This is a genomic window from Bacillus sp. EE-W1 (assembly GCF_009760835.1).
Lineage (GTDB): Bacteria > Bacillota > Bacilli > Bacillales > Bacillaceae_G > Bacillus_A > Bacillus_A wiedmannii.
Genome location: NZ_WIPE01000056.1, coordinates 82,589 through 140,259, shown reverse-complemented (window position 1 = coordinate 140,259; position 57,671 = coordinate 82,589). Strand labels below are relative to the sequence as shown.

Below are 57,671 nucleotides of genomic sequence, written 5' to 3'. Positions count from 1 at the left end.
AGCTGCCATCGGTCCACCTGAAACAAAAACAGTTGGAATGTTAATACGAAGTGCAGCCATCATCATACCGGGGGTAATTTTGTCACAGTTTGGAATACAAATCATGCCATCAAACCAATGTGCATTTACAACCGTTTCTACTGAATCTGCAATGATTTCACGACTCGGAAGCGAATAACGCATACCGATATGCCCCATCGCAATACCGTCATCTACTCCAATTGTATTAAATTCAAATGGAACCATACCTGCTGCACGCACTGCTTCTTTAACAAGTTTTCCAAACTCATTTAAGTGCTTATGACCTGGAATAATTTCAATAAAAGAATTACAGATAGCTATAAACGGTTTATCAAAATCTTCATCTTTCAAACCAGTTGCTTTTAATAAACTACGGTGCGGTGCTTTATCAAAACCTTTTTTAATCATGTCACTTCTCATCTTGTCAAATCCCCTCTTACGTATTTTTCACTTACAATCTCTTTCTCTATTTCTTTACTAATTCTTTCGGTGCATGAATCCAGCTCATCATTTCACGAAGCTCTGCCCCCACTTTTTCTAACTGATGATTTTTCTCTGCTTTTTTCATGGCATTATACGTTGGACGCCCAGCTTGATTTTCTAAAATCCATTTCTTCGCGAATTCACCTTGCTGAATTTCTGTAAGAACACGTTTCATTTCTTTCTTCGTTTCATCTGTAACAATTCTCGATCCTGTTACATAATCTCCAAACTCAGCCGTATCTGAAATAGAATGGCGCATGTTCGTTAAACCACCTTCGTACATTAAATCAACAATTAACTTTAATTCATGCAAACATTCAAAGTATGCAATTTCAGGACGATATCCGCCTTCTGTTAACGTTTCAAAACCAGCTTTCACAAGTGCAGTTACCCCGCCGCAAAGTACCGCTTGCTCACCAAACAAATCTGTTTCTGTTTCTTCTTGGAATGTCGTTTCAATTACACCTGCACGTGTACAACCTACACCTTTTGCATACGCAAGCGCTACACGTAATGCCGTGCCTGTTGCATCTTGATGTACAGCGACTAATGCCGGAACACCATTTCCTTCTTGAAATACACGGCGAACGAGATGACCTGGACTTTTTGGCGCGACCATTGCTACATCTACGTAACTTGGCGGATTAATTTGTCCGAAGTGAATATTAAATCCATGTGAGAAAAGTAACATTTGTCCTTCACGGAGATTCTCTTCTACTTCTGCTCTATACACATGTGCTTGCTGTTCATCCGGTAATAGCATTTGTACAACTTGCGCGGTTCGAACCGCTTCTGAAACAGACATTACTTCAAACCCATCTGCTTTTGCTACTTCAAAAGACTTACCAGGTCGAACACCGACTACAACTTCCACACCAGAATCACGTGAATTTTGCGCCTGCGCATGACCTTGAGATCCATAACCAATTACCGCAACTGTTTTCCCTTGTAATAACTCTAATTTTGCATCTTTCTCATAATACGTTTTCATATTCCATACACTCCTTATAATTTATTTACTTGCAGTACATCAATTAATTTTTTCAACTGACCGACAAGTAATGTCGCTTCATTTTCAGTACAAACTGCTGTGAGTTTCATTTCAGAAACGCCACTAGTATCTCTTTCGTTTAAATGTAAAGAAGAAATATAATAACCACGCCGAGCAAAAATCCCACTTATACGTAATAAGACGCTTGGCTCGTTATGAATAACGAGTGAAAAAGTATGACTCATTCTTCCCACCTCTTCATAATCATTTCGTTATTCCCTTTGTTTGGCGGAACCATCGGAAATACGTTTTCACCTTCTTCTACACAAAAATCAACTACGACAGGACCATCATGAGCAAATGCTTCTAACATCACTTGTTTCGCCTCTGTTGAATTTGTCGCCCTTAATCCCTTCACTCCATAAGCTTCTGCCACTTTCACAAAATCTGGTGATCCGATTTTTGACTCTGATAAACGATTTTCATAAAACATCTCTTGCCATTGCCTTACCATCCCTAAAAATTTATTATTTATAATAAATACTTTTACAGGAATATTATTTTCAGCAATTGTTTGTAATTCTTGAATGTTCATTTGAAAAGAAGCATCGCCCGCAATACAAATGACGAGTTCTTCTTCTTTCGCAAGCTGAGCACCAACTGCCGCTGGGAAACCAAATCCCATCGTTCCTAGTCCGCCAGATGTTAGAAACGTCCGTGGGTTTTTCGCTTTATAAAAATGAGCAGCCCACATTTGATGCTGTCCTACTTCTGTCGTAACAATCGCTTCACCATTCGTTACTTCACTTACTAGACTAATAACATGCTGTGGTTTTAACTCACATTCTTTTTGATTGTAGGAAAGAGGATATTCCGCTTTCCATTCCTCTATTTTCGTAAGCCATTCATTTGTTTGTGTACGAATTGGCATATGTAACAACATATGTAACGCTTTTTTCACATCTCCAACAATCGGATATTCCACAGTTACATTTTTATGGAACTCCGAAGGATCTATATCAATATGTACCTTTTTTGAATGCGGAGAAAAGAGTTCTAATTTTCCTGTTACACGATCATCAAAGCGAACACCTAACGCAAGTAATAAATCACATTCTGTTACTGCCATATTTGCAGCGTACGTTCCATGCATGCCGAGCATTCCTAAAAATAACGAATCTCCCGGCGGATATGCACCAAGTCCCATTAAAGTGGAAACGACAGGAATACGATTTTCCCTCGCAAACTGAATAAGTTCATCAGAACCACCCGAATGAATGATCCCTCCTCCAATATAAAGAAGGGGACGTTTTGCTTCGGAAATTGCTTTAGCTACCTCTCTAAGCTTCCTACCGTCTGGCATAGGCTCTAATTTGTACCCTGGAATCTCAATTACTTCATTATAAAAACTTGTTACATTTTCATTTTGAACATCTTTTGGAATATCAATTAATACTGGTCCTGGTCGCCCGCTTTCGGCGATGTAAAAAGCTTCTTGTACAATGCGTGATAAATGATTCACATCACGAACTTGGTAATTATGCTTCGTAACAGGTACTGTAATCCCGACAACATCTGCTTCTTGAAATCCATCTTTTCCGATGAGAGGTTTTGCAACTTGCCCTGTAATGACAACTAAAGGAATCGAATCCATATAAGCATCTGCTAAACCCGTAACTAAATTTGTCGCCCCTGGGCCAGAGGTAGCAAAGACTACCCCGACCTTTCCAGAAGCTCTCGCATATCCTTCTGCCGCATGAATGGCAGCTTGTTCATGACGAGTTAAAACATGCTTCAAACCACTTCCATATAACGCGTCGTACACTGGCAAAATCGCTCCGCCTGGATAACCGAAAACAGTCGTTACACCTATTTTTTTCAAGCATTGAATAACATATCCGGCACCTGTCACATCTTCACACTGTAATTTCTCACGTGTTGTATGTTGTTCCATTTTAATTAACTCCTCTCCCCTACCTACAGTAAGCTCTCCGCCAGTCCTGGAACACGTACTCCTCTTTCTCTCGTTAACTTTTTAAATTCCTCTGTCAATTGTTTCGTTACACTTCCTGGTTTTCCATCTCCAATCTCTCTTGAATCAACTTTTACAACTGGAATTAATTCTGCTGCCGTTCCTGTTAAAAACACTTCATCTGCTACATATACGTCATGGCGAGTAAATGGCCTTTCCTCACATGGAATATTAAGTCGTTCACATAGCTCGATAACACTATTTCTCGTAATACCTTCTAGCGCCCCTAAGTAAGAAGGAGGTGTTAACACTTTTCCATCTTTCACAACGAAAACATTGTCTCCAGATCCTTCACAAACATATCCTTGTTGATTTAACATAAGGGCCTCTAACACTCCTGCTTGTGCCGCTTCAATTTTCACAAGTACGTTATTTAAATAGTTCATTGACTTAATACGTGGATCTAATGCATCTGGCGTATTACGTCTCGATGCAACAGATACAACGCTTAGTCCATTATCGTAAAATTCCTGTGGGAATAACTTTAATTGTTCTGCAATGATAATAACGCTCGGTTTCACACAACTTCTAGGGTCGAGCCCTAAGTCACCTTTTCCTCTTGAAACAATTAATCGAATGTAGGCATCAGCATATTCATTTTTTTGCAATGTTTGTAAAACTGCTTCTTCCATTTCGTTAACTGTCAGTGGGATTGTAAGTAGAATAGATTTTGCCGATTCGTATAATCGTTTTACATGTTCTTTTAAACAAAATACATTTCCACCGTAACTACGAATCCCTTCAAATACACCATCTCCGTATAAAAAACCGTGATCATATACTGAAACAACTGCCTTTTCTTTTTCTACAAATTCCCCATTCATATAAATATACTGGTTTCCCATCTCACATCGCTCCTCTTTTTTCTCTCTATTTTTGCAATCTATTTCTATATCGATTGCTGAGATGAGTTATTTTAACAGAATATTCAGTATATAAACCTTAAAAATATACTCGTCTCAACAATCGATTACATACATACTTGTAGCAATCCATTGCTGAGACGAGGGAATCGTGGTACCACTCAGCTTCCTTACACTTCTCACGAAATATAAGCTCTGCAAGTCCAATTAGACTTTTGTTTTTCTATCGGAAACAACTCCGCTACTTTTTACTAGTTTTCAAAAGTAGTACTCCGAGGTGATTTTCAATGATGAAATTGTTACCACCCTCACAGCTTCTGGGCAGCTCTCTGAAACAATTTTCTTCATTTACTCTCCTCTTCTACACATTATCGTATTCTATTTTTTAAAATAAAAACTCTCGCCTCAGCAATCAACTACTACAATTTAGTAGCTTTGATTGCTGAGGCGAGAGTTTCGCGGTACCACTCAGCTTCCTTATACTTCTCGCGAAATATAAGCTTTGTAGGTCCAATTAGACCCCCGTCCTTTTACCGGAGACGATGCCGTCGCCCTCTACTCAGTTTCCCTTTCGCAAGCGATGCTCCGAGGTGATATTCAATGATTCGATTGTTACTACTCTCACAGCCTAGGAGCAGCTCTCTGAAACGATCATAACCATCTACTTTCCTCTTCTTTGCATATGTAACATATAAAGTTTAAAGATTCTTAATTAACTTTTATTTGTTAAACGTATTATAGGACGTTGTTCTTTTCATTGTCAACATGTTTTTCCGAAAAAAAATAAAATTCAATCAATTCAAGAGAAGTCTATTTATTTTTTCTCAAAACAAAATCGGAATGAACTTCTTACACATACTCATATATTACTTAAGTATGTTCGCATTACTACATAAAGAAAAACAACTTAATAACATAAAAATTTTTTTGAGGAGATGAGAAAACTATGTTAAAAGGAAAAGTGGCATTAGTTACAGGAGCAAGCCGAGGAATTGGACGTGCTATTGCAAAACGTTTAGCGAACGACGGTGCATTAGTTGCTATTCATTACGGAAATCGAATAGAAGATGCTGAAGAAACTGTTTATGAAATTCAATCAAATGGCGGATCAGCTTTTTCTATCGGTGCAAACCTTGAATCTTTACATGGTGTAGAAACCCTTTATAGTTCTTTAGATAGCGAATTACAAAAAAGAACTGGTAGTACTAAATTTGATATTTTAATAAACAACGCTGGAATTGGTCCTGGTGCTTTTATTGAAGAAACGACTGAACAATTTTTTGATAGAATGGTTTCTGTTAATGCAAAAGCACCATTCTTTATCATCCAACAAGCTCTATCTCGTTTACGTGACAATAGCCGAATTATTAATATTTCATCCGCTGCCACTCGTATTTCTTTACCTGATTTCGTTGCATATAGTATGACGAAAGGCGCTATTAATACGATGACTTTCACGCTAGCAAAACAGCTCGGAGCACAAGGAATAACAGTGAATGCAATACTTCCTGGATTTATTAAAACCGATATGAATGCAGAACTCTTGAGCGATCCAATGATGAAACAGTATGCCACTACCATTTCCGCTTTTAATCGCTTAGGTGAAGTAGAAGATATTGCCGATACCGCGGCATTTCTCGCTTCTCCAGACAGCCGCTGGGTTACTGGACAATTAATTGATGTGAGCGGAGGATCTTGTTTGTAATTTCTTAATCTACTTACGCAAAAAAAGCCAGCATTTTTGCTGGCCTTTTTCACTGTGTAAAACGATACCCTACTCCCCAAATTGTTTCGATATATGATTTATCAAATGGATCGAGTTCAATTTTGTGACGAATATTTTTCACATGGACAGCAACCGTTGCTGCATCACCAATTACATCCATCCCCCATACAGTTTCAAAGAGACGATCTTTACTAAATACTTGATTTGGATGTTCTGCCATACAAGTTAATAAATCAAATTCTTTTCCTGTTAACATGATTTCAGTTCCATTTACAAATACACGTCGGGCCGATTTATCAATAAGTAATCCTCGAATACGAATTTCATCTTTTATTTGTTCTCGTTTTCCTGTTAAACGATCATAACGAGCTAGATGAGCATTTACACGTGCCACCATTTCACTCGGGCTAAACGGTTTTATAATATAATCATCTGCTCCAAAACCTAACCCTTTAATTTTATCGATTTCCTCTTGTTTTGCGGACACCATAAGTATTGGTATGTCCTTTTCCAATCGAACTTGTTTACAAATTTCATATCCATCTATTCCCGGTAACATTATGTCTAAAATTAACAAGTCATAATCCTCCAGCAGAACTCTTTGTAACCCTTTTTCGCCAGAGTAATCAATATCTACTGTATACCCAGCAACCTCTAAATAATCCTTTTCTAACTCTGCTATAATAGCTTCATCTTCAATAATTAAAATTCTTTTCAAGATGCTCTCCTTTTTCTAATTGATTTTTTGTAATGTAAATGCCAGCGTCGTTCCTTTACCTTTTTTGCTTTCTACCCAAATATCACCACCATGTTGTGTGATAATCTGATGTGCAATTGACAAACCAAGTCCGCTTCCACCTGTTTTAGAATTTCTAGAATGATCTGCACGATAAAACCTTTCAAATATATGAGGCAACGCCTTCTCTTCTATTCCTACCCCATTATCTTTTATGTAAATCGTTACATAATCAATAGATTCGGTCATGCGAATTCCTATATATCCTTCTTCTTTATCCATATACTTCACACAATTCCAAATGATATTTGTAATAACACGACGTAATTTTTCACGATCACCTTTTACCAAAATAGAAGTATCCTTTTGAGCATCCCATCTCACTGTAATTCCCTTATCTTGCAATTCAAGCTGTAGTTCTTCTATGCAATCAGATAAGTATTGGTTAATTTCAACCTCTTCAAATTGAAATGGTTCCTCTTTCAAATCAAGTTTTGAAAAGAGAAAAAGCTCGTCAATTAATTGATCCATATCAAACACTTTATGATAAATAATCGTTAAATATTTATCTAATTGTTCTGGAGTTCGAGCGATACCTTCTTTAATTCCTTGTACATAACCTTTAATAGCCGTTATTGGCGTCCGTAAATCATGAGAAATATTTGAAAGCAATTCTTTACGATTCTTTTCATATTGCATTTGCAACTCGACCGATTCCTTCAATCTGCCACGCATCTCTTCAAACGATAAACTTAATTCACCTATTTCATCTTTCGCAAGTGGCTTTACTTGAAAATCTAAATCACCCTTTTGAATTCTTTCCGTTGCCTGCTTTAATGAATGCAATGGTTTAATAATACTCCGTGATATAAAATATGTTAATATTCCATTCGTAATAATTAACCCAAGTATTAAAGAGAATACGAAATACGGGAAAAATTCTCTAATCATTTCTTCTAAAGGATTTACATACTCAAATACAAAAATACTGACCTTATCCTTCTCTTCATCGTAGTAATCAAATTGCTTATAGTAAAAAGAATTACCCTCTATTTTCACATCCATTCCCTTTCTTTGTCCTTCCGTTTCAAATGCGGGTAGGTATTTATCAAAAGAAGAGATTTTAAAATATGGGGATGAATATGTAAGCTCATCATTTTTTCGAATTAGTAATCCTGCTTGATTATCGTTTAATTCTTTATCAGTTTCCTTTAAAAAATGTATATCCTCCAATTTATCTGGAGCATACGATGAAAGAATTTTCAACCTACTGAAAATATCATCTTCATCTTCTTTTGTACGAATAGCTCCCTCCTGCTCTTTATCAATGAGAGAATGACTATTTTGATTAAGACCAATGATTGCTTTTGCAATACGAATATCACCAAATAAAGTAACACTAATTAACATAACTGCTATACCGCAAAAAACGATTGGAATAATTACCATCGCAACATACGACAACAGCAATCTAATACGGATTGACATTACAGAACTCCTATGAACATTATAATTTTAGCTTGTTACAGAATTCACCGGAAACGAAACTTGACTCATCCAAATACCAGCTAATAATACGAGTATAGCTAGAACAATTTCTAAGAGCAATAAACGGCGATTAACTGTTCCAATATCGATACCCCATGTTTTCGTTTGTCTCCATGCTACAATTGTAATTATACATACAGTAAGAATCTTTATATTTAAAAGGTTCGTCCATATTAAATTAAAATTAAAAAGTACCCAATTCCTTGTCTGTAGAAACACAATTAATTCCCCAGAAAGAAATGCTAGAATAAATGAAATACCAGCAATACTACTAAAATGTTTACGGAAACGCTTTTGATCAAATGTAATTTTGTATAATGTTGTCCACGCTATAACAAGAACTAAATAAATAAGTGCTCCTAGCCACACTGCAATACTCATAACATGGACCATTCTAATTATAACTGCTGCCCAATTTGGATTAGTAATCCATACATGACCTGTGAAAGAAAAACTCGCAACAAGAAATCCCCAAACTAGCGCATACCATTCGTTCCCCATATGTTGCAAAGACATAAGAACTAATAATAGCAGTTGAATCATAATAATAACTGAAAATGGCGAATGAATAAGTAAACTTCCCTTCGGAATAACTGACTTATATACTATTAATTCAGCTATTAATCCTACTACAAGTATAGAGAAGAAAATCTTTTTCATATTCTTCATTCTTTGCAATATGGACGGTAATCTATAACGTTTAACAAACATATCGAGCCACTTTACTCCTGCTCCAATTAAAATCATTCCCTCTACAATATAGCGTAGTGTTACTATCATAACATCTGAAAATACTGAGCCACTCCCACTCGCATTTCCCTCTACCACTACATTAGTTTGTACTTCTTCTCCAATTGAAAAGGGATAGCTGCCCTCACTCGGATGTCCGTCTGCAGAAATCATAGACCACCTTACTGTGTAAGTACCATTATTTAAGTTTGGTAATTTCACTTTTATTTTTGTTGGGTTATCTAATATTTCAACCTTTGATACTTGCACTCTCTTTGCACTTGGATCTAGCAGTTCAATATTGACTACATTTCCTGTAACTGGTTCACTAAATTCAAGAATAATCTGTTCCGGTTGTACTGTAAGAACCTCCCCCTCTTTAGGGGTGGCTCCTACAACACTTGTATGAGCAAATACACTACTATGAGAAAATAAAAATATACTTACACTTGTTAAAATAAATACTATCATTCTATAAAGCATGAAAACCTCCGTATTATTATTCTGGATGATTACCTGAGTGATCTCCGGTAGAAAATGGAGTAGTTACCCCCTCATAATTCATCATCGTATGCATTCCTTTTTCCGCATGAACGAGATGATGACAATGAACCATCCATAGTCCACTATTATTTGCCTCTAAAGCAATTTCATATTCTTCTCCCGGAAAAACATTAACTGTATCTAAGTAAATCGGACTTCCCTCCATTGGTTTACCATTTTTAGAAATAACTTGGAATGTATGTCCATGCAAATGCATTGGATGAATTTCTTCTCCCTTATTTTTAAAGCGAATCTTAACTTTATCTCCTTTCTCTACTTTAATGGGTGGAATGTCAGGTGATGTCTTTCCATTAATCGTATACCCCCATTTTTCTTGTCCATTTACATCTTTCACACCTTCTGCCAAATCCATATCATAGACCTTTGTAAACTTTGAATCTATCGTAAACTTGCCAACTTCTTTTTCTCCATATTTCGTAAAATCAAACCATGGATAACTCTTTATATCAATAGGTTTTTTCGGCAAAGAACCGTTCCCAATAGTCGCCGTTAACATTCGATTCATTTTCTTAGATGGATCCACATTAATAAGTTTTACACTCGTTGTTTCCGGCATTTTAAAAACAAGGTCATAACGTTGTGCAGCTCCCATCGGAAGAATTGCTTTATCTAGCTCGTCCCCACCTTTTATATCACGACCATCTAATGCGATAATTTGAAATGGCGCCCCAACTAATGTCATTAAATGCGTATTATTCCCAGCATTAATTAAGCGAAGGCGTACTGTTTCACCTGGTTTTGCATCCAATCGTAGTCCCTCACTTGTATCATTTAATGTAAATACATCGTAATCATCTCCATCAGATAAATCTTTGAGTTGATCATTACTTGGCATCATTAACGGGCCTTCTAAAGTTTGCGCCTTTTCATTTCGAATATGATTGCTAGGGTAGCTATCCCAATCTTTATCTTATTCGCCATTATGCTTACGGGTTTTTATGGCTCCTGTTTTCCATTCATGGATCGCCACTGTATAATCCTTTTCATATTTTACAGCTGGTTTATTCGGTTCAATAACGATGGTTCCAAATAGTCCCCGCTCCGTTTGTATTGCACTTTTTTGATGTGAATGATACCAATATGTCCCCACCTGATCAGCATTAAATGCGTATGTATATGTTTCACCTGGTTTTATAGCATTTTGCGTAACACCTGGAACACCGTCTACCGCCGCAGGAACATCTAATCCGTGCCAATGGATTGTAACTGGTTCTGGCAATTCATTTTTCAAATTTACAACAATACGTTCACCTTGTTTAACTCGAATTTGAGTACCCGGTGATGTTCCATCAAAGGTCCATGCATCTACCTTTTTCCCATCTCCCAAATCTAAACTTGCTACTTTCGCCGTAATATTAAAAGTTTTTGTAACCTTTTTTTTGGCATCTGAATTAGCAATAGATGTAATTGATTCTGAAGTAGATGTTGCATCTGTTAACTTCTTTTTTTCATTTGTACCTGGGTAATTATTTATTAAAAAATATCCAAAAATAACTAACCCTAATAATAAGCATGCCGCAATCAATATATTTCTTAAATCGCTTTGTATAAATTCCTTTTTCATATTAGTCTCTCTTTCATTTTTTGTTGTAAACTATTAATTTTCATACGTGGATTCATTGTCTATCACCTCACATCTTCACTTCGATTCACATCATAACACTCAGAAAAAAAGAAACTTTGAAGGAATTTTAAAGACTTTATAAAGAAATATATTTCAATTTCCCTTTACTTCTAAATCTTTTTTATTGCGTAATAAAAAAGATTGTATAATACTATATAAAACATATATATTTAGGAGGATTACAACAATGTCCGAAAAAACATACGAACTCGCAACCTTCGCAGGCGGTTGCTTTTGGTGCATGGTAAAGCCATTTGATGAACTTCCTGGTATTCATAAAGTACTTTCTGGCTATGCAGGTGGTCATGTAGAAAACCCAACATATGAACAAGTAAAAGCTGGTACATCTGGTCATTTAGAAGTTGTACAAATTACATTCGATCCTTCTATTTTTCCATATGAAAAATTACTAGATTTATATTGGCCACAAATCGATCCAACTGATGATGGCGGACAATTCTTTGACCGTGGTCCCTCTTATCGCACTGCTATTTTTTATCATAATGAAACGCAAAAAGAGCTTGCTGAAAAATCAAAACAAGCTCTTGCAGAAAGCGGTATGTTTAAAGAGCCAATCGTAACTGAAATTCGCCCGGCTGCACCTTTTTATGAGGCTGAAGAATACCATCAACATTTTTATAAAAAAAATCCGGAGAAATATGCTACTGAGCAAAAAGAATCTGGCCGTGAAGACTTTATAAAAGAAAATTGGCAAAAAAAATAATAAAAATGCATCGTACCTTTTAAGTACGATGCATTTTTATCTTTGAAAAAAGTACCATGCAATAATGAGAACAACCGCTGTTAATGTCCAAAGTGCGATTTCATTTTTCACTCTACTCTTTTTCTTATTCATTTCCTCTCCTCCTAATAGCAATACAACATATTCAAGATTTCCTCTGTTTAATTGTCCACCTTATATACGTGAATACATCCTTACAAATTTTTATAACAAGACCACCGACGATTCCGATTGCAATTGAAATTACTAACATCTGTACAAAACTAAAAGTAGTTGTGTATGTTATGTAGATAACAATGCATACAAGTAAACATCCGGTAAAGAAAGCAAAAACTTTTTAAGCATTTCTTCAGCTCTCCTATGCTTTATTTGTAATTTATACTTTCTACTGTAGCTTTGAAATAAAGTTTGTTCAAAAATTCCATTTAGACACTCATTTTATGGAAAAAGAATAAGAACCTCTTTTAAAAAGGGATTCTTATCTACATATCCTATTCCATAATTACTCCTAAAATAGAATAATATTACTAGTGATTTGTTATGAATTAACTATTTGCCAGGCAATCGGATGTTACGCCAGCTACCTACATCGCATTGACCGTATGTATTATCACCTACTGCTACCACCGTGCCATCTAATTTCAGACCGACCGTATGCGCACAACCCGCCGCTATCGCTACAATATCACGCCAATCGCTTACATTACATTGACCATACTCATTCCAGCCGACTGCCACCACGGTACCGTCTGATTTAAGTCCGATTGTATGATTCGTACCAGCCGCTATTGCCATAATATCTTTCCAGCTGCCTACATCGCATTGACCAAGTTTATTATTACCCACTGCCATCACTTTGCCATCCGATTTCAAACCAACAGTATGAAGATAACCTGCCGCCAACTCCACCATAGCACTCCATCCACTTACATTGCATTGGCCATATCGATTATTCCCCACAGTCGTCACTGTTCCGTCCATTTTAAGACCGACTGTATGCCAGTCCCCCGCCGTGACCACCACAATATCTCTCCAGCTACTTATATTACATTCTCCTTCTTTATTTCGCCCCACTGCTACTACTGTGCCATCCGGTTTAAGTCCAATGGTACGACGCCACCCCGCCGCAACCGATACAATATTATGCCAGTCGTTTACATCACATTGATCATGCTTATTCCACCCCACCGCTTCCACAGTATTATCACTTTTAAGAGCAATTGTATGAGCATTACCCGTGTTCGTCGCCATATGAACATTGCCCGCTGCGACTGCTTCAATATCACACCAACCGCTTACATTGCATTCTCCTTCTTTATTTCGCCCCACTGCCACAACTGTGCCATCCGATTTAAGAGCAACTGTATGACCACGACCTGCCGCTATCGTATCTTTAGGCCACCGTTTCACTTTTAACATTTCTTCTTTCGGTGAAATGTAATTCATGTTTTACCTCCTTGCATATAAGCAACTGTATCCAAATAGATATTTTTATCTAATTTCATTATAAATGACCCGACTTTTTTTATAAATTTACAGCTACAAAAGAAGCCTATTATTACTTCTTCAAAAAATAAAAACCTCCAGTTTAAATACTAGAGGTCCCTTCTTTATTTCTTCAATCGTTCAATAAAATCGTTCAATTTATCAAGTGATTTCATATTCTGATTACAAGCTACACCATCTTTGCAAATATAGTTTCCCTTTTTAACGAAAGTTCCTGGCACATCACCTTTAATTTCAACTAAAAACATCCCAACTTCTTCATGTCCATGACATAATGAACAAATGCTCTTTTTATTTAAGCTTTGGAACGTTCCTTGCAGACCAACAAACTTATTTTTATCATTTTTCGCTATTATAAATTTCCTACTTGACCCTTTATCAATCCAGCTTAAATAAGATAATTCTTTCATATCCAGTTCTTCCATGTCAGGAAGTTTTAATTTTTTTGCTTTAGGAAATAATTTTTTTAATGTTTGCGCTGTAACTTCCTGAAACGGAATGACATACGGATTTATTTTCAGTAAAAACGATTCTGCATCTTCTCTATTTTGAACTGTTAATACGGTATCAATTAACTCTTTCTGTTCATCCGTTAAATTCTCAAATACATGTATTATTTTTTCAATCGCTAGTGATTTTAACGCTTGAATGACACCTCTATCATTTGCAGTTGCATGTCCATTTGCTAAAATATAAGCTTGTGATTTTATAAAATTATATTGATCACTTCTAATAAAAGCTTCCATCTTTATCACTCCATACAAATTGTTGATCTAGTCTTATTGTATACAATGATTCAGCTTTTTGATATGTAAAAGATAACTTAGAAACGAATATTACATACATCGATTATATTTTACCGCTCCATTTCCTGACAAAAGAAACCATCGTCTGTTTTCCATTCAGCATATAATACATCCTCAAATTTAGTAATCCCTCTTTGCTTTATTTGCTTGTACAGCCATCCTTCATCAAAACCAGCTTCCCTCAAATTATCTTTCACTACTTTTCCATCACTAATTAATGAAATTGGTAAGTATACAGGCTTATGTTTTAAACTTAAATCATTTATAGTAGGAGATTCATATTTGCTCTTTTTCAGAACGCTTATATTTCCGTTAGGTTCCAAAATCATATATTCAACTTCTCGAATTGAAAAAATATCTTTTTGCTGCCTAAGCATTTGTTGTAATTGATTAATATCTAAATGATTTGAACTTAATTGTTCTCGGTCAATCTTTCCATTACGGATAATAATTGAAGGATACCCTTCAAAAAACCTTCTTGTTCCTCTTATTTTTTGTGTTATCACTTCTATTGAATAAATTAAAATTACCCAAACAAATACTGAATATAAAATAGACCACACTTTAATTTTAGGATCATATATTGAATTTCCAACGAGCTCACCAAGGACGATAGCTGAAATAAAATCAAAGGGGGTTAGCTGAGATATTTGTGTTTTCCCTAGTATTTTTGTAGCAATTAATAGAACAAAGAAACCAATTAAAAGCTCTATCGTTATTTGTCCAATATGATTCATAAATACTCACCTTTCTGCTTTTCACTCAAATGTTCTATATTCTATTTAGTAAAAAAACGACACATTTTTCTATTATTTTGTCCATTCATACGCAATACATCCAATAGATACAAAGCAAAAAAGAGTCTAGTTCAATTTAATAATTGAACTAGACTCTTTTATTTTTATTTAGAATACACGATCTTTTTAATCGTTTCTCCGGAAAGAAAATGCTCCTCCGCAAGTTGATGAATGGAAATTCCGCTTTTAAACGCTTCTTTAATAGCTTTATTTCTTTCATCTAATTGTTTTCTTCCTCCAGATCGTGTACCCCATTTATAATGTTTCGTTTCTTGTTTTGGAATGTAAATTGTTTCACCTTGTATATATTTTTGAATTTCAATAATTAAACTTTCTGGTAAAACCGTTGCAGCTTTAACGTATTTCATTTCTGCTCGCCCCTTATTTTTTATGGTTCATTTCAATAAGGTGCAAAGCCAAATATAAAAAATGATACGAGCTCATTTAGGCGATTGTATATTACTTGTCTACCTCACGCAAAGTATCGCCATTTCCATACTTGGCTTTGCATGAGACGCTGCAGTGTCCGGCAATTGAATTGTAATCGCCATATAAACACCTCCTAATATACCTTTTGCATTTTATTATATGATAAATTCCTCCCCCTTGCATCTACATCCTTTTTAAAGCATGAAATTACTTAGTTTGATATAATACTTTTTAGTCCAATTCAAAAATATAGTGAGGTTGCTTTATGAAAAAGAAAATAATTATTACAATCGTTACATTATTCATTATTACTGTAGCATTATTTGGAACATACAAATTAATGAACGCAAGAAGTTTTCAATTGTTTGGAAATTTAACAAACCGAGTAGAAACAAATGAAAAAGTGATTGCTTTAACTTTTGATGATGGTCCTACGAACAATGTAAAACAAATATTACCGCTACTAGATACATACAATGCAAAAGCTACTTTCTTTTTAATCGGAAATGAATTAGAAAAAAACCTATCGTTAGGAGAATCTATCGTACAATCTGGACACCAAGTTGGAAACCATACATATTCTCATAACAGAATGGTTTTTAAAACACCTTCTTTTATTAAAGAAGAAATAGAAAAAACGAATTCATTAATCCGCCAAACGGGATTTACAGACACAATTGACTTTAGACCACCAAACGGAAAAAAGCTAATTGGTCTGCCCTATTATTTAAATAAAAACAATATCGAAACAATTACATGGGATCTTGAACCTGATACTTTTTATAAATCTGCTGCTGATAAAATTGAATATATTAATAAAAATGTACAACCAGGTTCTATCATTTTACTGCACTCTATGTATGATGAGTCTAATGAAAATTTACAGACCATCGAAGGTATTTTAGATTCTTTATCTAAAAAGGGCTATCAGTTCGTAACAGTAAACGAACTGCAAAAAAGAGCAAAGTAAAAAGGTAGCGTATCATAGAGCGATACGCTACCTTTCTTTTTAAATAATGCCAAGTACATTTAAGAATACGATAATAATCGCAATTGGTGCGATAAAGCGAAGTAAGAATAACCATAATACGAACAGTTTATAGCCTTTATTTTTACTTACACCAAGCTCTTTCATTAATACATCTTTCTTCATTTTTAAAGGAACAAAGATGGAAACTAATAAAACACCAAGTGGCATTAGTACGTTACTCACTGCATAGTCCGCTAAATCAAAGATTGTCTTTCCGAAAATTTTCAGATCACTTAATATACCAAATGATAATGCTGATGGTACTCCAACAACGAAGATTAATAAACCTACGATTAAGGCCGTTTTTTCACGTTTGCCTTTACCTTTTGATGTTAACGACGCAACACTAATTTCTAGCATAGAAATAGCAGATGTAATCGTTGCGAAGAAGAACAGCAATAAGAAAATAACGAAGAATACTTTTCCGAACGCCATTTTACTGAAAATAGCAGGTAATACGATAAATAATAATCCTGGTCCTTGAGATGGTTCTAATCCAAATGCAAATACAACTGGGAAAATTGCAAGTCCTGCAAGTAATGTAATTACTAATGTTAAAGCTACGATAGAAAATGCTGAACGCGGTAAACTTTCTTCCTTCGGTAAGTATGAACTATATGTTACCATTACTGCTACACCGACCGATAATGAGAAGAACGATTGACCCATCGCATATAAAATAACTTCTGATGTTACATGTGAGAAATCAGGTTGTAAGAAGAAACGAACTCCTTCTCCCGCGCCGTCTAATGTAAGGGCACGAACAATTAATACAAAGAATAAAACGAATAGCGCTGGCATGAAATATTTATTTACTTTTTCAACACCGTTTTGTACGCCTTTACTTACGATAAAAATAGTAATAAGAATGAATAATAACTGTGCTCCTACTGCTAAATACGGATTGGAAATGATTTCACCAAACGTAGCTTCGTATGCGCCATTTCCTTCCCATAGTCTACCTGTAATTGCATTCCATAAGTATAATAAAATCCATCCCCCTACAACACTGTAGAAAGAAAGTAATATGAAACAAGTTATAATCCCTAATTTCCCTAACCATGGCCATAATGTTTTGGGTGCGATTTCTCTATATGCATCAACAGCCTCTTTTTGTGTACTTCTTCCGATAACGAATTCAGCTAATAATAGCGGTAAACCAATTAATAATGTGAAACCGATGAAAATAAGGAAGAACGCCCCGCCTCCTCCGATGCCGGCCATATATGGGAATTTCCAAATCGCCCCAAGACCAATTGCTGAACCTGCTGCAGCTAATACGAAACCTAATTTCGATGTCCATTGCTGTGAATTCATTTGTTAATCTCCTCTCTGTCTCTTTTTCTTTGTTTCAGTTCAGTATTTATATTGTTCTATCAATACTCTTTTCTAATACGTTCACTTCCTCCCTAATAATAAAAAAAACGCCCCTACGTAAATACGTAGGGACGACAAAAATATCGCGGTACCACCCTAGTTATGAAGATACAACAAAGTTAGGACCTAAATAAAAAACGTCCCTACGCAAATACGTAGGGACGATAAATTATCGCGGTACCACCCTAGTTATGAAGCCACAACAAAGTTAGGACCTAAATAAAAAACGTCCCTACGTAAATACGTAGGGACGATAAATATCGCGGTACCACCCTAGTTGTGAAACAATCTTCACCACTTTATTTGATAACGGTATAAACTACCGTCTTTCATTTCCTCACAATGTGAGATTTATGAAAGATGCTCCAGGACGAACTTCATGAATAATCTATATACTGATTCACACCAACCATCAGCTCTCTGAAATAGGGAGATATTCACTACTATACCCTTTCATTGCCCAAATATTATTTTCCGAATTGATTACTATCATTTTTATCACACATTAAAAATAGTGTCAACTTATATTTTGAATTTTTATGTATTACGTTCTATTTAAAAAATGTAAAATATGACTTTTAAATGAATAATATTAGAATATTTATGTTCCATACTATATTAACTTCTCTAACAGGTTTATAGTAGTATACGATAAATGCAAGACAGCACGAGTAGGAGGAAAGAATTTTGTCTACTTCAAAAGTTTTAAAAGGTACTGCTTTATTAAGTGGTGCAACAATGATTTCACGTATATTAGGTTTTATATACTTCTTCCCTTTTCAACTATTAGTCGGAACACAAGGGGTCGCTTTATATGGATATGCATACTCTTGGTACGGTATTTTATTAAGCTTCTCAACAGCTGGTATTCCTATTGCCGTTTCCAAATTTGTTGCAAAGCATAATGCGCTCGGTGATTATAGTACAAGCAAAAAATTATACAACTCTAGCGTAAAATTAATGTTGTTTATGGGCTTTTTAGGTTTTTTAACTTTATTTATTGGAGCACCATACATATCACAATTTATTATTCGCTCGAAAACGCCAGATCCACAATTTATCGCCGACGTAACACTTACGATGCGAGCATTAAGTTTCGCACTTATTATCGTACCAGCTATGAGTGTTACACGTGGCTATTTCCAAGGTTTTCAACATATGAAACCAAGTGCCGTTTCTCAAGTCGTAGAACAAATTGCGCGCGTGGTTTTCATTTTAGTTGGTAGTTTTATCGTTTCAAAACTATTAGGGGGTTCAGTCGCCTCTTCTGTTGCAGTTGCTACGTTTGGCGCTGTTATCGGAGCGCTTGCCAGCGTTTCGATTTTAATGCTGTACTGGAAAAAATATAATAGATTAAAGCCTCCCGAAGGAGAATTAAAGTCAAGGGCATCGAATATTCCATTAAAAAATATTTATATGGAATTACTTCGATATGCAATCCCAATTGTATTTGTCGGTATTGCAATTCCACTCTACACGTTAGTAGATCAATATACTGTAGCTGATGTCCTTAGGGCGATGGGCGAGCCGTTAGAAACAGCGAATGCAGTTTTCGCTTATATAACGAACTATGCCCAAAAGTTAATTATGATTCCAGCTTCTCTTGCAACTGGATTCTCATTAACGATCATTCCGGCTATAACGAAATCGTATACAAGCGGGAAACTAGAAGAACTACAAGAACAAATTGCAAAGATATTTCAAGTCTTATTATTCTTCACTATCCCAGCTGCATTCGGTCTTGCTAGCATCGCTTACGATGCATTCCGTATGGTTTATGTAAATCCTGAAATTGCACTTGGGGGATCACAATATTTAATTTCATTTGCACCTTCTGCTATATTAAGTGCGATTTTCACAGTTTCAGCAGCTATATTACAAGGAATCGATTATCAAAGAAAAACGATGATTGCTTTCTCAGTCGGTATTCTCGTTAAAGTTTTAGTAAATACACCGCTCTTACATTTATTTGGCGGACACGGTGCTGTACTTGGAACAATTCTTGGATACCTCGTTTCCAATGTTATTATGTTGTACTGCATCATTAAGTTTGCGAAATTTAAAATTGGTGAGACAGCAAAAACAGTACTTCTTATTACAATTTACTCCGCTGCAATGTCTGCTGTTGTAATTGCATTAAAAGCGATTTTAAAATGGATGATTCCTGGACAATCCTATATGGAATCACTTCTCATTGTCTTTATATGCGGCGCTGTAGGAGGGATTGTTTATCTTTTATTCGTCCTAACGAGCGGACTTGCTTCACATATTCTCGGTGATAGACTTCAACGATTACCCATACTAGGTAAATTAGTCAAATAAAAAGAAGGGAGGTAACTCATTGTTACATCCCTTCTTTTTTACTTCGCATATTGTATACGTTTTTGTTGTTCAGTAATATGTAATTCTGGAGCATATTGTTGTACTAAATGTAATAGCTCTTCAATTAACACTTCTAACTCCTGTACACTATACTCCGGTTTCCCTATTAACGTATTTGCCATACGCTCGTATAGATTTTCAGGCTTAATAATCATTCGTTCCACATTATGTGGCATCCATTTAAATGCCGGATGATGTACATACATTTTATTCAAACCAAATAAGACCCCAAATATATTTCTTTGCACTTCACAAATAACATCATATAACATAAGCCAGTCTTTTCGTTTTAAAAGCGCCTCTCGATTATGCCAGCGATTACTTAACCAAAGATTTTCTGAAATCATCCGTTTCGCTAGGTCTTCTGGATATGCCACCACTCTATCTTTTAATTCATGTACTTTCTCTTCTCCATACAAACTAACACCATCATGAACGGATGATACGATACATTGTTTTTCATAACTTATATCATATTGATCCACCACATCCGAAATAACTTTCTCTACTGTTTCAGTTAAAAAGTTACTAATCTCTAATTTAATTCCCTCTTTTGTCAAATACGTTTCCGACCATTCTTCTTCCTCGTAGGGATAATATGACAAAATTGTTCCACCAATATAGTTAATAGGCCCTTTGCGACCCTCATCCTCTGGTGGCATTGACCATAAAATATGCAATTCTATATCTGAATGTTCATCTTCTAGTTTTCTAGCTACTGAACCCGCTAAAATAATAGTCTCTACTTTCGGATTTCTCCTATAAATCTCCGACATTTCTATTGCTTTCTCTTTTAATCCCACTTCATTTCCCCCTATAATTGCAGTACACAGTTACCTTTTCATTTATCTATTTCGATATTATGCATTGTATTCCCTTTTCAATGTCTCACTAAATCATATTTCTATCCAATAACGCTGAACAATTTCCCCAGTATGAACAGAAACTACTTCATCTTCTAACATACCGCCAACCTTTTGAATCGTTTTAGCCGAAGCGATATTAACTTTATCGCAAGTTATTAACACTTTCTGTAACCCTAACTTTTGTGCTTCATCTAATGCAAGTTGTAGTTGTTTCGTAGCGTAACCTTGACGACGTTTATTTGGATGTACACTATAACCGATATGACCGCTTTCCAGTAATAATTCTTGGTTTAATCGATGTCTAATATTCACAAAACCTATAAGTTCCCCTTTTTCAAAACTTAAAAATTGACTAGACGGTACTCGATTACCTTGTAAGTTTTCTTCCACTTCTTGTATACTCACTTTTTCAAACCATTTATCGAGAGAATCAAAATTTTGTAAAGAACTACTACCATGTGGTTTTTCATCCGTATGTAAAAATGCCTCCCGATACTCTATAATTTGTTCGCTATATTCATTTGTTGGTTTTAATAGTTTCATTGTCATTCTCCCCCCTCTTTACAACCTAAAACAAACAGCTTAATCGTGACAATTTCACGATTAAGCTGTTTCTATCAATTTCATTCAAATAATCCCATACTCAAATAACGTTCTCCTGTATCAGGTGCAATACATAAAACTTTTTTACCTGCGCCTAGACGTTTCGCTATCATAATTGCTGCGTAAACAGATGCTCCAGACGATGGCCCAACTAATAAACCTTCTTGTCTAGCTAAGTTTCTCATTGTCGTTAAAGCCTCTTCGTCTGCAATTTGAATAATTTCGTTATACACTTCTGTATTTAAGTTTTTCGGGATAAATCCCGGGCTTGTTCCTACTAATTTATGAGGGCCTGGAACACCGCCTGATAAAACGGGAGATCCTTTCGGTTCTACTACTGCAATATATAAGTTTGGTAGTTTCTCTTTTAACGTTTCCCCAGTCCCTGTAATAGTTCCACCAGTTCCAGCCGTTGCTACGAATGCATCAAGCTCGCCATCCATTTGTTCATAAATTTCAAGTGCAGTCGTATAACGATGAATATTCGGGTTTGCTGGATTTTCAAATTGTTGCGGAATAAAACTATTTGGAATTTGCTTTTGCAGTTCTAATGCCTTCGCAATTGCTCCTGGCATTCTTTGTTCTGCCGGTGTTAAAACTACTTCCGCGCCGTATGCTTTCAATAAATTTATACGCTCTTTTGACATATTGTCTGGCATAATTAATATTGCTTTATACCCTTTCGCAGCTGCATTCATTGCTAAGCCTATTCCTGTATTTCCGCTTGTCGGTTCAATAATTGTATCTCCTGGTTTGATGAGACCATTCTCTTCTGCAACGTGCAGTAAATTATAGGCAGCGCGGTCTTTCACACTGCGTGATGGATTAAACATTTCTAGTTTTACATACACATCCGCTGCGTCTTCTGGAATAAATTTAGATAATCGGACGACAGGTGTATCTCCTATTAATTCTGTAACATTTTCACATAATTTCATAGTGCATCCCCTATTCTATCGTTTTCTTATCACTTGGTAATAACCAAGAAGTAAGTCCAATTAATGGTAGACAACTACATAGTAACATAATGAATTGTAGACTATATATGTCAGCCAATTTCCCAAGTACTACAGATCCTAAAGCTCCGAGTCCAAACGCAAGCCCTACAATTAATCCAGATACCATCCCTACTTTTCCAGGAACAAGCTCTTGCGCATAAACAACAATTACACTAAAACTACTTGAACTAATAAAACCGATACATAAAAATAACGGTACGACCCACATGAGCGAAACGTGAGGTAATAAAAGGGCAAGTGGCGCCGAACCTAGCATTGAAAATACAATAATTGTTTTCTTTCCAAATCGATCTGCTAACGGTCCCCCAAAGAAAGTTCCTAACACACCGGCAATCATAAACGCGAATACGAAATACTGGGCATTTTTTATAGATAAACCGTAATGCTCAATTAAGTAAAATTGATAGAAATTCCCTATACCAGCACCGTACCAAGAACGTACAAAAGTAAGAAAAACAAGAAGTAGAATAACAAATTTAATATGTGTACTTACAATCGCATTTTCCGCCTCAAGCGCAGCCCTTTTTTTTCTTCTCACAGCGCCAGTTGCTAATTCATTCCTATACCAATTTGATACGAAAATTAATAATATAATTCCTACTGCTGCAAAGGCTGTAAAACCTAAAGAACCAATTTGGCCGAGCGGAACGAAAATTAGAGCTGTAAAAATAGGAGCTAGGGAATTCCCTGTATTTCCTCCAACCTGATAAATCGCTTGCGCTAAACCTCGTTTTGCACCGGCTGCCATATAAGCAACACGAGCACCTTCTGGATGAAAGACTGCGGAACCTAATCCGATAAATAAAACAGAAATAATAACAATAATAAAGTTCGGTGCAAATGCAAGTCCAATCATTCCAAGCATACTCGAAAACATACCGAGCGGTAATAAAAATGGTGATGGCTTCTTATCTGAATACATACCAAAAACCGGCTGCATAATCGATGACGTCATATTTAATGCAAACGCAATCCACCCTACTTGCATATAAGATAAATTCATCGTTTTTTCCAAAATAGGAAACAATGCCGGCACGACTGCTTGCATCGAGTCATTTAAAAAGTGACCGAAACTAATCGCAAATAGAATTCGATATACCGTCGGTGTTTCCATTGTATTTTTTTTCGAAACTGCCTGCATATATGTATTTCTCCTTCCTGTACAAAATATATATTTATTACAGCAAGTGTAATAAAGTAAAACTTTAACCTCGATAAATTCTGACTTTTGAAACATTTCTATTCTATACTGGTTTCATTTCTTTTTCCAGAAATATCACTTCTTACATAATATATTTTTTCTATAAGTTTTATCGGATTTATTTATAGAAATTTTCTATATTTTCTTTTATACTAGGACAGAGATAAAGGAAAGGATGACAACTATGAAGAAAAAAACTAAAGGAATCGTTGCACTCTCAATCACATTATCTATGTTTTTAACAGCATGTGGTCAAAAACAAGAGGCAACAACTACCGGAGAAAAGAAAAAAGAATCTTCAAAACAAGTATTAAACATTGTAGAAGCTGGGGAAATTTCTACACTTGATTCATCTATCGCAACTGATGGGTTTTCTTACGCTGCATTAAACAACGTAATGGAAGGATTATATATGCCTGGCCCTGACAATAAACCTGTTCCTGCAGCAGCTGAATCATACAAGCTGAGCGAAGACGGAAAAACATATACATTTACATTACACGATTCAAAATGGTCAAATGGTGATCCAGTTACTGCACATGATTTTGAATATGCATGGAAACGTGCTGTTAATCCAGAAACTGCTTCTGAATACGCACATATTATGTTCGATATTAAAAACGCAGAAAAAATAAATAAAAAAGAATTACCAATTGACTCATTTGGTGTAAAAGCAATTGACGATAAAACGCTTGAAGTACAGTTAGAACACCCTGTTCCATACTTTTTAGGGTTAATGGGATTTGCAACATTTTATCCTCAAAACAAAAAAGTTGTAGAAGCGCAAGGGAAAAATTACGGACTTGAAGCTGCAAATGTAGTTTATAACGGGCCGTTTCAATTAAGTGAATGGAAACATGATACAAGTTATAAAATGTCAAAAAACCCGAACTACTGGGATAATAAAAATGTGAAGCTAAATGAAATCAATGTAAATATCGTAAAAGATACTTCCACAGCCGTTAATTTATTTGAAAGCAAACAAGTAGACCGGATTACGATTAATTCAGAGTTTGTCGATAAATATCAAAAAGATCCGAGCTTAAAGAAAATGGAACGTCCTTCTATGACATTTTTCCGATTTAGCCAAAAGAATCCTTTATTAGCAAACAAGAATGCTCGAAAAGCTATTTCGCTCGCTTTTGATAAACAAGGAATCGCAACAACGATTTTAAATAATGGTTCTATACCTGCGAATGCATTTGTTCCGAAAGGATTCGTAAAAGGACCTGATAATAAAGATTTTCGCAGTACAAGTAATATAAAAGTAGGAACAAATGTGAAAGAAGCTAAAACACTATGGGAAACTGCAAAAAAAGAAACAAACTTACAAAACGCTTCACTTTCAATCATAACAACTGATGAGTCTAACGATAAGAAAATTAGCGAGTTTTTAAAAGGTGAATTGGAGAAAAACTTACCTGGCTTAAAAATCACATTACAGCCCCTTCCAGTAAAAGCATTTTTAGATCGTGAAGGAAATGGTGACTATGAAATTTCACTTTCTACATGGGGACCAGATTATCCTGATCCTACAACATTCTTAAATATGTTTGTCACTGACGGACCGTTTAATAAGATGAGCTATTCAAACAAACAATACGACGAATTAATTGAGAAAACGAGCTCTACTTTAGCAACTGACTTACCAGCACGTTGGAAAGCGTTCCAAGATGCAGAGAAAGTCTTACTGGAAGATGATGCAGCTATCGCTCCAATCTTCCAATCAGGCCTGGTATATTTAGAACGTCCAACAGTAAAAGGTGTTGTTATTCGTCCATTTGCAGGAATTTATTCTTATAAGTGGGCCTCTATTACAGAATAAGAAAAAGGCGATCCTAACATATATTAGGATCGCCTTCTTTATTAAATTGCAAAACGCTTATACTTTTCGTAATCACTCGTCTTACATTCTACTTCTAGTTTTGTACCTTCGTTTTCATAACTTGTAGATAAAACGTGCGCATGATTATTGAAATAAGAAACTACCTGTCCTTGATCATACGGAATTAACATTTCACACTTCGTATACTCTTTATAGATGTGTGAACGAATCATTTCGACAAGCTCTTCTATCCCAACATGTTTCTTCGCTGATAAATAAACGCGGTCTTCTTGTACTTTCGGAATTTCAACATCTACCATATCTGATTTATTATAAGCATAAATGGTTGGAATATTTTCTACTCCAATTTTCTTTAACGTTTCATTTGTAATGTCAATTAACTGTTCGTAATTTGGGTTCGCGTAATCTACAACGTGAATAAGTAGGTCTGCTTCCGCTACTTCTTCTAACGTTGAACGGAATGCTTTCACAAGGTGATGCGGTAATTTGCTTACAAATCCAACTGTATCTGTTAATAGGAATGATTTGTTATCTGGCAAATCAATATTTCGCACAGATGTTTCTAGCGTCGCGAATAACATATCTTTTTCAAATACTTGTTTTTCTTCTGTACCATTGTAAATTTCAAGCATTGCATTCATCGTCGTTGACTTTCCGGCGTTCGTATAGCCTACTAATGCTACAACTGGTACTTCATTTTTCTTACGTTGCTTTCGCTGCGTTTGACGCTGGGCAACAAGTGCTTCTAGATCTTTATTTAAAACTGAAATCTGTTCTTCAATTTTACGACGATCTAACTCTAATTTCTTCTCACCGACACCTTTATTTTTCGTACCAACTCCGCCGCTCTGTCTTCCTAACGATTCACGAAGACCGATTAAACGTGGCATCATATACTGAAGATGCGCTACCTCTACTTGCAACTGTGCTTCTTTCGTTTTCGCACGTTGCGCAAAAATATCTAAAATTAATATGGTACGGTCAATTACTTTACAATCTAAATCTGCTTCTAAATTTCGAATTTGAGAAGGAGATAATTCGTCATTAAAGATTACCATATTCGCATCTACTTCATTTACATAAGCTGCTACTTCTTCAATCTTTCCTTTTCCAATATAATGGGACGGATTTACTCGTTGTAAATTTTGCGTCACTTGCCCAATTACCTCTACATCACAAGCTTCTGCAAGATTTGTTAGCTCTTCCATTGAATATGCAAAATCATCTTCATTACCTAAATTTACTCCAACTAAAACTGCTCTTTGTAATAATTCTTCCATATATTTATTCCTCCATTTCGATTACGTAAAATAAAAAACACAGGTTACTGCCTGTGTTTTCGTAAACGGATAAGGGTTCACCAAAGAAATAGGAGAAAGCTATACTTTCATCCTATCTCATAGTCAATAAGTCCCAAAATCATATACGCATCCACAATAAGTGTTCACCTATACGATCCCATTCTATTTATAAAGGCAAAACAAAAAGAGGGCGTATTCGTCCCTCCCTCTTTTTCACATATAAGCTTAATAAAGGGTTCCTTTAAAATAGGCAGACCAATCCCGTTCACTCTGCACACAGACAGAGCCTTTGAGCGCTATTCAATTATTGGCACAAAGTATTGAGACGTAATCTGATTAAGATCAAAGGAAGCCCCTCCGTTCATTTTAAGTTACATAAAGTGTAGCATAAGTAATTCGCTTTCACAAGATTAAACCACCTATAGAAATAGAAAGAAAATCTTTATATATTTACTTTAATCGTCATTTTTTGCGCGTTCTTCTTACAATAGAAATCACAACAGCTACTATCAATAACAGGCCTATAGAAAGAGTAACAACTTGCCACCAGCTTAAACCGTTCAACTTGCCACCTTTTAAATCGACTTTCTTCGTCGGAACAGATTCTTTTGCGATTTGACTTAAAACCACTTTGTCCGCCCCTGCCTCATCTAATCTCTTCGTTCCACTGCACATTGATGTCTCTAACTTCCCTTCTCCTCTATTAGAAGCAAAGACTAAATACTCTCCTCCCTCCCCAAAAGGAAACGTACAGCTACTAAAACTTGTATATATAATAATTTGCGAAGAGCTTGTCCCTTTCCAAATTTTCTTCACTTCAAATAACATTTCCATTTTTCCATCCTTCTCTTGAACCTCTAATACCTTACCTTCAAACACTACATCCGTTTTTTGTAACCTCTCTTCCGGTGATGCTTTCATACACTCACAAGCGTAAGACTTCTCTGGTAAAATAAAATAAATAAAGCTACAAATTAAAACTAGAGACAATACATATACGATTCTTTTCAAGAATCTCAAACCCCCTTTATGATCAATTTTAGAAGCTTTCCGTATATTATTTGGACATCACTCCTCAAATCCCTTTTCGTTTTATTAAAATATATCGATTTTAATAAAACGAAAAATCTTAATTGACATTTTTATAACCTAATAATAGTATCAGGTTATAAAATAAGTTAGGAGATGTTCCCATGCATTCTAAATCTCGTATTACTGCAATTGGTACTTATGTTCCAAATCAAATATTATCTAATAACGATTTAGAGAAAATGATTGATACGAATGATGAATGGATTGTACAAAGAACAGGAATGAAGGAAAGACGAATCGCGAGCGAAGACGAATACTCCTCACACTTAGCCATTAAAGCAATTGAAAATTTATGTACAACTTTTAAAAAGAACTTAGAAGATATAGACTGTATCATCGTCGCTACAACAACCGCTGACTATGTTTTTCCGAGTGTCGCGTGTCAAATACAACAACACTTCAGCATACCTCATACAATAGCATTTGATTTAAATGCAACTTGCGCTGGTTTCACATATGGCCTGCACGTCGGTAATAGCTTAATCACTTCTGGATCACACAAAAAAGTACTTGTCGTAGCGACAGAGACATTATCTAAAGTTACTGATTACACCGATAGAACGACTTGCATTTTATTTGGCGATGGTGCTGGAGCTGTTTTATTAGAAAGAGATGAAAACAAACCAAGCTTTGTCGCTGCTCACATGGGAACAAATGGGTACGGTGGGATTCATCTATACCGAACAAACTTATCTACTACTATGAATGGCACCCAACTACAAACAAATGAAAAAATCGTGCAAAATGGGAGAGAAGTATATAAATGGGCAACTCGTACAGTGCCAGCAGGTATAAAAGAACTATTACATACCGCAAATATGCAAATAGATGATATAGACTGGTTCATACCACACAGTGTTAACTTACGAATGATTGAATCTATTTGTGAGAAAACCGAAATTCCAATTCAAAAAACTTTAACAAGTGTAAAACACATGGGAAATACATCTTCAGCTTCCATTCCACTCGCTCTGGACTTAGCTAGGAAAGAAGGAAAATTAAATAATGGAGACACACTTTTACTATACGGATTTGGTGGTGGTCTTACGCATTTAGGACTTATTGTGGAGTGGGATTTAAACTAAAAGTTTTTTTATACAATTCACTACAAAAAAGCTGCATTCAAAGATTGGTTACCTCCCTTTGAACGCAGCTTCTTTCATCTTAATTTTATTTACCTGTCCGAGCCCATATCACAACAGGAATGAGCATGAAAGCTAACACTCCTCCAGCTAATGACAATGCCGCATAACTTGAATTCGCCACTACCATACCTGACATCGCTCCACCTGAAGCTCCAGCTAGTGCAATAAACACATCTATTTTCCCTTGTGTTTTTGCACGTGTGGAAGGTATAGTTGCATCAACAATTTGAGCAGTACCACTTATTAAACCGAGGTTCCATCCTAATCCAAGTAAAGACAAAGCAACAATTAATAGTATTAAAGAATCACTCGGCGCTATCGCAGCTATGACACCTGCTGCTAGTAAAATTACTCCACCAGCTATACTCATCGTAGTTCTGCCAATTTTATCAATTAGCATTCCCGTAACGAGAGATGGAAGGTACATTGCACCGACATGAAAACCAATCACAAGCCCTACTGCACTTAATCCATGACCGTGATGTCCCATATGAACTGGCGTCATCGTCATAATCGCAACCATCACGATTTGAGTAAGTATCATTACGATAGCTCCAACAGTAATTCCTCGTTTATTTTCTATCGCTTCTTCTGTTACTGCTTGCCCTTTATATGTATGCTCTTGTTTATATGTTTCTATCATATTAGCAATAAGTAACGGATCTGGACGAAGCATAACAAATAGGACAATACCTGCAAGTATAAATGCAGTTGCCGATAATATGAACGGACCAGCAAGTTCAGGAATTCCAATTGAATGAGCAAACTTTCCCATTACTCCTACTAAATTTGGACCTGCGACTGCACCAAAAGTCGTCATTACCATCGTAATACTAATAGCAGTTGCTCTTTGCTTCTTATTCGCTAAATCCGTTCCAGCATAACGCGCTTGTAAATTCGTAGCTGTGCCCGCGCCATATATAAGTAAAGAAACTAGTAAAAGAATAATACTATTTGTTAAAGCTGCCCCCACAACTCCGATAGCCCCTAGTCCGCCTACTATAAAACCTGCCGAAAGCCCTATACGGCGACCATGTTTTTGCGATAACTTCCCAACAAAGAAAGCCGCTACCGCAGATCCCATTGTAAACATAGCTGCCGGTAATCCTGCATATGCATCTGTCCCAAGCATTTGCTGCGCAAGAAGTGCACCTACTGTAATGCCAGCAGCTAACCCTGCTCCGCCGAACATTTGTGAGATGCTGACGATTATTAATGTTCGTTTGTATAATTTTTGTTGTTGTTCTTCTGTATATATATGATTACTTTTTAAAGCCCCCGCCTCATCTAACAAGTTCTCATCCTCCCTTTGAAATAAAATCCCCTTGTTAATGTACTATGTTTTCCATTACATATTCAACAGCATTTTCTATTCGTTCTTTTCATTCTAAAAACTTACTAACCATAGACTACTTATCTCATGCTATATTAAAAATACTACTATTTACAATATACAAGGAGAAAACACTGAAAAAAAATCTAGAATTATGTGAGGCTTGCAAACAAAACCCAGTACATAAAATAGAAGAATTCGATGAAGCAAATCAACCACAAAACTTTTTAGTTATGAATGGCAGCGTACAAATTCATGAAAATAGACTGGATGAATACGTAGACTTCATTAATACAAACAACTTTACCAATGTTTACATTAATGATCTTAGGTATAGTTTAAACCATATTAACTTTCTAGAACGCTGCCCGCAAATTGAAAGCTTACAAATTAGTAGTACATGTATTACTGATTACTCAGCTTTATATAAATTAAAAAACTTAAAATCTTTAGCATTAGAAGAACCACAAGTTCCACTAAACGTAACAGCACTAGAAAGCTATACAAATTTGGAGGAACTTCACATACAGTGGAATAAAAACATTACAGGATTCGAATCTTGTCCTAACTTAAAAGAACTATACATTTGGAAATACAAACCGAAACAAAAAAACCTTGAAGAATTAATGTCTTTACAAAAACTTGAAAAACTAAGCATTACACATGGCAATATTAACTCATTAAAGGGATGCAGAGCATTCCCAAAATTAAAGCATTTAGAAATCCATTATTTAAGAAATTTAGAACATATTGATGAAATTGAAAACAACGCTTCAACTTTAACATACATCGAATTCAATCATTGCAGTAAAATGAAAAATCACGACTATTTACGTTATTTAACAGAGTTAGAAACCGTCATTCTATCAAGTTGTGGTAACATACAAAATCTACAATTCATTAAAGAGCTACCTAAATTAAAGCAATTAAGTTTCGTGGATTCTACAATTGTAGACGGCAATTTAGAACCTTGCGTCGGAATTGATTTTGTTGGCTTTAATAATAAGAGGCATTATAGTCATAAGTTTAATGAATTAAACCCAGATTCCTCATACTAACGTAAAGAAAAACAGGCTGTTATTAGCCTGTTTTTTTACGCTTCCTCTACTACCCTTTTCCTTCTCCCTTTACTCAAAGCCTTTCCTTCCCAAAATAACAAACTTACTAACGCAAAAACTAAGATAATCGGCACACTTACTTTATATAAATCTGTAAAACTCATTGCCATCTGATTTTGAGCATAGTGATTCACATCATTCGAAAATGCGAGTACCTCTTTCTTTATATTTCCCTCTTGTTTTTCAACTTCTTTTGTCACTTGATTCATAACTTCTTCTCTTTTTACATCTCTATATTCTACTGGAATTTCTCTTAATACTTCATCCACTTTTTGGTGAATTAATGCATCTTTTTTCTCTTTATTTAACCCTACAAATGTTTTATTTTGATGCTTTTCTACACTTGGTTCTATACTTTGGTTCTCTATTTTTTCTTTTGTTACTTGTAGTATTTCAGCTTGCTGTGAGCTATCCACATGAATATTATGCACTTTTTCTTCTGCATAACGATATACATTCTCTTTATTTACAGCTAAATTATGCGTTAAGTTAGATACAAATATTGCAACTGCTAATACAATTCCTACTTGCCGCAACATCGAGACAACACTTTGAGAAGCGGTTAATAATTCCCCTTCAAACGAAGAAGCACTTAAAACTGTAATTGGACCTACTACTAAACCATACCCAACACCTAATATCATACATGGAATAATAATTTCTATATTTGTTGAATTAACATCAATCATTTGCAACCAATAATAAGATAAGCCCATAACAAGAAAGCCTGACAAAATAATAGTTACTTTTCCGAGTTTTTTAATTAAAGTTGCTGCAACTGGTGAGACAAAAAATATCATCGCTGAAATAGGTGTCACTAAAAAAGCTGCTTCAATTTCCGTTCGGCCTTGTATTTTCGTCAAGAACGTCGGAAGCAATACAGTAACTCCAATTAAAAATAAATTACTTAATATGACAACGATAGACGCTCCGACAAACATTCGATCTTGAAATAACTTTAAATTCACCATTGGATTATGAATCTTTCGTTCTACTAAAACAAATAGAATAAGAGAAATAGTGCTAATTGCATAACAAGACAAAGCAATATTACTTTGCCATCCCCATGTATTGCCTTTTACTAATATGAGAGTAAAAGAAAAAATTGCTGTGCTACTTAATAGCAATCCTATCCAATCTATTTTTGAGATAATACGTTCTTCATTTTTTATTTGTAGCATAAAGCAGCATAAAATGATTCCAAGAATACAAATTGGAACATTTACGAAGAACACCCATCTCCAACCGAAATTTTGTGTAATAATTCCACCTATTACTGGTCCCATCGCAGCTGATAGTCCTTGTGTTACGCCTAAAATTGCAAGTGCAACATGCCTCTTAGCTAATGGCATTGCAGATACACCAATTACCATACTAGTTGGAAATAAAATCGCCGCACCTACACTTTGTATAAAGCGAGAAAAGATAAGAAAATCGCCCGTATTAGCAAAAGCACAAAGTACTGACCCGCCGCCAAAAATTATCAAACCAAGAATATACATCTTTGCTTTCCCAAAAATATCAGCTATCCGTCCAAGCGGGATAGCGAGTACTGCTATTGTCATTGTATAAACATTTAATACCCAAGACATCTTTTCTAGTGAAGTATTTACACTCGTTTGTATCGCTGGTAAAGCTATATTCATAATTGTCGTATCAATCATACAAAGAAATATACCTAAGCACATTAAAAAGACAATATTAATACCCTTTGATTGCTCCATGTTCATCTACCCCTTTATTTATTATGAACGTGTTTTTTATTCTTCCATTTTATTTTGTTCTTTTGCTTCTAGTTGCTCTAGTTTTCTTTTCAATGTCTCTACTTGAGCACTATACGATGCAATACCTACATCGAGTGAAATTTCCTCAACAAAAGTAATACCTTCTCTCCACTTTTCATATTTCAAACGAAGATCCGCAATATATGCTTCTTTCCTTTCAATTTCGTCCGCAATCCATTTTTTTATTGCCTTGTCATCGCTATAATTACCGAAATACATCCTCATTAAAAAATCTGAACGTAAAACATCTTTCTCTACATCTGTTTGCATGTACTGATAAAACTCTTCACGCCCTTCATCTGTAATAAAGTACATTTTCTTATTCGGTTTCCCTTCTTGCATAATAACCTCTTTCTTTATTTTCCCCTCTTTTTCCAACTGTCGTAACGTTGGATAAATCATTCCAAAACTCCCATCAAAGAAATGAGTAAATACGTCTTCAAACACAATTTTAATATCATAACCAGACATTTCTTTTCCCATTAACAAGCCTAAAACAACATCTCTTCCCTTCAAAATAAAACCTCCATACTGTATATAATCAATAATCATATTAACAATGTTAATATGATTATTGATTATATACCTCATTCCGTTAATTGTAAAATGTTTCTAAATAAAAACACCCTGTAATTTTATTATCTAAAATTACAGGGTGGCTCTACTTTATATTTCATATACAAGCTTTGTACTATTTTACAACTTCATCTTGAATAGTTTCAAAGCCTTCTGTCTTTCCATCTTTTATTTCATAATAATACGAAGGTAATTCTATATTATGTTCTAAGAGGTAATCCTCAATTAATGAAATAATAACTTTCAACGTTTTCAAACGTGCGTATAATTTATCGTTACTTGCGATAATTTGCCATTTCGCATTTGGCTTATTTGTTTTTTCAAACATGTCTTCCATTGCTTCAACATACTCGTCCCACTTTTCACGATTACGCCAATCTTCGTCTGTAATTTTCCATCTTTTCAAAGGGTTTTTCTCTCTATCTTTAAACCTCTTTAATTGTTCATCTTTACTAATATGATAGAAGAACTTCCCGATTATATAATGATCATCTGTTAATAGTTTTTCAAAATCATTAACCTCATCATACGCTCTCGTCCACTCCTCCTTTGTAGCAAAACCTTCAACACGCTCAACTAACACGCGGCCGTACCATGAGCGATCAAAAATAGTAATTTGCCCATACTGAGGAAGTTTTCGCCAGAAACGTTGCAAGTAGTGGTACCGTTTTTCATGAGGTGCTGGTGCTCCGATTGGATTTACTTGAAACCCGCGCGGATCAAGATGTTCCGTCACTCGCTTAATTGCTCCGCCTTTTCCAGCCGCATCCCAGCCTTCCATAACGAGCATAACTGCGATTTTTTCTTCTTTTACTATTTGCTGCAATGCTAGTAAGCGCCTTTGATATTTTTCAAGTTTCTTATTGTACTTAGATTTCGATTCAATTCTTTTCGTTACATCTACGTTAGCAAGATATCCATTTTCCATAAAACAAATCCCCCTTGTTGTATGACAATGATATTTTAACATAATATTGGAAAATTTTCTCATCAGAAAAAACTGTGTAGAAAAATCTCTACACAGTTTTCATAAAGAATACAGCAGTTAATTTTCGCATTTAAAATGTAAATTACATTCATGAGGGTCATAAATATCACCTTACATTATATGGTATATACTCACATAAAGAGAAGATACTAATAAATAAATCCGTTACAGAATGGGAGCTCTCTAAAAATGAAAAGAAAAATTTTCTCTCTCTTTGCACTAATCTGCTTCGCACTACCAATACAAGCAAGTGCTTACACATTTCAATCACTACCAATTGAATCAAAGTCAAAACAGTGGTATATCGAAATTGATAAATCTCATAACGCAAACAAGCAAGCAGCGCAGCCAAAAAAGGGGGGATATGATACATATAGTTTACTCATAAAAAACATCGGTAATGATGTATCAAATGTATCAGTGGAAATACTTGATAACACTCCTACCTCTAAAGCTATTTTTAATCCTACTACGTTACATAACAACGTTTCTAAAAGTCAGACAAGCTCTGACTACATCGTATTCCCTTTAGACTTTAATAGCCATAATTTTAAAGTCGTCATTACTTGGGAAGAAAAAAATTTCTCATACAACGGTCATCCGGTAAATGAAGGGAAACAAATGAAACAAACATTTGTATTTAATGAAGAGTAAGCCCTAATTTGATTCGGGCTTACTCTTCATTTACAAAACCAGATTGAATTGCTTCTGTCACTTCTTTTGTGATATCCAGTTTTGTTGCATCGGTGCTAATTTTCTTATGCCAAATATGTACGGAAGGCTTTTCGTTACAAAAATGTTTTATTAATACTAGTTGGTTATATGCTAGCTTATTTTCTCTATGGGTAGCAATATAGACTGTGAAATTTTTTGCTTCAAAGACCTTTTCCTGCAAAGTGTATTGGCTGTCCAATTCCTTTACTACTACATCGTTCAAGTTTTCTATAATCATATAAGTTATTCTCCTTCCCCTTATATCATCAATCAAATCGTCGAATACTTGGTACACATAATACTACTCCAATTGTTACAAGTACTAATATAGCTAGTGTTATAATCGTTATCTCACCACCTATGACAGTAGCTAACCATCCTACAACCACATAACCTAGTGGCAATAAAGCAAATGAACCTAGCATATCAAGGCTTGCCACTCTTCCAAATGCTTCTTCTGGCACAAGCTCTTGTAAACTTGTTTCCCAAATGAGTCCAAATATCATCATACCGAACCCTTCAATTGCCATTAATCCAATTAATGCAGGTGCCCAAGCAATAAACGGCATTATTAAAAGCGCACAACCACTTATTAATACACCACCATAGGCAAGTAATCCCCGCTTATGCCACCGTTCCCTCCCGCCAAATATTAGCGCGGCAATTACAGCTCCAACACCAGAAGATGCCATTCCTAATCCATACACGTATGCTTCAAAATGATGATGAACATTAAATAACCATGGAATTAATACGACGATAATTCCTGCATAACAAATATTGATGAAAGAAAAAACTAAAATTGTAATCCATAGCCACGGATGATTTTTTAAAACGAAAACACCTTCCATAAACTCTTGTTTGTAATCGATTTGTCTCTTTTCAATGGATTTTACTTTTTTAAACTTTATTTCTCTTAAAAATATTAAACATAAAAATGATAGCAAATATGTTACTGCATCCAGTCCAAATCCTATTCCAGCAGATGCAACTGACACAATCAATCCTCCAAGAGCCGGTCCAATTAGTCGTATACCTTGATTACTCATTTGCGTTAATGCATTAGCTGCATTTCGAATTTCCGGTACAAATACTTTCGCCCTTACAGCCGCATATGCTGGCTGAAATATCCCTTCCATAAGCCCATATAATGCTACGAGTGCGTATAGAAGTGGAATTGTTAAAACGTCCATAAATATAAGTGTCGCAAGTAAAAGCATTAATATACAGCGAATTATATCTGTAAATAACATTAATTTCACTCGATCAATTCGATCTACTACTAATCCAGCAAACGGTAACGCAAGAATATTAGGAAGCATATACATTGCCATAGTCATTCCCATTACAACTGTTGAACCAGTTAATGAATACACAACGACTGGCAAAATAACCATCGTTATCGAACTGCCTAAAGTCGAAAGTAATTGCCCAATCCATAAAAATTTAAAATGTGGTGACGCTTTAACTGGCAATAACAATTTACCGACATAACTTACATGTTTCTCTGTTCGTATTTCTCCTTGCATACTTCTCTCCTCTTTTCAAATTAAGTTAACACTAAATATAAAACAGAAAATTCAATCTTTAATACTTATAATTATATATGAAACTGTTAAATTATTGGTAAAAATAAAAAAGGTGTTTTCATAAATGAAAACACCTTTTTTTATATTATAATTTTAAGTTCTTCTTCAATGTCCAATATTTTTCTTGAGTATTTTCAAATGAAAATTCTACCCAACCGTTTGGATCTTCACGATATACAGTTACTTTCTTACCATTTTCTAATTTTCCAACTTCATTTTGTGTAATATTTGGTACACTCTTAATTGTATAACCAAATGGATATGGCACTTGATAGTAAGAACCTACTAATTGAACCGTAGCCGTTGCATCTTTTGCATAATCTTTATATGGGATGTCTTTTCCTAATGCCTCTACATTTAATGTATTAGGATTTTTCGGTAATCGTTTTACATTTTCATAATCTTTCTTGTTAAACGGTTTAATACGCTCCATAATATTAGCGATTTTGCCAGCCCATTCTTTATCTGTTGCATACTTTTCATTCATAGCAGGTAATGTGTAACCATTAAAATGATTAGCACCTTCTTCTAAGTAGTTCTTCCTTACATAATCAGCATTGTAAGAAATACTTTCCTTGTATGACGGTAAATATTTTGCATATGCAAATGGGTCACGGTCATATGCTCTTAAGCCAAATAAATTATGTTTACGATATGCAATTTCTGATTTACCGTACGCTGATTCTAAGATTGCATGTGCAGCTAAATATAGTGCGCTCACACCATACTCATTTTGTGCTTGAATAAAATCTTTACCAGTTCCAATAAGTGGACTATCCGAATGAGATTTTTTAATGAAATTATCAATCTCTAGTGCCGTTACGTTAGATGGCAAAGTTACGTCTAGATTAATATACGATGGCTGTTCAACAGGAACATCATTTTTAATTTTCATCGCTTTATATAATAATTGCGCATAGCTTTCACGTGTTAATATACCTGATGGATCAAATCCTCCAAGTCCATTTCCTACCGATACACCATTGGATTGCAATGCACTAATTGCTTCTTTTGCCCACCAGTGTGTTGCATCTATATCATTAAATGTATGTGGTGCTTTTACTTCTAATTTAAATGCTCTTTGCAAAATAACAGACATTTCAGCACGAGTTAATGATTCTTTCGGTCTAAACGTCCCTTTACCATCACCTATGAAAATCCCCATATCTGTTAATGCCAAAATTTCTTTTGGGAACATCGTCGTTCCTGCGCTAATATCAGAGTATGGATTTTTATAATCGCTTTTTAATTCTGGTTTTAATGCGCGATACATTAATGCTGCTACTTGCTCACGAGTTACAACATCTCCAAAGCCAAATTTACCATTATCGTAACCTGCAATAACCCCTTTTGACGTTAAATCAGTAATCGCTTCAAGTGCCCAATGATTTTTCGGAACGTCTGGAAATTCTTTTGTAGATGCAAACGAAGTTGCTGGAGCCAGTACTACTTGAAGTGCGACTGTCACTGCTAACACATTAGAAATAACTTTTTTCATAAATTGTTTAACACGTTTTCTATATGCTTATACCGTGTTAACTTGCCTCCCTTTATCGTATAATTTTCCCTATTAAACTAACAAACTCTTAATTAGTCAACAGTAAAAGTATACGTGATAAAAATAAACTAATCTACCATTATTTTATTCATAATCAGCATAATACGATATATCTTTCTATTTCGATATAAAATTACAAAAACTTACATAAAAAGCCCACCTCTATATAGACGATGGACTTAACAATCAACATTGTTATTTCGTTAAACGAGATTTTGAAGCATCAAAACCTTTCCACTCATAATAATCTAAAATACCCGCATAAATTGCCTCAGCAGCTATTTGTCTTCCAGATTCTGAAGCTAACTTCTCATAATCCGCGCTGTTATCTAAAAATGCTAGCTCCGTTAGTACTGCTGGCATCTCATTTTCTCTTAGTACATAAAAGTCTTCTGGTTTCACACCACGATCTCTTGTATCTAGAGCTTTAACTAATCGCTTTTGTATTTTATCAGCTAACATATAACTATCTTTTTCACGCTCAGTTAATTCTTTCTTTTCAGATCCTTTATAATAAAAAGTTTCTGTTCCATGTCCATCATGTTTTTGAGAAGCATTTGCATGGATACTTACAAAAATATCTCCATTATGTTCTTTCGCGAAATCCACACGATTTTTAAGGTCTTCTCCTTGTTTTTCACCAAGACGAATATCTGTTTCACGTGTTAACATCACGCGGAATGGAGTATGTTTCTCTATTAAACTTTGTAATCTTTTAGATGTATCTAATACAATATCACTCTCATGTAATCCTTGTGTTGCTTTCCCAGGATCTGTTCCTCCATGACCTGGATCAATAATAATCATCTGTTCTACTAAAGGATTGCCTATTTTAAGTGAATCAGCCTTTGCAATAAACTGTGCTGCTTCTGCTTTCGTTACAGTTTTCTTAGGCTCCCACTTCTCACCAGTACCAAGAGAGATGCCTAATTCAACTAGGATGTTCGCTTTTTCTTTACCCCAGTTTAGTGTTTCTAAATCTTTGAATTTAGTTTCTGGAGTACCGTTTACTTTAGACTCTAATTTGTAAGCTTCTACAAGAAGAGATGCCATTGAAACACGGTCGATTTTCCCGTCTGGCTCGAATCCATTGCCTGTACCTTTAACAACGCCAGCTTTTTCTACAGCTGCGATGATTGGAGTAGCCCAATGTTTTTGAGAATCAGCGTAAGATGGTTTAGCATTTGTATCGATTCTTAAGTTTAATATTCGAGCCATCATTGTAGCTGCTTCGGCACGAGTAATTTCTTTTCCAGGCTCGAACATTCCTTTATCGTTACCTGTAACTGCACCTTTCTCTACTAAATAGTAAATAGAATCTTCTGCCCAATGTTTAGCTGGGACATCTGGAAATTTTTTTGTTTGTGCGAAACTACTAGATGAATAAGATAATATACTAGCTGCGATTAATCCTGCTGCGATTATTCTATTTTTCATAGAATATATTCCCCTCTCAAGTACAATGTATTTATGTAACAGACTAATTATAGTTCTGAAAATTAGTAATAGTCAATTGGAATTTGTATAATTTTGTATTATTATTGTATTTTTTGTCATATATAACTATAGTTAAAAACTATAAGATTTTATAAGAGGAGAGATTCGTATGAGCAACAATTGGAAAGATATAGAGCACCGTATGTATACAATGTGTATGATTCAGCGTAATAACAAAATATTGCTAATACAGCGCCCCGATCATCTAGGCTTCCCTGGTTACATCGCTCCTGGCGGAAAAGTAGATTTCCCAGAAAGTATCGTTCAAGCTGCTATACGAGAATCGAAAGAGGAAACTGGACTTCACGTTTCTAATTTAATTTTCAAGGGGTTAGACGAATATGTAAATCCGAAAGAAAATGTTCGATATATGGTATTCAATTATTGGACAGATTCGTTTGATGGTGAACTTCTTATAAACCCTCCTGAGGGCGAATTATTATGGGTGCCAATTGATGAGGCTCTAAATCTTCCTATGCAAAATTGGTTTAAAGAGAGATTCCCATTATTTTTTGAAAAAGGTACGTTTGAAATTCAACGTGTTTGGGATCGGGACTTAGATAAACAAGTTGCTATGACAATTACGCATACGTAAAAAAGCTTGGTATCTCTCCAAGCTTTTTTTACTTTCCTTCTATTTTCTTAATCTCATAATCAATTTCTAAAAACTTAACTCCAAATATCCACATTCTATGGTTAGCTTTTAATATGTGATTCGTGTTCTCTTTTATAATAAAAGTCTCTGCTAACGGTAAACGAATTGTAAAGAAACGAGTATGTAAATAAATCCCCTCATCTCCTTTACCGTTTCTTCTCAGCTTACTAGTAATGATTAAATCATTACTCTTATTACATAATTTTAAAACCCCCGTCATATTCGAATATGGTAAAGGTAATGCAATATTCATATATGTCTCGCTCTTATATGTGTGCTTTGAGTAAAGAGCTACAAAAATAGATTCTCCTGCTTCATTTTTTCTTAGCCAAGCCCTTACATTCTCCCTTCCATCTTTCTCATCTATTATCCCAACGATAGAGCCATGCATCGTTTCCCACTTACCGCCCATTCCTAAATGTATTTGTCCTACACGCTTACTCATTTTCTCATAGCAAAATGCAACCGGACGAAACCAACGAGCCCACTTAATATGCGATTGTAACTCATACTCTTTTGTATTTTCATAAAAACGAGTAATACTTAAAGGAATCTTTGCCATGTCAAATCCCTCACTATGAAAATCGTTCATATTATCAACTAAACCTTTGTATTCCTTGCTATCTATTAAACTTCTGTTATGTAAAAATGCTTCACCAACTGTCGTATTTCCTCTTAACCTGCTCATTGGTTTCCCGTAATATTTATAATTCGGAGCAGTCTTTTCAATCATCCAGCCGACAAATGCGGGTAACGCTACTCCAATTCCATTGACAACACCGTGAATCCAAACCATTTGAGCAATTGTAATCGTCATTACATGTTTCAAATTCCCATATGAATATATAAGCGAAAACATAATTGTTACCATGAGTGTACTAGACGATATGATCAGAAGAACCTTTGCACTAATAGCATTAAATTTCGTACGCCAAACATACATCCCATAACCATAAATCGCACATAAATATAGGAACACTGCAAAAAATTCAAATATCCTTGAGTACGTAATTCCTATTGCAACTGTCATAGGTGAAATGACGATGATAAACATAATAGCATCATATACTTTACTTCTCTTTTCTCTTTTCCTACCAATTAAACCCGCTGATAACGGCAATAGAAATGCCGAATAATGAAAGTGTGCAGCTGTAAGCAAAACAATGTCGGAACTAAAGTGCATAATGGAAAGCTTTGCTACAGAAGCAAAAAACCAGAAACCACCTAAAAACAAATACATAAACGCACTATCGATAGCTGTCTCCTCTAACGGTTTCCATCCTCTTTCTAGCACTCTACTTACACCGAATAACGCAACGATTCCTGTATATACAAACCAAAGTAATGCAAAGAAATAGTGATTTGTTACGAAAGCTAACATTGCACTAATTGCTGCGATTGGATATAAAAGCGATACTAGTTTATAAAAGGATACATATGATCCACTTCTTGTCTTTTTATCAAGAATGCAAAATGACATCGGTATAAATAACAAAATAGATAATAAAATAATTGCTTCAACTGGGTTTACATTTGTCCACTCACATATTAGAAAAACAATATAACAAGCAAGCCCAACTATTATATTTTTCATATCATTTATTTCCTCTCCACAAATGTTCCCTTATATGAAAATAATGAACCGATTAACGGATTGCGTACTTGTACATGAATTCGAAAGCATTGTCGTGTTTCATCATAACTTTCTACAATGTTGGCCTCTCCGTATAAGAATCTAGGTAACGGGACTTTTCTGCCAAACATGTAAAACCATTGTTTCTTTGAGGAAATATGCATTGCCCCCACCTCATCAATATGAAAATTCAATGTAGAAACAAGTATGTGTGGTTCACCAAAACAATCTACAATTTCATTATTCTCTTCATCCAACTGCATAACGGCGTTAAAATATCTTTTCTTATTGTGAAAATAAAAAGTACGATTCCACCGCACAAGTTCATGTCCATGTTCATCCCGCTCAGCGGTATTATGTATTGTAAATGGCACTTCCTTCCCCCGCTCAGAGAAAAACATACGGAACTTTGATGCAATTTTTAATATGAATTTTACGAAAAAAGAACCACCATAAATCTCATCCATCTTTCCTTCTCCAGTAAAATTATTTTCTTCTGTAATTTCATAGCGTTTCTGTAATTTTGGATGTAGTTTTTTATAAGAATCCCCTAATAGTCTTTCATACATATTAGCCATACATTATCCCTTTCTCTTCCTCTTGCAATTTTTTGAGCTTGGCAAGTTCGTGCTATTTATATAACCGACAATTGATAATCCCATGATTAGAACGTTTAATGTAATTGGATTAAACGGCTCTGTAAAACTTGCAATATTCGTAATCCCTGCCGCTATCGTTAAGGCTATTAACATAAAAATATGTACGATAAATACTTTTCGTTTTGGAAATGGCAACAGCCATATGATACCAAAAATAATTTCTAACAATCCAATTATTTTAAGTACAAAAATACTATGTTCAGTTGAACCAATTATCACAGATAGCATTTTTACTTCTTCTGAATGAGTAAACACTAGTTTCGGTACTATTCCTTGATACATCCATACAAATGCAAATAAAAAACATACGAGCCAATATGTCATTGTTCTTCTAATTAGTAACTTAGGATGAAGTCCCTTTTCTATCCATAATTTTAACGCATCAAAACTCCAAGCAGTCGCCCAGCCTAATAAAGGCCGAAACATATAGAAATCTATTACATTTCCTATACGACCAAACCTCGTATCATAATCATATTGTGTCTCAAAATAAATGTGTTCTTCACGCGGTGTATACTTCCAATAACCACGCCCTATTTGAATAAGTGATAATTTATTATCCGTCCAAAATTTTAAAGAAGAAATTCTTTCACCCGTTTCTTTTCTTATTTCAGCTATCGATTCCCCTTCACCAGCTATTTCAAGTCCAAATCCAATCTTTGTTTTATATAAAAACTTCTGCGGTTCTCCTTCTTTTTTCTCTAAATACGAAATTTCAGTAAAACGAGCATCCCATTCTGTATGTATATGTGGTTCTTGCGTGTATTCCCATAATTTCTCCATTGTTGTGTTCATTTCTGCCGAAACATAAATAGGCTTTTTCCCCTTCATTCTTCCACCTCCAATGCACTATAATTTTAATGTACATGCAATGAATTTATTTTGCTACATTTTTCACAAACTTTCTCAGAAACAGAAAGAATTTTTAAAATATATATAAAACACTTGATTCCCCGAAAAATTTAAATTATTATAAAACAAATGTTACCAACAACTTCATAAATCAAACACTCTCGCCTAAAACGTGAGATAGAGGTTGCGATACTTATGAGTATTCTAATGGAGACACAGAGATGTCTATGAAATTAGATGAAAGGAAGTATTGCCGAAATCGATACATTTCTCTGCATTTATCGATTGGGGCTGTTTTCGAATAGAAACAGAACTGTCATATGTACAGACGTGTATGTATGAAGAGCTATCTACAAAAAAGAGATATCATTTTTATGGTATTCCTTTTTTGGCGGTTTTTTTATTAGCTCCGTTTTCTGTTTCCCTTTTCCTGTAACAGCACCATCCTCACTTATTTGAGATGGTGTTTTTTGTTTTTTCTCTGGTAACTACAGGAATATTGGGATCTATATATGTCCTAATCTATTCTTAAAAATGGATGAAAGAAGGAATTCGTAATGGAAACGATTGTACAAAAATTTGGTGGCACTTCTGTTGGAAGCGTTGAGCGCATTCAACATGTAGCAAATTTAATTATTGAAGAATATGAACGAGGACATAGCATCGTCTCTGTCGTTTCAGCAATGGGAAAAAGCACAGATGAACTCGTAGCACTTGCTAACGCGATTTCAGAAAATCCGAGTAAACGCGAAATGGATATGCTTCTATCAACAGGAGAGCAAGTGACTATTTCATTATTAACGATGGCACTACAAGCAAAAGGCTATAACGCGACTTCATTAACTGGATGGCAAGCTGGTATTACGACAGAATCTGTACATAGTAGTGCACGGATTACTGAAATTAATACTGATCGAATTCAGTCTTATCTTACTGAAGGCACGATTGTTATTGTAGCTGGCTTCCAAGGAGTTAGTGAAAAGCATGAAATTACAACACTTGGCCGCGGTGGTTCTGATACAACTGCTGTTGCATTAGCTGCTGCACTGAAAGCAAAAAAATGTGATATTTACACGGATGTGACCGGTGTTTATTCGACGGACCCACGAGTTGTAAAAAATGCTTATAAATTAGATGAAATTTCTTATGATGAAATGTTGGAACTTGCAAATCTCGGTGCTGGTGTATTACATCCGCGTGCTGTTGAGTTTGCTAAAAATCACAATGTCATGTTAGAAGTTCGCTCAAGTATGGAACGAGAAAACGGAACAATTGTAAAAGGAGAATGTAACATGGAACAACAATCAATCGTTAAAGGTATTGCATTTGAAGATAATATTACACGCGTCACAATGAAAGGATTAGAACAAGGTGCACTTTCAACAGTTTTCTCTACATTAGCAGCGGCACATATTAATGTAGATATCATCATTCAAAGTATTACAAATGAAGGAACTGTTCACCTCTCCTTCTCAATCCATTCTAATGATTTAAAAGAAACATTAGAGGTATTGGAACAAAATCAAGAAACACTTCACTATGAATCTGTAGAATATGAAAATCATTTAGCAAAAGTATCCATTGTAGGATCTGGTATGGTCTCTAATCCAGGTGTTGCTGCAAATATGTTCACTACTTTAAAAGAAGAAGATATTCATATTAAAATGGTAAGTACATCAGAAATTAAAGTGTCTGTCGTTATTGACCGCCTTCATTTAGTAATAGGTGTCGAGGCGCTTCATCAATCATTTATGGCGAAAATTGAGCCTTTAGTGCAGATGAGTTAATTTCCACCAGTAAAACTTAAAATAAATTATATAAATCTATTTCCTTCCTATATTAATAGCAATAGGGTCGGAATATTTTGCGGGCAAGTCGAAGTTATATTATCGAATAGAAACTACATTATTGAATTCTTAAAATGATAGCATTCTCGAAATAAAGTTCGCGCATATTTCAATAGTAGAGGGTTTAAAAAGTGTTGTTCGTTAACAAAATGTTTTATACTATACCCGAAAACACCTTGTCACATTTTCCTACACTGTGACAAGGTGTTTTTTGTTTAGAAGAGATTTTAGTATAATTATGAGGAGAATTAACTAATAAAATTATACATATAAGGAGATAAAGACTATGGCAAACAACAGATTACTAAGAATGGACAATGTCAGCATCGTTGTAGAATCCCTTGATAACGCAATCTCTTTCTTCGAGGAGATTGGACTAAAACTCGAAGGGCGAGCTACTGTCGAAGGTGAATGGGCTGGTCGCGTAACAGGACTCGGTTCTCAGCGCGTAGAGATTGCTATGATGGTTACGCCAGATGGCCATAGCCGAATTGAACTTTCGCGATTTCTCACCCCACCTACTATAGCAGATCACCGGACAGCTCCTGTAAATGCCCTCGGTTATTTGCGCGTCATGTTCACCGTTGAAGACATTGACGAAATGGTATCGAGACTTACAAAGCATGGTGCTCAGCTCGTTGGCGAAGTAGTTCAGTACGAGGACTCATATCGACTCTGCTACATTCGTGGAACCGAAGGTATTTTAATCGGTTTGGCGGAAGAACTCGGTAACAAATAAGTAATGTTTTATATGAAGTCTTTGCCGAAGTAAAAATACTTGAAAGAACTTTACGCTTAATAAAACTTAGATTTTGAACCCCGTCCTAGCTTTAGAACGGGGTTATACTTGTTTGAGCTTTTTAACATACTATCAACATCCCGAAATCATTATAAAACAATTCAATTACTTGTTATACTCTTTCCTAGGAAATATAACGGACTCTTCTCACTTCTTATCATATATATCTTTTCTTTTAAAAAATGATCTGAACTCATTCAAAATAACTTTCTTCACGTCAGAGTAAAAAACCATCATGAATAGTGCAATTCCTAATAAAATCTCTTGCATTCCTTCATAATCAAGGAAAGCACTCACAATTAGCAAACCACATCCAATGTAGAAACCAAATTCATTCTCTTTCTCAAAATCTTCATCAATATGTATTTTCTCTTTTAAATTTTGGTTCCCTTTTATTAGCTCATCGAGCGTAACATTATACATTTCACTCAATAAGATCAAATTTTCAATATCAGGGCAACTTTTATCATTTTCCCACTTATATACCGCTTGCCGCGTTACACCAATTTTCTTAGCAACATCTTCCTGTGAAAACCCTTTTGACTCTCGTAATCTTTTAAGTTGTTGTCCTAAGCTCATAACGTCCCCTCCTTTAACAAATTATTACATAAAAGGATCCAAAAAAGAAAGAAACCATTAGTAAAACTCACTGTAAACCATTCGTTTACACAATGAAAAAGAGAGAATAACTCTTTGAGTTATTCTCTCTCCCTTCTATTAAAACAGATGAATGTTTTCTTTCTTGCAAGCTTCACGTAAATCGTCAGGCCATACAGAAGATTGAACTTCACCAATATGTGCTTTACGTAAGAAGTACATGCACATTCTTGATTGTCCAATACCACCGCCAATTGTTAACGGTAGTACGTCTTCTAAAATACCTTTATGGAAATCGTACTCACGTTTGAAGTCTTCACCTGTTTTCGTTAACTGCTCATCAAGTGATTTACTATCAACACGAATTCCCATTGATGATAATTCGAATGAAGATTGTAATACTGGGTGCCAGAATAAAATGTCACCGTTTAATTTCCAATCATCATAATCAGCTGCGCGTCCATCATGCTTTTCACCTGAACGAAGTGCATCACCAATTCCGATAATGAAGACTGCACCGTGTTCTTTCGCAATTGCATGTTCACGATCTTTCGGTGTTAATTCTGGATATTTATCTTCTAGTTCTTGGGAAGTGATGAAAACAATTTCTTCTGGTAAATACTTTCCAAGGAACGGATACTTTTCAAATAAGTGGTCTTCTAAATCTTTGAATATTCCATAAATTGTTTGTACTGTTTCTTGCAAGTAATCTACAGTACGCCATTCTTTTTGAACGATTTTTTCCCAATCCCATTGGTCAACGTAAATGGAATGTGTTGCATCAAGTTCTTCATCACGACGTATCGCGTTCATGTTTGTATATAAACCTTCACCAGCTTCATATCCGTATTCATGTAATGCGAATCTTTTCCACTTCGCTAGTGAGTGAACAATTTCTAATTCTTCTCCTGAATGTAACATATCAAATTCAATTGGACGTTCTACACCGTTTAAATGATCGTTTAATCCTGATTTTTTCGTTACGAATAATGGTGCAGATACGCGGAATAGTTCAAGGCGTTTTGCTAATTGATCCTCGAAAAATGTTTTAACTTCCTTAATTGCGATTTGAGTCTCTCTTACTGTCATTAATGATTGATACATGGTGGTTTCCTCCTAAAATGTTTGGATGTTGTGAAAAGAAGCCAACAAAAAAAGCCCTTCTTTCCCAAAAAACTGGGACGAAAGACTTTGGTTCCGCGGTACCACCCAAATTAGCAACAGAGGTTGCTCACTTATACAATACGGAGATGAAATATCTCGATACTGTTCTTCTTGTAACGGCGAAGTTCCCGGCTAAGTCTACTTTCCTGTAAAGGATTTCGGTTAGCAACTCCAGGAGGTTCTTCATAATAGGCTTCGTATCAGGCTCACACCACCCCTGACTCGCTTAAACTACTTCCTACTACTACTCGTCCTTTCATAGTCGTTTTGTTGTCACATCTCTGAAACATTTTATTAATGATTATTCTATACAAAAAATAAAGAAAGTCAACAAAATTTTAAAAATATTTTTCAATTCTTTATTTTACGGCTTTATTGATTGTTTTCAATATAACGTCTTCACTTCTTTTGTCTTGTCAATCCAAAAAACGTTTCACTAACCGAAACTAACATATACACAACAAGTAATGTAATCGTTCGAAATATAGAATCCGCAGTATTTCGTATTATTTTCATTTTCTTTGTAATTCCTTTCAGTTTACTTGCAAATTCGTGTTATACTATAACATTCAAGCAGTTTATTTTTACTTAAAGCAATCATAGTCATTTATAAAGAGTATGTTCTAAATCATTGACTATTATCAAATAAGATTTTTATATAACGGAGTGATCATATGAGTAAAACGAAAGCAAAACCGAAAAAAGGTGTAGGGCAAGGTACAGGAAGTAAAGGATGGAATCGTTGGCAATCAAGTGCAAAGAAAAAGGCAGCTGCCAAGCCATATAAAAGTAAAGGGACTAAAAAATAAATTCTGTATTATCTCTTTACTTTGTTCAAAACAAATTATAATTATTACACTAAAAAAGCTATGCTCTCATACATGTGAAAGCATAGCTTTTTATATTAAATCATTAAAATATCTCGTATTTCTTCCTCCGTGATTGATGATAATTTCTCTTCTCCTGGCTCAATCACTTCAGCGATTAAATTTTTCTTACTCTCTTGCAGTTCATGCATTTTTTCCTCAATTGTTCCGTGGGCTACTAATTTTATAACTTGTACTGTATTTTTTTGTCCCATTCGATATGCTCTATCAGCTGCTTGTTGTTCAACAGCTGGATTCCACCATAAATCGTATAATATAACCGTATCGGCACCCGTTAAGTTAAGACCCGTACCACCAGCTTTTAAAGAAATGAGAAATAGATCCCCTTCCCCCTCGTTAAACCGATTACATAGCTCTACACGTTCTTGTGATGGTGTACTCCCGTCTAAATAAAAGTATGGAATCGCTTGACGATTTAACTCACGACCAATAATAGACAGCATCTTCGTAAATTGAGAAAAGATTAAAATTCTCTTACCAGTACTTCTGCATTCCTCTAGTATCTCTAATAGTTGTTCAAATTTAGCTGAACTACCCTTATAATCATCAACGAATAAAGCCGGATGATTACAGATTTGGCGCAGTCTTGTTAAGCCAGCTAAAATTCTAATTTTATTTTTACGTAACGTATCTTTATCTAAATGTTTTAACGTTTCTTCCCTTAATTTCGCTAAATAAGCAGCATAAAGTCTCTTTTGATCTGGTAATAACTCCGATGACTGTAAGTGCTCTATTTTATCTGGAAGCTCCTGTAATACGTCTTCTTTTAATCGTCTTAATACGAAAGGTTTTACGCGCTTCGCTATATCTTCGCGCCTTAAATCACCGAATTCTTTTCTTCCTGGTAATAATTCTGGAAATACAACATGGAAGATAGACCATAGCTCTTCTAATGAATTTTCTACTGGCGTTCCCGTTAGCCCGAAACGAAATTCAGCTTGAATTGTTTTCACTGCTTTTGCAGTTTGGGTTGTAGGATTTTTAAACGCCTGTGCTTCATCAAGAAACAGTGTATGAAACGGCCTCGCATACGATCTTATATCTCTTCTCAGTAATGGATATGACGTAATTACGACATCAAATTCCACTATGTCTTTTAATATTTTTCGCCGCTCTGTTTGATTTCCATCTGCAATAACCGCTCTAATATGCGGGGCGAATTTTTTCAATTCACTAAACCAATTGTAAACGAGAGAGGACGGTGAAACGACTAATATAGGTAGTTTCTTTTCTCGAATTTCAGGCAACACAGAATCTATGTAAGCAATACTTTGCAGCGTTTTTCCAAGTCCCATATCATCTGCTAAAATACCACCAAAACGGTAATAGGCGAGTGTTTTCATCCACTCAAATCCGTATACTTGATACTCTCTCATTACAGCATTTAAAGTTTGCGGCACTGTAAACTTTAATTTTTTCGGATTTTGAATGCTTTCTACTAAATCTTGAACAGACTCATCTAAACTTAAAACATTACCTTCGTGAAATCCGTTCATCCATTTTACACTCCGGATAAGCGGAACGTTCACTTCTTCTCCGTGTAAAAACTCTTTCCGAATACCCGATTCTTTTACAAACTGATTAATTTCATTAAATTCTTTGCTCTCTAGTGATAATAAAGAACCATTCGCTAATCGGTAATATTTGCGTTTCTCTTCCAGAGCCACTAATACACCTTTAATTTCTGCTTCCGGTATTCCTTTTATATCAAAACGAAATGATAACCAATCAATTCTTTCTTTTCTTCTCACTCTAATAAGTGGTGCTGTATCCCCTTTATGAATACGTAATTTAATTGCTGTCGTCGCATAAATATCAACTAAGCCTTTTAACGACGGAACGACGTGATATAAAAAGTTATACTCAGCCTCTTCATTATGCATAAAGTAACCACCTTCTGTTTTCGCGAAGGCACTTTCACTCATAATGTCTAAAATCTCTTTTTCCTTTTTCTCATCACGATTAAAAACAGACGGCTGTCCGTCTTCTTCTAACGGATTGATCATGACGTTTCCATAATGAAATTCAAGACCTGCTAACAAACGATTTTTCACTCGATCTAAATACAGTTTTGCTTTTAGCGACGGCGTTTCAACACGATCTGATATTACTTCATCAATGCGTACGGTTCCCAGTTTCATTAATCCTGGCACAACTTTCGCTACAAAATGTTCCATCTTACTTTCAGGAATATAAAACTGATTGCTATTTGAGCGACTCATCATCTTTTGCAATTCAATAAGTCGCATACAATCTTCCATAGGTAAATGATATAATTTCCCATCGTAAAGAGCGTTGTTATACATTTCCATCACTTGAACACGATTTAGGCCGTCTATATGAAGTGTGAATCCACCATTATTTCCTTTCGTAAACTCAAAATGTAATGGCAATAAACCGTTTGAAATTTGTAAGCCCTGAAACTGTTGTTCATTTTGTTTCAGCTGTACATACTCAATTTTAGAAAGTGAAGAGAGCATATCTTTCCACGAAGCTGGCGGTATGAATATCATACTTTCATCTTGTTTCGCATGTACTTCTAACGCATCTTCATACATTTTTTCATTATGATACATTTTAATAAGCTTCTGAATAACCGCATCTGTTTCTTGCCTGAAGCTATGTACATCTGGTGTGTATGTAAATTCATTAGAACAATGAAAAGTCTCTCTTTTCTCCACTTTAGAAAGAAATTCTCTAATATGCTTTATAAAATATGTTTGCGCAAGTTTTAACTGAATTCCAAGAAGGGCCCCACCACTTTTCGTATCCACTGGTGAACATATAAAAGCCACATCTAATATTTCACGTGTATCAAAACGGTGTTGTTTACTTTTTGGCCTAAGTGGTTTATCTGCAAACAACTGAAACATCCCGCTCGTTAATTGATCATTTCCGCTCATATTTTCGGACATGCCGCCCGTTTGCTGGTTATAATTTATTTGTATTAGTACGGCTGCAACATGTTGACAATACGTTTGAAAAGACGCTAATGAAGGACAACTACATCTCGCAACTACATCACCTTTTTTAGCTTTTTCTACTGTAACATGAAAATCCTCATTCCCTTTTACCGTCGCCTCACAAATTTCTTTCGTTTCATCATAATGATTCACGATTACTTTATTTGCTTTATAATAAGCTTCGCCTCTTTTATATGAGGTCTCTCCGCATACTTCTTTTATAATCGATTTATTTAATGTAAAACTCATTGTTTTGACACTTCCTTAATGTAAAACCATTTTCTCTTACTTAACATTTTACATGCTCTACGAGAAAATATAAAATATTGATTGAACAAAAAAAGATGCTTATTTATAAGCACCTTCTTCACTCTATCTCCATCAACCGTTTCGCCTCAAAATATAACACTTGAATAAATTTTTTCGTATTAATTCGTATATGGCCAGAAGTTGCTACTTCATCCTTTGTCATTTCTGTCATCCGTTTTCTAACTACAGTGAAATCAAAAAACTTCGGAGCATAGCTTTCAAATTTTGGATTTGAAAAGTCTGTTAGTCCGAGGGAGGCTAAATGATTCAATGATTGATAAATTGCTCTGCGCACTCTTTGTTCAGATGCTTTTTTCTCTTTATCAATATCCGTATGTAAAGCTTCATCCCCTAATTTTTTTATCGTAATATAGTGAAAAATATCTTTTAACGCAGGAAAGCCAAATTCAAATGTTTGCGCCTTTTCTTGTCCGTATAAATATTCCAGCATACTAAGTAAATCTTTACTTCCGTTCTCTCCCGCAATACCAAGCTCTGCTAGTAAGAAGCGTCCTGAATCTGATATCTTTTTTCCTTCTTGTACTGTTTCACTACGCATTGGCGGCTTTTCCCACTGAAACACATTATTTAATGATTTTTGAATGTCATGTATAGAACGTTCCAAACGAATACGCTCCATCACTTTTCGTACAACAGATACTACTTCTATTTTATTTAGTGGTTTTGTAATATAATATTCCACACCAAGTGTATACGCCTCACCAATGAGCTGTTTCGATTCAACTTGGGAAATCATAATAATTTTCCCAGTAAATGAAGACGCTATATGACGAACTGTTTCAATGCCGTCTCTCATCGGCATTAGTAAATCAATAAATAAAATATCTACTTTTTTATAATTTAGCTGTTCTGCTTCAATAAACGCTCCATCTTCCGATTCTCCAATTACTTCCCCAAGATCGCCATCCTCAATAATTTGCGAAAGCATTGAACGGAAAACTTCATCATCATCTACAATATAATAAAACAAACCTATTCCCCTTCCCGCTTTAAACTGCACTCCGGTAAACAAACGATAAACTTACACCCTTTTTCAGTTTCATTGTCTTCTAACCTTACTTCTCCGCCGAGCTCTGTTACCATTTCGTGTATGTAAGAAAGTCCAATACCTGTTGACGGGGTTCCTGTTTGATCATACTTGGAAGTAAACCCTGGCTTAAATACTAATTTCTTATACTTTTGTGCAATACCAGGGCCATCGTCAATTACTTCAAAGATTACATGTTGCTCTCGTTTATATAACTTAATACGAATGAGACCTCTATCTTCAATTGCTTCCACTGCATTGGCAACTAAGTTATTAAAGATTGATAGCACTGTATACACGTGATATGCAGCGTGTTCACCTTCTATATGTTTTGAAAAACGTATATCTTTCCCTAGCATTTCAGCATATTTCTCATTTATTCTTACGATCATTTCTGTAAGCTCATGTCCTTCTACATACTCAGTCACATTTTTATCTAATAACAGTTTAGATAATCCTGCAAAAATCCTTTGATTATCCTTTTTTATTTCGTGCACTTCTCCTGCTATTTTCAATGCTGTTTTACTACTGGAATCATCGTCTGTCTGTAAATTTCGATATAGTTGATATGCTTCTTGTGTAATCAATTCTGCATTTTGTAACGTTTTTTTCAAGTGAACAGATTCTACATATAAATTTGAAAGGTGCATGAACATTTTTTCATTTTCTTTTCGGACTTGTGACTCTTTTAATTTCGTTTCATATAAAATCATCATATTTAAAAAGCCAAGTGCAAAGAAACTACGAAAAATAGCAATAATAATTAATTTATTCACTTCAGAAACTGTTATTGTTGTACCGAGTACTACCATATGATAAATCGCAAGTTCTGACATACTTGCGATAATTTCAATTGTAATTCCAAGGCACCCAATAACGATTGGTTTCTGATGAAACTTATTCACCCTACAAAGTGAAAAAAGACTTCCATAAATAAAATAATAAAAGAACACAGGATAGCGCAAATAAAATGATTCTGTCATATGAAATGAACCTTGCATGATCCAATCAAGGCATACACGGAATAAAACGACACATATACCGACAAGAATACCTGCAGCCGCTGCTGGTATTCTTCTTAAAAATAATAATAAAAAGAAGAAAAGCGGTGTCCCAAAGCTAACGCGAAACGTATCGTTAAAAGGATGAAAATTAAGCTCTCCAGCAATCGGAACAACAACCATTAATATAATTAAAAGGGATATATCTTTCTTCCATAATTGATTCCAATTCAAAGGTGCCACTTCCTATACTTTTTTCGGTAATAAAAGTGAAAGCCCGCTTATTTTTATAAACGGGCTTTATTTCTATATTCTAACCTTTTCTACCGCTTTTATTTGGCGATACTCTGGTTCCCAGATTGCTTCTTTCACTACAATCTTAATATCGTTATCACTTAAGTTCTCTCTAGCAACACCTTCTGCAACGGCAACTTTCGCTACTTCAATTGCAACCATTTCCGAGATATTACGTAACTCTTCAACCTCTGGCAAAATAGGTGCTCCTGGCTGACTTGTGTCTACCATGCTTGCAACTGCTTCAGCAGCTGCTGCGAACATTCCATCCGTCATGACGCTTGCACGTACAACAATTGTTCCAAGACCAAGACCTGGGAAAATAAGTGCGTTATTTGATTGTCCAATCACATACGTTACACCGTTGTATGTAACTGGTTCAAATGGACTTCCTGTTGCAACTAATGCTCTTCCTTCTGTCCACTCGATTAAATCAGCTGGTTTTGCTTCAGCAAGTGGCGTCGGATTCGACATCGGTAAAATAATTGGTCTTTCTACGTGAGAAGCCATTTCTTTAATAATCTCTTCTTTGAATGCTCCTGCAACAGTTGATGTACCGATTAAAATTGTCGGTTTTACATGCTTCACAACTTCAGCAAGTCCGATCACATCATTTTGTTTCCACTCACTTACTTCCGCTTCTTTTCTTGCATATGGAATTTGGAAATCAAGAAGATCTTCCATATTATCTGTAACTAACCCGTTACGATCAATACACCAGAAACGCTTATATGATTCTTCTTCTGATACGCCAACGCGGACCATTGCATCTCTAACTTGATCTGCGATACCGATTCCAGCCGTACCAGCACCAAACACAACAACGCGGTGTTCACTTAAAGGTACACCCGAAACTTTCACTGCCGATAACACAGCAGCAAGTGAAACTGCACCTGTACCTTGAATATCATCATTAAATGTACAAATATCATGACGATATTTATCTAAAATTTTTCGTGCATTTCGAGAGCTAAAGTCTTCCCAATGTAAAAGTGCTTTCGGGAATTGTTTATTCACTGCTTGTACAAATGTATCAATAAATTCATCGTAAGCTTCACCAGTTATACGAGGGTGACGATTTCCAATATAAAATGGATTGTTTAATAGTTCCTCACGATTTGTACCCACATCTAAAATTACCGGTAATACACGGCTAGGATCGATACCAACTGCGGCCGTATAAACAGCTAATTTCCCGATTGCGATGTTTATACCACCAACACCCCAGTCACCAATTCCAAGTATGCCTTCTCCATCTGTTACAACGACTAAATCAATGTTTTCAGCTGTTGCACCGATATTCGCAAATGCTTCTTCAATACCCGACGGATCGTTAATTGATAAATACACACCACGCGGTTTACGATATTCATGACTATATCTTTGAATCGCTACACCAACAGTTGGTGTATATACGATTGGTAACATTTCACGTAAATGATTTGTTAATATACGATAAAATAACACTTCGTTTCGATCATGTAACGCTGTTAAGTATACATTCTTTAATAAATCGTCCGGCTGAGAACAAAATTGTTCATACGCTCGGCGTGCTTGTTCTTCTAATGTTAAAACCGCTGGCGGTAATAACCCTTTTAAACCTAATTCTTCTCTCTCTTCTTGCGTGAAAGCGACCCCTTTATTTAAAAGTGGTGTTGATAATACTTCTACTCCTCTTAATGTCGTTTCTAATGAACCATTAGAAGCTACTGTAAACTTACTCATAACATCCCTACCTCTATTCATATATAGCATTTCTATATTGTAAACAAAAAAGAGGGGATTGTCCCCCCTCTTCTTTTAATTTTTCTTTAAAAGAGTTGCTCCTGCAATCCCTGGGTGTGTCATTTCGAATGGATCTAGAATTAACTCTAAGTCTTCTTGTGACAGTACACCGTTTTTCACACAAAGTTCTCGAACGGATTGACCTGTTGCAATTGCTTCTTTCGCAACGCGAGCTGCTGCTTCATAACCGATATGAGGGTTCACGGCTGTAATAATTCCTACACTCTTCTCAACATACTCTTTTAAGCGATCTTCATTCGCTTCAATTCCTTTTAAGCAATTATCTGTAAAGGCACGGAAACCGTTATTCATAATGCTAATAGATTGAAGTAAGTTGAAAACAAGTACTGGTTCCATAACGTTTAATTCTAATTGTCCTGCTTCTGAAGCAAGGCAAATTGTATGGTCGTTACCAATTACTTGGAACGCAATTTGATTAATTACTTCTGGCATAACAGGGTTTACTTTCCCTGGCATAATAGAAGAACCTGGTTGACGAGCTGGTAACATAATTTCTGCTAAACCAACACGCGGACCTGATGCCATTAGACGAAGGTCATTC

50 protein-coding genes, 2 pseudogenes, 1 riboswitch and 4 other annotated features (1 of these 57 cut by a window edge) are annotated in these 57,671 nt (G+C 35.3%); of the genes and pseudogenes, 12 read left to right on the top strand and 40 right to left on the bottom strand.

Annotated elements, in window-relative coordinates:
• The 5 genes in view from ilvD to ilvE are tightly spaced (at most 46 nt apart) and all read right to left on the bottom strand, a layout consistent with a single transcriptional unit that may run on beyond the window.
• A protein-coding gene (ilvD, locus tag GFJ36_RS08420; RefSeq protein WP_097889366.1) for a dihydroxy-acid dehydratase crosses the window boundary here: on the bottom strand, positions 1-441 show its 5' end (the start). It extends 1,233 nt beyond the left edge of the window; the window shows 441 of its 1,674 coding nt (coding positions 1-441); it begins with the start codon at positions 439-441; its stop codon lies off the left edge, out of view.
• Positions 442-487: 46 nt separating this feature from the next.
• On the bottom strand, positions 488-1,495 hold the full coding sequence (gene ilvC, locus GFJ36_RS08415) for a ketol-acid reductoisomerase (RefSeq protein ID WP_097889365.1): 1,008 nt from the start codon (positions 1,493-1,495) through the stop codon (positions 488-490).
• A 14-nt stretch (positions 1,496-1,509) separates the two neighbouring features.
• Complete coding sequence (locus GFJ36_RS08410) at positions 1,510-1,740, bottom strand: ACT domain-containing protein (protein ID WP_000019914.1); 231 nt, start codon at positions 1,738-1,740, stop codon at positions 1,510-1,512.
• Positions 1,737-3,449 carry an acetolactate synthase large subunit gene (ilvB, locus tag GFJ36_RS08405; RefSeq protein ID WP_097889364.1) on the bottom strand — a complete coding sequence of 571 codons (1,713 nt, stop codon included), beginning with the start codon at positions 3,447-3,449 and terminating at the stop codon, positions 1,737-1,739. Before ilvB ends, GFJ36_RS08410 begins: the two co-directional genes overlap by 4 nt.
• A gap of 23 nt (positions 3,450-3,472) precedes the next feature.
• Positions 3,473-4,372: a branched-chain-amino-acid transaminase gene (ilvE, locus tag GFJ36_RS08400; protein WP_000528141.1), complete on the bottom strand. Its 900-nt coding sequence runs from the start codon at positions 4,370-4,372 to the stop codon at positions 3,473-3,475.
• Positions 4,373-4,523: 151 nt separating this feature from the next.
• Positions 4,524-4,763 (bottom strand) — a binding site (T-box leader).
• A gap of 67 nt (positions 4,764-4,830) precedes the next feature.
• Positions 4,831-5,076, bottom strand: a binding site (T-box leader).
• A 260-nt stretch (positions 5,077-5,336) separates the two neighbouring features.
• Here ilvE and GFJ36_RS08395 point away from each other — a divergent pair.
• Positions 5,337-6,095 (top strand): SDR family oxidoreductase, encoded by a 759-nt coding sequence (locus GFJ36_RS08395; protein WP_088062990.1) that lies wholly within the window; start codon positions 5,337-5,339, stop codon positions 6,093-6,095.
• 49 nt (positions 6,096-6,144) lie between these two features.
• Here GFJ36_RS08395 and GFJ36_RS08390 read toward each other — a convergent pair whose 3' ends face one another.
• From GFJ36_RS08390 to GFJ36_RS29435, 5 genes are all read right to left on the bottom strand, one after another.
• On the bottom strand, positions 6,145-6,834 hold the full coding sequence (locus GFJ36_RS08390; RefSeq protein ID WP_075310075.1) for a response regulator transcription factor: 690 nt from the start codon (positions 6,832-6,834) through the stop codon (positions 6,145-6,147).
• 15 nt (positions 6,835-6,849) lie between these two features.
• Entirely contained in the window at positions 6,850-8,340 is a 1,491-nt protein-coding gene (locus GFJ36_RS08385; RefSeq protein WP_097889363.1) for a sensor histidine kinase, read from the bottom strand.
• Between the two features lie 27 nt (positions 8,341-8,367).
• Positions 8,368-9,612 (bottom strand): copper resistance CopC/CopD family protein, encoded by a 1,245-nt coding sequence (locus GFJ36_RS08380; RefSeq protein WP_097889362.1) that lies wholly within the window; start codon positions 9,610-9,612, stop codon positions 8,368-8,370.
• Positions 9,613-9,628: 16 nt separating this feature from the next.
• Positions 9,629-10,531, bottom strand: a complete 903-nt coding sequence (locus GFJ36_RS29440; RefSeq protein ID WP_242015948.1) for a multicopper oxidase domain-containing protein — start codon at positions 10,529-10,531, stop codon at positions 9,629-9,631.
• 72 nt (positions 10,532-10,603) lie between these two features.
• Positions 10,604-11,257, bottom strand: coding sequence for a multicopper oxidase domain-containing protein (locus GFJ36_RS29435; RefSeq protein ID WP_242015947.1), 654 nt, complete (start codon positions 11,255-11,257; stop codon positions 10,604-10,606).
• Between the two features lie 247 nt (positions 11,258-11,504).
• Between GFJ36_RS29435 and msrA the strand changes: the two genes are divergently transcribed.
• On the top strand, positions 11,505-12,041 hold the full coding sequence (gene msrA / locus GFJ36_RS08370; RefSeq protein ID WP_001291868.1) for a peptide-methionine (S)-S-oxide reductase MsrA: 537 nt from the start codon (positions 11,505-11,507) through the stop codon (positions 12,039-12,041).
• Positions 12,042-12,204: 163 nt separating this feature from the next.
• Here msrA and GFJ36_RS08365 read toward each other — a convergent pair.
• The 5 genes and pseudogenes from GFJ36_RS08365 to GFJ36_RS08345 all read right to left on the bottom strand — a co-directional run bounded on the left by GFJ36_RS08365 (position 12,205) and on the right by GFJ36_RS08345 (position 15,536).
• Positions 12,205-12,404 (bottom strand): annotated as a pseudogene (locus GFJ36_RS08365) (hypothetical protein).
• 204 nt (positions 12,405-12,608) lie between these two features.
• A complete protein-coding gene (locus tag GFJ36_RS08360; protein WP_097889361.1) occupies positions 12,609-13,505 on the bottom strand; it encodes an RCC1 domain-containing protein in 897 nt (298 codons plus the stop codon).
• A gap of 164 nt (positions 13,506-13,669) precedes the next feature.
• Positions 13,670-14,311, bottom strand: a complete 642-nt coding sequence (locus GFJ36_RS08355; RefSeq protein ID WP_097889360.1) for a FusB/FusC family EF-G-binding protein — start codon at positions 14,309-14,311, stop codon at positions 13,670-13,672.
• A 110-nt stretch (positions 14,312-14,421) separates the two neighbouring features.
• A complete protein-coding gene (locus tag GFJ36_RS08350) occupies positions 14,422-15,108 on the bottom strand; it encodes a DUF421 domain-containing protein (RefSeq protein WP_088062986.1) in 687 nt (228 codons plus the stop codon).
• Positions 15,109-15,272: 164 nt separating this feature from the next.
• Positions 15,273-15,536 carry a CD3324 family protein gene (locus tag GFJ36_RS08345; RefSeq protein WP_087983052.1) on the bottom strand — a complete coding sequence of 88 codons (264 nt, stop codon included), beginning with the start codon at positions 15,534-15,536 and terminating at the stop codon, positions 15,273-15,275.
• Between the two features lie 326 nt (positions 15,537-15,862).
• Between GFJ36_RS08345 and GFJ36_RS08340 the strand changes: the two genes are divergently transcribed.
• Positions 15,863-16,567, top strand: coding sequence for a polysaccharide deacetylase family protein (locus GFJ36_RS08340; RefSeq protein ID WP_097889359.1), 705 nt, complete (start codon positions 15,863-15,865; stop codon positions 16,565-16,567).
• Positions 16,568-16,606: 39 nt separating this feature from the next.
• On the opposite strand, the gene GFJ36_RS08335 is transcribed toward GFJ36_RS08340, so the two are convergent.
• Positions 16,607-17,944 carry a sodium-dependent transporter gene (locus tag GFJ36_RS08335; RefSeq protein ID WP_060489936.1) on the bottom strand — a complete coding sequence of 446 codons (1,338 nt, stop codon included), beginning with the start codon at positions 17,942-17,944 and terminating at the stop codon, positions 16,607-16,609.
• Positions 17,945-18,247: 303 nt separating this feature from the next.
• Positions 18,248-18,470: a binding site (T-box leader), on the bottom strand.
• 221 nt (positions 18,471-18,691) lie between these two features.
• On the opposite strand from GFJ36_RS08335, the gene GFJ36_RS08330 reads away from it, so the two are divergent.
• The gene (locus tag GFJ36_RS08330; RefSeq protein ID WP_088062983.1) at positions 18,692-20,326 is read left to right on the top strand and encodes a putative polysaccharide biosynthesis protein; all 1,635 of its coding nucleotides are present in this window, start codon (positions 18,692-18,694) and stop codon (positions 20,324-20,326) included.
• A 38-nt stretch (positions 20,327-20,364) separates the two neighbouring features.
• On the opposite strand, the gene GFJ36_RS08325 is transcribed toward GFJ36_RS08330, so the two are convergent.
• The 4 genes from GFJ36_RS08325 to GFJ36_RS08310 form a co-directional block, all read right to left on the bottom strand.
• Positions 20,365-21,189 carry a DUF4037 domain-containing protein gene (locus GFJ36_RS08325; RefSeq protein WP_097889358.1) on the bottom strand — a complete coding sequence of 275 codons (825 nt, stop codon included), beginning with the start codon at positions 21,187-21,189 and terminating at the stop codon, positions 20,365-20,367.
• Positions 21,190-21,282: 93 nt separating this feature from the next.
• Entirely contained in the window at positions 21,283-21,795 is a 513-nt protein-coding gene (locus tag GFJ36_RS08320) for a GNAT family N-acetyltransferase (RefSeq protein WP_087983247.1), read from the bottom strand.
• Positions 21,796-21,875: 80 nt separating this feature from the next.
• Entirely contained in the window at positions 21,876-22,793 is a 918-nt protein-coding gene (gene cysK / locus GFJ36_RS08315; RefSeq protein WP_000762271.1) for a cysteine synthase A, read from the bottom strand.
• Positions 22,794-22,803: 10 nt separating this feature from the next.
• Positions 22,804-24,015 carry an MFS transporter gene (locus GFJ36_RS08310; RefSeq protein ID WP_097889357.1) on the bottom strand — a complete coding sequence of 404 codons (1,212 nt, stop codon included), beginning with the start codon at positions 24,013-24,015 and terminating at the stop codon, positions 22,804-22,806.
• 244 nt (positions 24,016-24,259) lie between these two features.
• Between GFJ36_RS08310 and GFJ36_RS08305 the strand changes: the two genes are divergently transcribed.
• On the top strand, positions 24,260-25,900 hold the full coding sequence (locus GFJ36_RS08305) for a peptide ABC transporter substrate-binding protein (RefSeq protein WP_097889356.1): 1,641 nt from the start codon (positions 24,260-24,262) through the stop codon (positions 25,898-25,900).
• Positions 25,901-25,941: 41 nt separating this feature from the next.
• Here the strand turns inward: GFJ36_RS08305 and hflX are convergent, their stop codons facing one another.
• Complete coding sequence (gene hflX / locus GFJ36_RS08300) at positions 25,942-27,201, bottom strand: GTPase HflX (protein ID WP_061673188.1); 1,260 nt, start codon at positions 27,199-27,201, stop codon at positions 25,942-25,944.
• 483 nt (positions 27,202-27,684) lie between these two features.
• Positions 27,685-28,233 (bottom strand): cobalamin biosynthesis protein CbiN, encoded by a 549-nt coding sequence (locus GFJ36_RS08295; protein WP_141542719.1) that lies wholly within the window; start codon positions 28,231-28,233, stop codon positions 27,685-27,687.
• 182 nt (positions 28,234-28,415) lie between these two features.
• Between GFJ36_RS08295 and GFJ36_RS08290 the strand changes: the two genes are divergently transcribed.
• Positions 28,416-29,399 (top strand): ketoacyl-ACP synthase III, encoded by a 984-nt coding sequence (locus GFJ36_RS08290; RefSeq protein WP_097889355.1) that lies wholly within the window; start codon positions 28,416-28,418, stop codon positions 29,397-29,399.
• An 85-nt stretch (positions 29,400-29,484) separates the two neighbouring features.
• Here the strand turns inward: GFJ36_RS08290 and GFJ36_RS08285 are convergent, their stop codons facing one another.
• Positions 29,485-30,753 (bottom strand): MFS transporter, encoded by a 1,269-nt coding sequence (locus tag GFJ36_RS08285; protein WP_097889354.1) that lies wholly within the window; start codon positions 30,751-30,753, stop codon positions 29,485-29,487.
• 251 nt (positions 30,754-31,004) lie between these two features.
• On the opposite strand from GFJ36_RS08285, the pseudogene GFJ36_RS08280 reads away from it, so the two are divergent.
• Positions 31,005-31,850, top strand: a pseudogene (locus GFJ36_RS08280) (leucine-rich repeat domain-containing protein); the annotation flags it as partial.
• Positions 31,851-31,885: 35 nt separating this feature from the next.
• On the opposite strand, the gene GFJ36_RS08275 reads toward GFJ36_RS08280, so the two are convergent.
• From GFJ36_RS08275 to GFJ36_RS08265, 3 genes are all read right to left on the bottom strand, one after another.
• Positions 31,886-33,634 carry an MFS transporter gene (locus tag GFJ36_RS08275; protein ID WP_097889352.1) on the bottom strand — a complete coding sequence of 583 codons (1,749 nt, stop codon included), beginning with the start codon at positions 33,632-33,634 and terminating at the stop codon, positions 31,886-31,888.
• Between the two features lie 36 nt (positions 33,635-33,670).
• Positions 33,671-34,210: a PadR family transcriptional regulator gene (locus GFJ36_RS08270; protein ID WP_097889509.1), complete on the bottom strand. Its 540-nt coding sequence runs from the start codon at positions 34,208-34,210 to the stop codon at positions 33,671-33,673.
• Positions 34,211-34,385: 175 nt separating this feature from the next.
• On the bottom strand, positions 34,386-35,198 hold the full coding sequence (locus GFJ36_RS08265; RefSeq protein ID WP_087983070.1) for a polyphosphate kinase 2 family protein: 813 nt from the start codon (positions 35,196-35,198) through the stop codon (positions 34,386-34,388).
• 249 nt (positions 35,199-35,447) lie between these two features.
• Here GFJ36_RS08265 and GFJ36_RS08260 point away from each other — a divergent pair, with 249 nt between their 5' ends.
• On the top strand, positions 35,448-35,912 hold the full coding sequence (locus GFJ36_RS08260; protein ID WP_097889351.1) for a hypothetical protein: 465 nt from the start codon (positions 35,448-35,450) through the stop codon (positions 35,910-35,912).
• 19 nt (positions 35,913-35,931) lie between these two features.
• Here the strand turns inward: GFJ36_RS08260 and GFJ36_RS08255 are convergent, their stop codons facing one another.
• From GFJ36_RS08255 to GFJ36_RS08240, 4 genes are all read right to left on the bottom strand, one after another.
• Complete coding sequence (locus GFJ36_RS08255; RefSeq protein WP_088608706.1) at positions 35,932-36,210, bottom strand: hypothetical protein; 279 nt, start codon at positions 36,208-36,210, stop codon at positions 35,932-35,934.
• A gap of 28 nt (positions 36,211-36,238) precedes the next feature.
• A complete protein-coding gene (locus GFJ36_RS08250; RefSeq protein ID WP_097889350.1) occupies positions 36,239-37,501 on the bottom strand; it encodes an MFS transporter in 1,263 nt (420 codons plus the stop codon).
• Positions 37,502-37,646: 145 nt separating this feature from the next.
• Entirely contained in the window at positions 37,647-39,059 is a 1,413-nt protein-coding gene (locus GFJ36_RS08245; RefSeq protein ID WP_088608708.1) for an S-layer homology domain-containing protein, read from the bottom strand.
• 255 nt (positions 39,060-39,314) lie between these two features.
• A complete protein-coding gene (locus GFJ36_RS08240; protein WP_097889348.1) occupies positions 39,315-40,556 on the bottom strand; it encodes an N-acetylmuramoyl-L-alanine amidase in 1,242 nt (413 codons plus the stop codon).
• A 169-nt stretch (positions 40,557-40,725) separates the two neighbouring features.
• On the opposite strand from GFJ36_RS08240, the gene GFJ36_RS08235 reads away from it, so the two are divergent.
• Positions 40,726-41,211, top strand: a complete 486-nt coding sequence (locus GFJ36_RS08235; protein WP_097889347.1) for an 8-oxo-dGTP diphosphatase — start codon at positions 40,726-40,728, stop codon at positions 41,209-41,211.
• Between the two features lie 28 nt (positions 41,212-41,239).
• Here GFJ36_RS08235 and GFJ36_RS08230 read toward each other — a convergent pair whose 3' ends face one another.
• From GFJ36_RS08230 to GFJ36_RS08220, 3 genes are read right to left on the bottom strand one after another with little or no spacing between them, the layout of a single operon-like run.
• Positions 41,240-42,865, bottom strand: coding sequence for a YndJ family protein (locus tag GFJ36_RS08230; protein ID WP_097889346.1), 1,626 nt, complete (start codon positions 42,863-42,865; stop codon positions 41,240-41,242).
• 5 nt (positions 42,866-42,870) lie between these two features.
• Complete coding sequence (locus tag GFJ36_RS08225; RefSeq protein WP_097889345.1) at positions 42,871-43,482, bottom strand: DUF4166 domain-containing protein; 612 nt, start codon at positions 43,480-43,482, stop codon at positions 42,871-42,873.
• A 3-nt stretch (positions 43,483-43,485) separates the two neighbouring features.
• Complete coding sequence (locus GFJ36_RS08220; protein ID WP_097889344.1) at positions 43,486-44,394, bottom strand: DoxX-like family protein; 909 nt, start codon at positions 44,392-44,394, stop codon at positions 43,486-43,488.
• 191 nt (positions 44,395-44,585) lie between these two features.
• A riboswitch (Lysine riboswitch) is annotated at positions 44,586-44,772 on the top strand.
• 200 nt (positions 44,773-44,972) lie between these two features.
• Here GFJ36_RS08220 and GFJ36_RS08215 point away from each other — a divergent pair.
• Positions 44,973-46,202 (top strand): aspartate kinase, encoded by a 1,230-nt coding sequence (locus GFJ36_RS08215; protein WP_097889343.1) that lies wholly within the window; start codon positions 44,973-44,975, stop codon positions 46,200-46,202.
• 346 nt (positions 46,203-46,548) lie between these two features.
• The gene (locus tag GFJ36_RS08210; protein WP_087983092.1) at positions 46,549-47,001 is read left to right on the top strand and encodes a VOC family protein; all 453 of its coding nucleotides are present in this window, start codon (positions 46,549-46,551) and stop codon (positions 46,999-47,001) included.
• A 207-nt stretch (positions 47,002-47,208) separates the two neighbouring features.
• Here GFJ36_RS08210 and GFJ36_RS08205 read toward each other — a convergent pair whose 3' ends face one another.
• Positions 47,209-47,640 carry a helix-turn-helix domain-containing protein gene (locus tag GFJ36_RS08205; RefSeq protein WP_097889342.1) on the bottom strand — a complete coding sequence of 144 codons (432 nt, stop codon included), beginning with the start codon at positions 47,638-47,640 and terminating at the stop codon, positions 47,209-47,211.
• Between the two features lie 138 nt (positions 47,641-47,778).
• Positions 47,779-48,762 carry an aspartate--ammonia ligase gene (asnA, locus tag GFJ36_RS08200; RefSeq protein ID WP_000284898.1) on the bottom strand — a complete coding sequence of 328 codons (984 nt, stop codon included), beginning with the start codon at positions 48,760-48,762 and terminating at the stop codon, positions 47,779-47,781.
• Between the two features lie 70 nt (positions 48,763-48,832).
• Positions 48,833-49,091, bottom strand: a binding site (T-box leader).
• A 405-nt stretch (positions 49,092-49,496) separates the two neighbouring features.
• Between asnA and GFJ36_RS08195 the strand changes: the two genes are divergently transcribed.
• Positions 49,497-49,631, top strand: a complete 135-nt coding sequence (locus GFJ36_RS08195) for a DUF3934 domain-containing protein (RefSeq protein ID WP_000047588.1) — start codon at positions 49,497-49,499, stop codon at positions 49,629-49,631.
• 95 nt (positions 49,632-49,726) lie between these two features.
• Here GFJ36_RS08195 and GFJ36_RS08190 read toward each other — a convergent pair whose 3' ends face one another.
• The 5 genes from GFJ36_RS08190 to GFJ36_RS29430 form a co-directional block, all read right to left on the bottom strand.
• Positions 49,727-52,921: a DEAD/DEAH box helicase gene (locus tag GFJ36_RS08190; protein ID WP_157349527.1), complete on the bottom strand. Its 3,195-nt coding sequence runs from the start codon at positions 52,919-52,921 to the stop codon at positions 49,727-49,729.
• Positions 52,922-53,039: 118 nt separating this feature from the next.
• Positions 53,040-53,972 carry a response regulator gene (locus tag GFJ36_RS08185; protein ID WP_048543316.1) on the bottom strand — a complete coding sequence of 311 codons (933 nt, stop codon included), beginning with the start codon at positions 53,970-53,972 and terminating at the stop codon, positions 53,040-53,042.
• Between the two features lie 2 nt (positions 53,973-53,974).
• Positions 53,975-55,273: a sensor histidine kinase gene (locus tag GFJ36_RS08180; RefSeq protein WP_079998372.1), complete on the bottom strand. Its 1,299-nt coding sequence runs from the start codon at positions 55,271-55,273 to the stop codon at positions 53,975-53,977.
• Between the two features lie 63 nt (positions 55,274-55,336).
• The gene (gene malS, locus GFJ36_RS08175) at positions 55,337-57,049 is read right to left on the bottom strand and encodes an oxaloacetate-decarboxylating malate dehydrogenase (RefSeq protein ID WP_142310779.1); all 1,713 of its coding nucleotides are present in this window, start codon (positions 57,047-57,049) and stop codon (positions 55,337-55,339) included.
• A gap of 75 nt (positions 57,050-57,124) precedes the next feature.
• Positions 57,125-57,671: lyase family protein (locus GFJ36_RS29430; RefSeq protein WP_242015946.1), on the bottom strand; the 547-nt coding region annotated here is incomplete at its 5' end.

Coding starts and splice junctions, on each gene's coding strand:
- ilvC (WP_097889365.1), bottom strand. CDS start 1,495: ATGAAAACGTATTATGAGAAAGATGCAAAATTAGAGTTATTACAAGGG.
- GFJ36_RS08410 (WP_000019914.1), bottom strand. CDS start 1,740: ATGAGTCATACTTTTTCACTCGTTATTCATAACGAGCCAAGCGTCTTA.
- ilvB (WP_097889364.1), bottom strand. CDS start 3,449: ATGGAACAACATACAACACGTGAGAAATTACAGTGTGAAGATGTGACA.
- ilvE (WP_000528141.1), bottom strand. CDS start 4,372: ATGGGAAACCAGTATATTTATATGAATGGGGAATTTGTAGAAAAAGAA.
- GFJ36_RS08395 (WP_088062990.1), top strand. CDS start 5,337: ATGTTAAAAGGAAAAGTGGCATTAGTTACAGGAGCAAGCCGAGGAATT.
- GFJ36_RS08385 (WP_097889363.1), bottom strand. CDS start 8,340: ATGTCAATCCGTATTAGATTGCTGTTGTCGTATGTTGCGATGGTAATT.
- GFJ36_RS08380 (WP_097889362.1), bottom strand. CDS start 9,612: ATGCTTTATAGAATGATAGTATTTATTTTAACAAGTGTAAGTATATTT.
- GFJ36_RS29440 (WP_242015948.1), bottom strand. CDS start 10,531: ATGATGCCAAGTAATGATCAACTCAAAGATTTATCTGATGGAGATGAT.
- GFJ36_RS29435 (WP_242015947.1), bottom strand. CDS start 11,257: ATGAAAAAGGAATTTATACAAAGCGATTTAAGAAATATATTGATTGCG.
- msrA (WP_001291868.1), top strand. CDS start 11,505: ATGTCCGAAAAAACATACGAACTCGCAACCTTCGCAGGCGGTTGCTTT.
- GFJ36_RS08360 (WP_097889361.1), bottom strand. CDS start 13,505: ATGAATTACATTTCACCGAAAGAAGAAATGTTAAAAGTGAAACGGTGG.
- GFJ36_RS08355 (WP_097889360.1), bottom strand. CDS start 14,311: ATGGAAGCTTTTATTAGAAGTGATCAATATAATTTTATAAAATCACAA.
- GFJ36_RS08350 (WP_088062986.1), bottom strand. CDS start 15,108: ATGAATCATATTGGACAAATAACGATAGAGCTTTTAATTGGTTTCTTT.
- GFJ36_RS08345 (WP_087983052.1), bottom strand. CDS start 15,536: ATGAAATACGTTAAAGCTGCAACGGTTTTACCAGAAAGTTTAATTATT.
- GFJ36_RS08340 (WP_097889359.1), top strand. CDS start 15,863: ATGAAAAAGAAAATAATTATTACAATCGTTACATTATTCATTATTACT.
- GFJ36_RS08335 (WP_060489936.1), bottom strand. CDS start 17,944: ATGAATTCACAGCAATGGACATCGAAATTAGGTTTCGTATTAGCTGCA.
- GFJ36_RS08320 (WP_087983247.1), bottom strand. CDS start 21,795: ATGAAACTATTAAAACCAACAAATGAATATAGCGAACAAATTATAGAG.
- cysK (WP_000762271.1), bottom strand. CDS start 22,793: ATGAAATTATGTGAAAATGTTACAGAATTAATAGGAGATACACCTGTC.
- GFJ36_RS08310 (WP_097889357.1), bottom strand. CDS start 24,015: ATGCAGGCAGTTTCGAAAAAAAATACAATGGAAACACCGACGGTATAT.
- GFJ36_RS08305 (WP_097889356.1), top strand. CDS start 24,260: ATGAAGAAAAAAACTAAAGGAATCGTTGCACTCTCAATCACATTATCT.
- hflX (WP_061673188.1), bottom strand. CDS start 27,201: ATGGAAGAATTATTACAAAGAGCAGTTTTAGTTGGAGTAAATTTAGGT.
- GFJ36_RS08290 (WP_097889355.1), top strand. CDS start 28,416: ATGCATTCTAAATCTCGTATTACTGCAATTGGTACTTATGTTCCAAAT.
- GFJ36_RS08275 (WP_097889352.1), bottom strand. CDS start 33,634: ATGGAGCAATCAAAGGGTATTAATATTGTCTTTTTAATGTGCTTAGGT.
- GFJ36_RS08265 (WP_087983070.1), bottom strand. CDS start 35,198: ATGGAAAATGGATATCTTGCTAACGTAGATGTAACGAAAAGAATTGAA.
- GFJ36_RS08260 (WP_097889351.1), top strand. CDS start 35,448: ATGAAAAGAAAAATTTTCTCTCTCTTTGCACTAATCTGCTTCGCACTA.
- GFJ36_RS08255 (WP_088608706.1), bottom strand. CDS start 36,210: ATGATTATAGAAAACTTGAACGATGTAGTAGTAAAGGAATTGGACAGC.
- GFJ36_RS08250 (WP_097889350.1), bottom strand. CDS start 37,501: ATGCAAGGAGAAATACGAACAGAGAAACATGTAAGTTATGTCGGTAAA.
- GFJ36_RS08245 (WP_088608708.1), bottom strand. CDS start 39,059: ATGAAAAAAGTTATTTCTAATGTGTTAGCAGTGACAGTCGCACTTCAA.
- GFJ36_RS08240 (WP_097889348.1), bottom strand. CDS start 40,556: ATGAAAAATAGAATAATCGCAGCAGGATTAATCGCAGCTAGTATATTA.
- GFJ36_RS08235 (WP_097889347.1), top strand. CDS start 40,726: ATGAGCAACAATTGGAAAGATATAGAGCACCGTATGTATACAATGTGT.
- GFJ36_RS08230 (WP_097889346.1), bottom strand. CDS start 42,865: ATGAAAAATATAATAGTTGGGCTTGCTTGTTATATTGTTTTTCTAATA.
- GFJ36_RS08225 (WP_097889345.1), bottom strand. CDS start 43,482: ATGGCTAATATGTATGAAAGACTATTAGGGGATTCTTATAAAAAACTA.
- GFJ36_RS08220 (WP_097889344.1), bottom strand. CDS start 44,394: ATGAAGGGGAAAAAGCCTATTTATGTTTCGGCAGAAATGAACACAACA.
- GFJ36_RS08215 (WP_097889343.1), top strand. CDS start 44,973: ATGGAAACGATTGTACAAAAATTTGGTGGCACTTCTGTTGGAAGCGTT.
- GFJ36_RS08210 (WP_087983092.1), top strand. CDS start 46,549: ATGGCAAACAACAGATTACTAAGAATGGACAATGTCAGCATCGTTGTA.
- GFJ36_RS08205 (WP_097889342.1), bottom strand. CDS start 47,640: ATGAGCTTAGGACAACAACTTAAAAGATTACGAGAGTCAAAAGGGTTT.
- asnA (WP_000284898.1), bottom strand. CDS start 48,762: ATGTATCAATCATTAATGACAGTAAGAGAGACTCAAATCGCAATTAAG.
- GFJ36_RS08195 (WP_000047588.1), top strand. CDS start 49,497: ATGAGTAAAACGAAAGCAAAACCGAAAAAAGGTGTAGGGCAAGGTACA.
- GFJ36_RS08190 (WP_157349527.1), bottom strand. CDS start 52,921: ATGAGTTTTACATTAAATAAATCGATTATAAAAGAAGTATGCGGAGAG.
- malS (WP_142310779.1), bottom strand. CDS start 57,049: ATGAGTAAGTTTACAGTAGCTTCTAATGGTTCATTAGAAACGACATTA.